Consider the following 53620-nt stretch of genomic DNA (forward strand, 5'->3'; position numbering starts at 1 on the left):
CTACGGCGCCCACCGTGACGACACCGTCGTAGACGGTTAGTCGACGGTGCGGTCCCGCCGCTCACCGATCTCGGCTTCGAGACGGTCGATGCGGGCCTGCTTTTCGTGAAACTCGATTTCGGCCTCGAGGTCGGCGAGTTCCTGCTCGGTCGTTCTGAACTCGCGCTCGGTGGGCTTCGGTTCGTGCCGGCGGGGATCGCCGAAACTGACGTACTCGCGCTGCGGCGTGTAGTCGTGGCCGGCGACGAACCAGACGATGCTGCCGATCAGAGGCAGGAAGACGACCAGGAGGATCCAGACCATCTTGGGCAGATGTTTCACCTCGCCCTCTGGTCGGGTGATGATGTCGACGAGCGCGCCGACGACCAGCGCGAGGACCAGAAGAGGAAGTACCAAGGACATGAGGCATAGTCTAATCAGCGGGTGACCGCCGAGCATAGATAACATTGCACGGTGAGCGGCGAAGACATCCTCGGCCTGGTTCTGGAGACCCTGATCCTGCTCGGCTTGGTGTCCGCCGCCGTGTGTCTCGTGATCTGGCTGTTGATGCGTGCCGCCAGCAGTGCGATGCTCGAAACCACCGCGATCATCCTCCCGGCCGACGAACTGGCCAGCGCGCGCTGGATGGCCGACGACGGACGCCTCTACTCGCGCGAACTCGCCCACCACGAGCACGACGAGGTGGGCACGCTCGAGAGCGTGACGGTCTACTACAGCCGACGCTCGCCCGAGACGATCAGGTTTGCCCGGCACAGCGAAGCGGAACGGGCGGTTTTCGTGCTGTTCGCCATCACCGCCGGCATCGGCATAGCGAGCTTCGTGGCATCCATGATCCTGCTGGTCGTCGAGGGCTGATCCGCTCGTCTCAGCTCTCGACAGTGACGAGCAGTACGGGCGCGGAATGCTCGCCCCACGTCCCGGTGAGCACCGCGCCGTCGCCCACGGCACCCGGTTCGGGATAGCGGATCACGGTCACGCTCTCGCGGCCTCCAGCACCGGTGCCACTGCCCTGCACGCGCGCCGTCGGTTCGCGGGTGACCATCTCGCCGTCGATCTCGACCTTCAGCTCGGCCTCGTGGCCGCCGGTGCGGACCGCGTGCGTCACCGCCGCGAGGTAGACCGGGTCGCCGAGACCGTCGTAGACCCAGCGCGACCCGAGCACCGAGTGCTGCATCGTCCCGATGAGCCACTGCTCCGCCCCTTCGAGTGGCGCGCCGCGATAGGTGACCGGCACCTGCATCACGGCGCCATCCGGACCGGCGGCCAGGATCGTCTCGATGCCCACCTCGCCGTCGGGGTCGTCGAACCGGTAGGCCGCGACAGGGGTCAACTCGGAGCCGGCGGCCCCGAGAAACCAGGGCTGGCCGGGCAGCCAGTCGCGTACCAGTTCCAGCTTGGACGGGGTGAGGGTCGCCTGATGAAGGAGTGCCATGCACTCACCATAGGCCGCGCGAAACGCCGTTCCCAGTCAGCCGACAGCGAAGAGGCCGTCGAGCTGGTGGTCGATCAGTGCGATGGCTGCCTCGGCTGTGATCTGCCCGAGCAACATCTGGCCCTGGAGCCCCTCGGCGGAGGCGACGAGCACGGCCGCATCGAGGTCGGGGCGCGGCAGGTCGGAGATCTCGCCGGCCGCATGGGCGCCGACCAGCAACTGTTCGACGAGGTCCTTCACGCCGTCTCCCCCGCCGGAAGCGAGCTCCCGCATCTCGGCATCGGTGAGGAACCGCACGAAGTAGACGGCGTACATCAGGTGGAGCGCACGCCGCTCGTCGTCGAGAGGCAGCAGCTCGAGTAAAACGGCCCGAACGGTCTCGCGCAGGGACAGGTCGGACCCGAGCGCCTCGACGCGTTCGCGCGCGCGGAGCTGTGCATCCTCGTTCAGCAGTTGCAGCGAGCCGAGGAGCAGCCCGTGCCGGGTACCGAAGTAGTGCTGCAGCAGGCGGGCCGAGACTCCCGCTTCTTGGGCGACCTGGCGGAGAGTCACGTCCTCGAGCCCGCCCCGTGCGGCCAGCCGCCAGACCGCCTCGGCAATCTGGCGCCGGCGCTGCCGGTGAGTCACCTCGCGCGGCAGCCGCGCCTCTTCGTTCGCCATTCTCAGCCCCGTGTTCCGGCTGTCAGCAGAGGCCGGATCGGAACGAGATCAACTTCTATCAACGATGCCTTTGGAATTGCGGGCGGCCAGAAGAACGCCCAGACAGACCAGAAGTATATAAGCGCCCAATTGCACGGCGAAGCCGCCGGGCACCCACGACAACAGCCCGGTATCGGCGTGGTCGGCGACCAGTCGGATGGCGCCCTGGGCCGAAACGACGAGTAGTGCGATCCCGAGGATCAAGAGAAAAACGCGCACCCTGTACTCCCTTCTCGATTGTGGTGCAATTGCACCACATTTGATGGTGCGACTGTACCATTAAGACTGCTATTCCAGAACGGTCAGCCCGCCGTCCGCGTCGAGCGCGAGCGTCGTCGTCACGTCGAGCCGTCCGAGGAAGGCATCGTCGTGGCTCACCACCAGAACGGCCCCGCGGTACACGCGCAGCGCGTCCACGAGCTGGTCGACGCTCTGCAGGTCGAGGTTGTTGGTCGGTTCGTCGAGCACGAGCAGTTGTGGCGGCGGGTCGGCGAGCAGCAGACGGGCGAGCGAGACGCGAAAACGTTCACCGCCCGAGAGCGTTCCGACGGCCCGTTCGACCGTCGCCCCGCGCAGCAGGAACCGGGCCAGCCGATTGCGCACCTCCGCGGGCGGTACCGACGGTGCCGCGGCGAGCACGGTACCGAGGATTGTCGCCCGGTCGTCGAGGCCGTCGAGGCGCTGCGGCAGGTAGCCGACCCGCCCGGTGTGCAGCGCTCCCCCAGCCCGTCCCGCCTGAGTGGCGCGACGGTAGACCAGCGTCTCTAGCAGCGTCGTCTTGCCCACCCCGTTCGGACCCACGAGGGCGATGCGTTCCGGACCCTGCACCACGAACGCCCCTCCCGTTCCGCGCAGTTCGGCGATGCGTCGCCCGTTCGGCACATCAGGGTCGGGCAGATCCACCCTGATGCGCGCGTCGTCGCGCACGCGCGCATCCGCGGCATCGAGCGCGGCTTGGGCCGATCGCACCCGGTCGTCGGCCTGGGTGCGCAGCTTTCCGGCCGAGACCTGGGCGTTCGACGCCTTCTGGTTCATCACGATTTTGGCGGCGGTGCGGTTCTCCCTCGCCGTCTGCGCGGTTCGTGCCCGGTGCGCGAGCTTCGTCTGAGCCTCGACGCGCTGACGCTTCTCGGTTTTCACCACCTGCTGCGCGGTGCGCGCGTGCTGGATGGCGGCGGCCTGCTGCACGTCGAGCCGTTCGCGCCACTCGCTGTACGCGCCGCCGAAGACGGTGAGCCGTCGCGAGTGCAGTTCGGCCGTGTCATCCATCAGATCGAGCAGGGCGGTGTCGTGACTGACGACCAGGAGGGTTCCCGGCCAGGAGCGCACGAGGTCGTACAGCTTCGCGCGGGCGTCGCGGTCGAGATTGTTGGTCGGTTCGTCGAGCAGCGCGATCGGTGCCCGCCGCAACCGCAGGCCGGCGATCGCCGCCAGAACGGCCTCGCCGCCGGAGATGTCGCCGACGGGCCGCGAGAGGTCGGCCGAACTCAGGCCGATGCCCCGCAGGGCCTCGTCGGCGCGGGTCTCGACGTCCCAGTCGTCACCGAGCGTGTCGAAGTGCGCGGTGGCGACGTCGCCGGCCTCGATCGCCCGCAAGGCGGCCACCTTCGGCGCGATTCCGAGCAGATCGGCGACGGTGGCACCGACGGCGAGGGTGAGCGTTTGCGGCAGGTAGTCGACGTCGCCGGTCACAACGACCTGGCCGGTCGTCGGCTGCATCACGCCGGCCACGAGCCGCAGCAGCGTGGACTTGCCCGAGCCGTTGGCGCCGACGAGTCCGGTGCGGCCTGCGCCGAGGCTGGCGTTGATTCCGCTCAGCGCGGTGGACCCGTCAGGCCAGTCGAGGCCGACGTCGGTCAGGGTGATAGAAGAGTTTCTTGGCGTAGACATGCGTCTCCGGAGTTGTCAGATGGAGCACTGACATCGGAGCCGCGATCGGCGATACGAGTCAGCGCGCGGACTGCGCGAAACCGTTGACGATCTTCACCGGAGAAACCTAACGCTGGACGACAAGAACCAACAGAGTCTCGCAGACGTTCGGCCTCTGGTCTAGTGGCCGGCTGGTTCAAGGGACTTGACGGCCGGAGCCGACGAAGCGTAAACCCGGAGCATGTCTCAGTCACCCACGCGCTCGCCGGCCTCGACCTACCCCTCGATCCCCGACGCGATCGCCGGAACCGTCGACGACGAGAGCGACTCCGCCGAACTGAGACGCATCCTCTTCTCGGGCACCGTGTGGTTCGCGGCCGCGGTCATCTCCGCCGGCATACCGCTCTCGGGGCTGCTCGCCGCCGGCTGGCGTCCCGCCGACCTTCCGCTTCCCGCCGACCTCGTCTGGTGGGGCGGCGCGGCGATCGCTCTCATCGGAGTCGCCGGTCTCGGGTGGGCGGGATGCCCCGTGCTCGCCTGGGACGCGGCGACCGCGCTCAAACAGAAGAGACTGTGCATCCGCGGCGGGATGGTCCTGTTCTTGCTCGGCACCGTGGCCGCCTCGGTGGCCGTGCTCGCGGTGCCCGCCTAGCGCCAGCTGGCGGCAGCATCCGGCCGGGTGGGTGATGATGGAAGCACCCATGAATATCGCACGCCCGTCAGATTCCCCCGAGGTGAGCGAGATCGCCGCCGTCGTCCTCGTCGCCATGCCCGACGAGGAGGCCCCGTTCCTCGATCGCGCCACGACCGTCGGCGACCCGGTCACCGTCGGCCTGGCGGTCCACCGCTACGTCGAGATCGCGGGACGCACCGTGCTGCTCGTGCGCACGGGCATCGGCCTCGTCAACGCGGCCGGCGGCGCCACCTCTGCCATCCTCGAGTCCGCGCCAGCTCACGGTGAGACCGGCGCGCTCGTGATCAGCGCCGGAACGGCCGGCGGTGTCGGCGAGTGGGTTCGAGTCGGCGACGTGGTGATCGGCACCGACTACATCAACATCGACGCGGACGCCCGGGCTTTCGGCTACGTCCTCGGCCAGGTACCGCGGATGCCCGCGTCGTACACCGCCAGCAGCGCCGCCATCGAGGCGTTTGCGCGAAGCGGCCACCTCGACGACCTCTCGCCATCCGGTGTGCACTTCGGACTCATCGCCTCGAGCTACTCGTTCGTCACGCCCGAGCGCGCTGTGTCGATCCGGGCCGCGCTGCCCGGAACGCTCGCCACCGACATGGAATCGGTCGCGATCGCCCAGACCTCGTACGTACACGGGCGCGAGTTCGTTTCGGTGCGCGCCGTGTCCGACCTGTGCGGACCGGTCGCGCACACCGACTTTCTCACCGATGTGGATGACGCGGCGGAACGCTCTGCGAACGCGGTCGTCGCCCTGCTGAGCCAACTGCCCCGCTGAACGAACTCTCAGGCTGAGCCCGAGAGCGCTGGCTAAAATTCGTTTCGCCACGATTCTTGGAGGATCCCATGAAGTGTCCGAACGATTCAGCCACGCTCGTCATGAGCGAACGCAGCGGCGTCGAAATCGACTACTGCCCCGAATGCCGGGGCGTGTGGCTCGACCGCGGTGAGCTCGACAAGATCATCGACCGCGCGGAGAGCGAGTTCACCAAGTCCGCCCCGGTCGCACCGACCGTGGCCCCGCGCGCGCCGCAGTACGGCGACCGCGACCGCGATCGCTACAACGACCGCGAGCGCGGCTACGACAACGGCTACCGTCCGAAGAAGAAAGAGAACTGGCTTGGCGAGCTCTTCGGCTAGGCAGCGCTAGTCGCCACCCACTCCTCGTACGTGGTCTGGAAGACCGTCGCGTCGGCGCCGGGCACGAGCGTTCGCTCGTCGAGCACGGCGCCGAAGTAGGGCGCGCCGGGGTCGACGACGACCTCGCGGGTGTCCCCGCGAAGAGCGAGACCCGTGCGGACCAGTTCGTCGAGGCCGAACTGCGTCGGTCCGGCGATCTCGAGCGTGCCGTTCAGCGGTGCGCCGACGGCGGTGCGGGCGACCGCGGTCGCCACGTCGTCCGCGGCGATCGGCTGGATGCGGGCGTGCGAGAGACGAACGATGTCGCCGTCGGTCGCTTCCTCGGCGATACTCATCACGAACTCGAAGAACTGGGTGGCGTGAACGATCGAGTACGGCAGGCCGGACTGCTTGATCAGGTTCTCCTGCGCGACCTTGGCGCGGAAGTAGGCGCTCTCGGGCAGCCGGTCGGTGCCGACGACCGACAGCGCGACGTGGTGAGTCACGCCGGCGGCCTTCTCGGCGGCGAGCAGATTGGTCGTCGAGGTGGTGAAGAAGTCCATAACTGCCCGCTCCTCGAACGACGGCGAGTTGGAGACGTCGATGACGACCTGGGCACCGGTGAGCACGTCGGCGAGACCCTCGCCGGTGAGGGTGTTCACGCCGGAGTTCGGCGAAGCCGAAACCGCTGCGTGGCCGTGCTCCGTGAGCTTGGCGATGGTTTTCGAACCGACAAGTCCTGTGCCGCCGATAACTACGATCTTCATGATTGGCCTTCCGCTGATGTACCGAGCGGGGCCGCCCGGGTTCACCAGCTAAGACAGGGCGCAGGCGCCATCTGTGACGCTTCGCCGCCGATCAGTCGGGCTGGTCGTTCCAGTGCCGCAGCTTGTCGCGGCCCAGGACTACCCAGATGGTGGTAACAAGGTCGCGGTCGACTCGCAGGCTGACGACGCCGGCGACCTCGCCTCCGCGGCGCAGCACGAGCGCCGACCGCCCGTTCACCTCGCGCTCGGTGGTCTCGGCCGCGTCCGGGTCGAGCAGGTGGCAGAGCGCGCGGGCGACGTCGGCCGCTCCACGCACTGTGCGGGGTTCGGATGTCGCGGCGCCCCCTCCGTCGTCGGTGAGCATCGCGACATCCGCATGGAGCAGGTGTGCGACCAACGCCGGCTCCCCCGTCTCGACGGCCAACCGCAACTCGCGCACCGTCATGTCGTGCCGGTCTCCCGACCCACCCGTCACGAAGCCGCCTCGGCCATCGGCCGCAGCTTGGCGGGGTTCATCAGCCAGAGCAACTGCTCGATCCCCGATTCGGAGGTCGTCGCGGCGACGATGGTGAACGGCACACCGTCGCGCGAGAGCTCTACCGAAGGCCGGCCGTTGGCCTCGACCCAGCGCAGGTCGACGCCCGTCCAGAAGTGCGACGAGAACGCGGCCACGAACCTGGCGACGCGCTCGCGGCCGATGACCGGGATGCGCGCGGCGAGCTTTACCCCGCCGCCGTCGGAATAGCTGACCACGTCGGCCGCGAACAGCCTCTCGAGCACTGCCACGTCGCCGGACTGCGCCGCGGTGAGGAACGCGCTGAGCAGCCGCCGGTGTTCGGGTCTCGGAGCCGGCCGGCGTCGCTCGGCCGCGAGATGCTGGCGCGCGCGGCTCACCAGTTTGCGGGCGCCCGGCACGGTGGATTGCACGATGTCGGCGATGAGCTCGTACGGGTAGTCGAACGCCTCGCGCAGAACGTACGACGCGCGCTCCGCCGGAGTCAGCTTCTCGAGCAGGAGGAGCACGGCATACTCGAGGGCCTCCCCGCGTTCGGCTCCGAGCTCGGGATCGGCGGTCGTGTCGATCGGGTCGGGCAGCCACGGGCCGATATACGTCTCGTGACGGGAACGGGCGGACTGGGCGAGGTTCATCGCGAGCCGCGTGGTGATCGTTGCGAGGAATGCCGGAGGATTCTCGACGACGGTTCTGTCGGTGGACTGCCAACGCAGCCAGGTGTCCTGCACGATATCCTCGGCCTCCGAGACGCTGCCGAGCATGCGGTAGGCGATGCCGAAGAGGCGCGGACGAACCGTCGTGAAGGTCGACATCGCCAGCTCGAGGCCACCGCCCGCGTCGGTATCGTGCACGCGCTCATCCCTCCGTCGTGATCAGATGCTGCCGCATCGCGGGGCCCTTCAACCAGTCTTCGAACCGGGTGGGCGTGATGACGACACCGGCACCCGGAAGCAGTTCGTCTTCGCCGAGGTTATTGCCGAAGTACCGCGCGAGCGGGTCGGCGACGACACTTCGGCTATCGCGCTGCGCCTCGAGTCTGCGCGCCACGAGGTCGTCGAGGGTGAACACGTCAGGACCGGCGAACTCGACGATGCCGTTCTCGGGAGCCCCGATCGCCACGTTCGCGACGGCCGAGGCCACGTCGTCGGCCGCCATCGGCTGCACCATCGCCCTCGACAGGCGCACATGCGCGCCGTGGGTGGCTTCGTCGGCGATGCTGCCCAGGAACTCGAAGAACTGGGTGGCGTGCACGATCGTGAACGGGGTGTTCGCCGCCTTGATCAACTGCTCCTGTTCGAACTTTGCGCGGAAGTATCCGCGTTCCGATGCCGCGAGCCTGTCGGTGCCCACGACGGACAGCGCGACGTGGTGGCCGACACCGGCGGCCGCGCCGTACGTGAGCAGGTTCAGCGTCGAGGTTTCGAAGAACTCACGTGCGCCCTCCTCGTCGGTGTACGACGAGTTCGACACGTCGACGACGACGTTCGCGCCGGACAGCGCGTCTTCGAGCCCCTCACCGGTGAACGAGTTGACTCCCGTGGCGCGAGCGGCCGCGACGACCGGGTGGCCGTGCCCCGCGATTATCCGGACGACCCGGGCTCCGATGAGTCCGGTGCCCCCGACAACGACGACCTTCATGGTGAACCCCTCCCTGCACGCCGTCGGCCGGCATGCCAGCGGTCACCAGCTATGACCGAGCAGGCGGGAGAAGTGTGACGGGCAATTACCGGGAGGGCGGAGGCGTGGCATCCCCGGCGCGCGGCTCGCGTCCGCCGAGCAGCTTCCAGACGGCGACGCCGGCTCCGAGCAGCACGGCGAAGTCGTCGGTGAGTCCCAGCGGGCCGGTCAGCAGCTCGGGGATGACGTCGATCGGGGACATGCCGTAGACGAGTGCGGCGGCGGCGACCAGTACGGCGGAGATTACCTTGCGATTGCGTCCCATGCGAACAGAGTACGCACGGGGTCGCTGTGAAAGAACCCCCTCGGTCACCCGAGCGGCCGCGGCCCGAAGCGCTGATACGAGGCGCTCTGCTGGGCGAGGCGTCGAAGCGCGAGCAGCAGCGGCTCGACGAGAACGGTGCCGAGCACGACGTAGCGCACGGCCGACTCGGCGGAGTCCGTCGGCACGCCCGCGATCTCGGCGTCGGCCACCTCGTGCATGGCGGCCGCGTACGTCTCCAGCACCCCCTCGGGCAGGTCGAAACCCGCGGACCGCACCCCCTCGAGTGCTTCCGCCACCGCCGCCTTGCCGACGTCGTCGCATCCGTCTGTTCCCCATCCCCACCGCTCGAGCATCGCGTCTACCGCGCTCGTGTCCGTGGCCTGCGCGACAGGTTTCGCCAAGGCGTGGTGTGCGACGCCGAGCAGATCGTGGCCGGACTCGGGCGGCGAATCGACCCCGTCGAGCAGCTCGCGCACGGCGGAGATGCTCAGACCCGCGCCGCCGACGAGGGCGCGGATGAGGCGCAGCCGGCGGACGTGCGTCTCGTCATAGCGGGCCTGGGTGGGCGAGGTGAGCCGGCCGTCGTGCAGCAGACCCTCGCGCAGGTAGTACTTGATCGTGGCGACGGGCACCTCGGTCGCGGCCGCGAGTTGGGATATTCGCACTAGATACTCCTTGACATAGATAGCGCCACTCTCCATTATTAGCGTGTACGGCTATCCAATCGGAGGTTCCACCATGTCACAGGTTCAGACCGGGCGCATGACGCACCGCTACGACGGCGAGCTGGTGGTCTTCCTCATCGGGATGCGATTCAACCGGCCCTGGCGGGTCAACAAGTGGCTGCCCGCCTTCCTCGCGATGCCGCGCATGCTGGCCGAGCTATCGAAAGACCCGGACTCGGGTCTTATGGGCTTCCGCCTCAGCTTCAGTGGCGACGGGCCCCTCATCGTGCAGTACTGGAACTCGCGCGAGAAGCTCTACGACTACGCGAGCGCGCCCTCCGCCGAGCACCGCCCGGCCTGGACGGCCTTCAACCAGCGCGCCCGCAAGGCGGCGGGCGCGGTCGGCATCTGGCACGAGACCTACCAGGTCGACCGCGCCGAAACGATGTACGTCGGCATGCCCGCGATCGGCTTGGCCCGCGCGACGCAGGCCGTGCCGGTGGGCAAGCGGGCGGACCGGGCCGCACAGCGGATGGCCGAGGGGCGCACGCGGCAGAGCGACGGATAGGACGACCGTCACCCCGGGTATGCCGCCCCCAAGAACCACCGGGGGTCGCCGAGGTAGTCGACCCGTTTGTAGCCGGACCGGTTGAGCGCGAGCTGGCCGGTGCCGGTCGCGAGTGGCGCGGTCAGGGCCGCGGTGAGTGGTGACTCGAGGTCGGCGGTGCGGATGACGGCGTAGACGTCGCGCGTGAAGACGCCGCGCTGCGTGCCGGGCGGATACGCCCCTCGCCCGAACAGCGGTCCCGGCATGAGGGGAGGCTGATCGGGGTTGTAGCGGTCGTCGATGGGGCGTTCGCCGTTGATCTTCAACAGCGTGTGCACGTCGACGGTCATCGTGCGGTTCACCATGTTGTTCTTCTGCGCGATCCACTGCGACGCGAGGAACGGGATGATCTGCCCCTGCACGCTCAGCACCCTCGCGTCGTTCTGGGGCGTTGTCGAGCTCCCGCGGACGCACGCGCCGGGTTCCGTCACACCGATGGCGCGGAGGAAGAAGGCGCGCACGTCCGTCCCCGGCGCGGGCAGTTGCGGGCGCAGCTGCTGGAGGATGTAGGCCCCGTCGTCGTAGACCACCACGGCGTTCGTGCCGAAGACCGACGTGCGGACATTGCCCGCCGACGTGCAGGTGTAGATCGCGGTGAGCTCCTCCCGCGTGAGGTTGTCGAGCCCGGGCACCAATCGGAAGCCGGCGACACTTACGGCATCGCGCCCGATCGGCAGGTAGGTTACGACGTCGTCGGCGACGCCCGCGATGTTCACCGGACGGTTCGCGGAACGCACGAAGTCGACCTGTTCCGGGTAGTCACGGAGCGCCGCGAATCCCGCCGCCTCGCTGGTCGGGCGCGGGATCGGCGTCGCGCCCGGATTTGTGACGATCGTGGGGCTGCCGGTGGGGTCGAAGGATGCGACATCCGGAGCCTGGGGCGCACCGGCGGCGATGTTCGCGCGGCCGTTGGACAGCACGTCCCAGAGGACGGATGTGGATGCGGCGCCCACCCCCGCGTATTGGCGTGCGCCCGGCTCCCACGGGTCGGCGCTCGCGGGCGGTGGGACCGCGAGCGCGAGGGCCGCTGCCGCCACCGAGGCGAGGAGCACTCTGGCGAGGCGGGAACGTCTGCTTCGGCCTGTGTTGTTCACTGATTGGCGGCTGGACATTGGGCACCCCCGATTTGCGGACGCCGGCCGTCGGGGTGCCGCCGGGCGTCTCCACGGCGGGCCTGACATGCCGCCGACTGCTCTGAGCTTCGCGCATCAGGGCAACGTTGTCGAGGAGGACAAACGGTGGAGGACACCCCCTGTACCCCTCCCCCAAGCTCGCACGTTTCTCTCCCAGCATGCCCCCGCAGAGATCCGATGCCCGCAAGACGACCGTCTTACGGGCGCCTCGTTTTCGGCCTGCCTAGACTCGATGAAATGGCCATCGAAGCAAGTCGCGCCGCATACTCTCGCAGGGCGACGGAGTACATAGAAATTTTGGGTTCGATGGATTCGGTTCATCCGTCCGATCTGCAGATCGTATCCACATGGGCTAACACCGTCGAAGGAGACCTCATCGATGCGGGGTGCGGTCCGGGACATTGGACGAACTTCCTGGCCACGCAGGGCTTGACCGCTCGGGGCATCGATCAGGTACCCGAGTTCATCGCTCACGCCAGGCGCACCTTTCCCACAGCCGAGTTCGCCTCCGGAAGTCTCGATTCCCTCGAAGCGGATTCCGGTTCGGTCGGCGGGATTCTTGCGTGGTACTCGTTGATCCATTACGAGCCGAGCGCGATCCAGACTCCCTTGCGAGAGTTCAACCGCGTGCTCAAGCCAGCGGGCACGCTGCTCATCGGTTTCTTCGCGGGCTCGGTGGTCGATGAATTCGCTCACGCTGTGACGCCGGCATACCGGTGGACCGTCGACGCAATCAGCTCCGAACTGGAACACGCTGGCTTCGACGTTCTCGAGTCGCACGTGCGAAGAACCGCCAACCAGCGCCCCCAAGCGACGCTCATAGCCCGGCGCGCGCGGCAGAGCGACGGATGACACTGCTGCCGCAGCTCTTGACATGCAAGCGACTACTTGCCTATTGTTCCTGGTGTGACGGACGTCTACAGGGCACTTGCCGACGAGACGCGACGCGCGCTGCTCGACGAACTCGTTCAGCGCGACGAGCAGACGCTGTTCGAGCTGTGCTCCAAGTTGGCGATGAACCACAACCTGACGCCGTCGCGCCAGGCGGTGTCGCAGCACCTCGACGTTCTCGAGACCGCCGGGCTGGTTCGCACCGAACGGCGCGGCCGCTACAAGTTCCACACCATCGACACCGCCCCGCTCGCGGAGATCGCCGAGCGGTGGCCCCGAGGAAAGGCGCAATCGTGAAACTCCACACCGTCAGCATCTTCGTCGACGACCAGCAGCGTGCCGTCGAGTTCTACACCGGTCGACTCGGTTTCGCCGTCTCCGCCGACATCCCGATGGGCGAACACCGTTGGCTCACGATCGTCGACCCCGAACGGCCAGACGGAACCCAGCTCTCGCTCGAACCGAAGGACCACCCCGCCGTCGGCCCTTTCACCGAGGCCCTCGCCACCGACGGCATTCCGTTCTGCGTGCTCGGCGTCGATGATGTGCAGGCCGAGTACGACCGGCTGACCGCGCTCGGCGAGACCTTCACTCAGCCGCCGACGGCGATGGGCCCGGTGATCATCGCGACCCTCGACGACACCTGCGGCAATCTGCTGCAGCTCGCGCAGTTCACCGGCTGATAGCCGGAACCCAGCACCGCACAGTGTCGCGGTAGCGGCGGAAGTCGTCGCCGAACCGCTTCTCGAGGTCGGCCTCCTCGTGCGGGCGGATGGCGTGATTCCAGAGCACGGCCCCGAGCACACCGTAGGCGACGACCAGCCACGACGAGAGAAGGAGTCCGACGGCCGCGCCCTGCAGGAAGCCGGCGACCGCCATGGGATTGCGGATGAACCGGTAGGGACCGGCTATCACGAGCCGGTTCGCCATCGCCGCGGGTAACGGCGTTCCGTTGCCGACGACCGACATCGTGACGCCCGACCAGAGGCCCAGCCCGCTCGCGAGCACGAGCACGACCGCGCCGACGACGGGCACGAAGGACGGAAATGGCAGTGTCACCGACCAGCGGTTCTCGAGAGACGTGATCACGAGCGGCACGACCACGAGGAAGAACCCCCAGAACACCACTATCTGAGCGCCGGTCGAAACCAGGTGCGCGGCGGCGATCCTGCGCGGCAGCGCGGGCCGAAACGAGAACGGTCCGGCGATGAGCCACGCGGTGGGCACCCGCCCGGTGAGCACGAGACACAGCGCGAGCACGGAGGCGACGGCGGCCGTCGCCATCACGAGCGCGCCCCATCCCGCCTCGGTCGTGACCGTGGCGTAGACGGCGAGCGCGATCGCGACCACGAGCGTCCACCCCGTCGCGACCCAGACGGCCGGCCGTACGCCCGATGCCGCGAGCGCCGAACCGACGACGAACAGCGGGATATCGGCCGCCGCGACCGCGACCGGGTCTAGGCCGCCGAGGGTCACCTCCCGAACGAACGGCGAGACCGCCACCGCGATCCACCACGCGGCGCCGGCGGCGGCCTGCACCCCGAAGTAGATGCGGCCCCAGAGCATGCCCGAAGACTAGCAGCGGCAAGTCAACCGCCTTGAGCCGAATCCCTCGATCCCTAGGGTGGCGGTATGGAGTGCCGCATCGGCGACGTGGTCGTGAATTACGCGGAACACGGCGAAGGGATGCCCCTCGTCGCGTTGCACGGTGCCGGAGTCGACCACCGCGAGATCGAAGCCGCCGTCGAGGCCGTGCTGCCACGAGTCGGGCTCCGCCGCATCTACCCGGACCTGCCGGGCATGGGCGGCACCACGGCCGACGGCATCGACAGCAACGACGACGTGGTCGCGCTGCTCGCCGGGTTCGTAGACCGCATCGCGGGCGAGCCCGCCCTGCTGCTCGGGCACTCGTACGGGGCTTATGTTGCCCGCGGCGTGGCCGCACAGCACCCCGAAGCGGTGACGGGCCTCGCCCTGCTCTGCCCCATCGCCGACGGGGCAGAGCAGGTTCCCGTCCACCGAGTGGTCCGCGAGGAGCCCGGTACTTACGACGAACTCGACGCCGGACAGCGGGCGGACTTCGACGAGTACTTCGTGGCACGAACCCCGGCGGGCGCCCGCCGCTACCGCGACAGCGTCGCGCCAGGGGTCGCCGCCGTCGACGAAGCCGCCCTCGGGCGCATTTTTGCGGGCTGGGCCGTCAACGTCGACGGCCCCGTGTTCGACCGCCCCACCCTGATCGTGGCGGGACGCAGCGACTCGACGGCCGGTCACGTCCACGCGACCGGCCTCCTCGAGAGCTACCCGCGGGCGACATTGGCGGTCGTCGCCGATGCCGGACACGCCCTCATGCACGAACGACCCGACCTGCTGGCGGCCCTGCTTTCGGACTGGTGCGACGCGGTCGCCCGCGAGCACAATCGTTAGCGATACCGAATACGGAGACACGAGATGAAGCCCACATTCCTGTACGTCCCGACCGACGACCTCGAGGCCACCGCGCGGTTCTACCGCGACGAGCTGAAGCTGGAAGAGGCCTGGCGGGAGGGCGACGACACGATCGCGTTCGCCCTGCCGGGCGGCGAACTGCAACTCATGGTCTCCAGCGCACCGGGCGGATACGGGCCCATGTACCTCGTTCCCTCGGCTGACGAGTGGGTGCGCGAGCACGCCGACCTCGAGGTGGCGCAGCCGCTGCAGCAGATTCCGGGCGGGGCCACGGTCGGGTTCACGGATCCGGCCGGAAACGCCTTCTACGTATTCGACCAGGAGGAGTAACGCGCGGCGGGCGTCATCCGAAAATCGCGCGTCGTCCGATTTTCGAACCGGCCCTCGACATGTTCACGCTGTATACATATCATGGATGCCACGGTCTAACCTTCGTTGCCAGAGCTGTCGATCGCCGCGACTCCCGTTCGACCTCAGTGTGACGACGTGAGCGCGCCGATCGGAGAGGATCGCATGACCGACACAGACAGAACGCCGCCGCAAGCCAGGCCCACGTGCCACCGCCCGGCGGCGGGCGCACGTTCGCGCAGGTGCTCGTGAACACGGCGGTCGCCAACGTGACCACGAGCTTTCTCTGGTTCGCGCTGACCTTCTGGGTCTACCTCGAGACGCGGTCCGTGCTCGCCACCGGCATCATCGGCGGGGCGTACATGCTTCTCGTCGCCGTCTTCTCGATGGCCTTCGGCACGATCGTCGACCGGCACCGCAAGCACCTCGTTATGGTCTTCGCGGGAGCGGTCACCCTGGTCGCCTTCAGCATCAGCCTCGGGTTCTATGTGCTGTTCCCCGAGTCGACGCTGCTCGACCTCGGCGGGCCGATGTTCTGGCTGTTCAGCGGCATCATCCTCTTCGGCGCGGTCATCGAGAACATGCGCAACATCGCGCTGTCGACCACCGTCACGCTGCTCATTCCGACCGAGAGGCACGCGAACGCGAACGGCCTGGTCGGCACCGTGCAGGGCCTCGCGTTTATGGTGACGAGCGTGTTCAGCGGCCTGGCGATCGGGCTGCTCGGCATGGGCTGGACGCTGGTGATCGCGATCTCCCTCTCGGCGCTGGCGCTCGTGCACCTGCTGTTCCTGCGCATCCCCGAAGAGATGCCTCAGCGCGACGGCGAAAAACGCCCGCTCATCGACCTGCGCGGCAGCATCACGGCGGTGCGCGCGGCAACCGGGCTGTTCGCTCTCATCATCTTCTCGACCTTCAACAACCTGATCGGCGGCGCCTACATGGCGCTCATGGACCCGTACGGACTGGAGCTGTTCCCGGTCGAATGGTGGGGCATCGTGCTCGGCGTCACATCGACCGGCTTCATCATCGGCGGCCTGCTCATCGCGAAGTTCGGGCTCGGACGCAACCCGATCCGCACCATGCTGATGCTCGTCATCGTCATGGGCGTGCTCGGGATGCTGTTCACGATCCGCGACTGGTGGTGGCTGTACGCCGGGGGCATCTGGCTGTACATGACGCTGATCCCGGCCGTCGAGGCGTCCGAGCAGACGGTGATCCAGAAGGTCGTGCCGTTCCGCACGCAGGGGCGGGTGTTCGGGTTCGCCGCGGCGTTCGAGTCTGCCGCTGCGCCGGTCACCGCATTTCTCATCGCGCCGATCGCGGAGTTCCTGATCATCCCGTACATGGAATCCGACGCCGGACGCGCCGACTTCGGCTGGCTGCTCGGCGACGGTGAGGCCCGCGGTATCGCCCTCGTGTTCTTCGTGGCGGGCATCGTCATGGTGCTCGCGGCCGTCGCCGCGTTCTTCACGAAGTCGTACCGTCGCATTTCGGCGCAGTACCTGGGGGCGGAGCCGGCGGAGGTCGAAGACCCGGATGCGCCAGGCGACACCGAAGCGGGGCCAACTGCGCTCGATGCGACGTCGCAGCGAAAGTGAATCTCTCTCTGCACACCTCGATCCGGTTTGCAATGGTCACGCGAAACGTCGTGATTCGAGGTGGCGCTCATACAGTGGCTGTGTAGCCCCGGAGCCCGGCTGCTCTTACACAGTTCGCTACCTTCTGGGGGTCGGGATGGACACCGCGCATTGCGTGAACTCGACCGACGACGAGCTGCTCGTCGCGGTCGCGAAGGGCGACCAGAATGCGTTCGCCGAACTGTACGACCGATTCGCTCCCCTCGTGTTCGCGCGCGCCAGGAGCCAGATCAGCGACGGCAGGCTTGCCGAAGAAATGGTTGTCGACGTGTTTCTAGAGTTCTGGCGGCAGGCACCGCGACTCGATCGCACCGTCGGCAGAGTGGCGTCTTGGCTGTTCACCACGCCGCTCGTCAGTTATGCGCGCACCGGCACCACCGCAACCTGATCCGAGCTACTGCCGGCCGTCGTGCGCTTCGCGGTTGGCGAGCACCTCGTCCATGTGGGTCTCGGCCCATGACTTGAGGCCGCGGATCAACTGATGCAGCGAGCGGCCCAGGTCGGTCAGTTCGTAGGTGACCGTGACCGGAACCGTCGGCGTTGCAACACGGATGAGGAGCCCGTCGCGCTCTAGAGACCGCAGGGTCTGCGTGAGCATCTTCGGGCTGACGCCGGCCAAGGTCCGGGCAAGTTCCGAGTAACGCATCACACCGGGCTGACCGACACGGTCGTGGCCGCTTCCTAGCGCGGTCAAAATCAAAGTCACCCACTTGTCGGAGATGCGGTCGAGCAGTTTCTGACTGGGACACACCGCCAAGAAGGCGTTGTAGTTCGCCTTCGTCTCGGCCCTTTTCTGGGCCGCCGTCGTGGTTGCCATCGATCGCTCCTCTCACCCGCGGGTGACTAACGCACCTGAAAGTGCCTACTTCCCGTCGGGAAGTTACTTCCTCATACTCGTGCATGGGGCATCCAGAAACCACCCCCCGAAAGGCACATCATGAACACTCCCACTCCACTCCCCGGCGGCACCTGGACTCTCGGCGACCTGACCGTTTCCCGTTTTGGCTACGGCGCGATGCAGCTCGCCGGCCCGTGGGTCATGGGCCCTCCCGCCGACCACCAGGGGGCGATCGCCGTGCTTCGCGAGGCCGTCGAACTCGGCATAACGCACATCGACACGAGCGATGCCTACGGGCCGCGCATCACCAACGAGTTGATCCGCGAAGCGCTTCATCCCTATCCCGAATCGCTGCACGTCGTCACCAAGGCCGGCGCGAACCGTGACGCCTCGGGAGGGTGGCCCACGGCTCGCCGACCCGAGGACCTGCGGCGTCAGGTGCTCGACAATCTCGAAGCACTCGGCCTCGAGACCCTCGACCTCGTCAACCTGAGGCTCGGCAACGGCGAGGGCCCGGTGCCCGAACCGGTCGCCGAGTCGTTGGGGGCGCTCGTCGAAATGCAGGACGAGGGCCTGATCAGGCACCTCGGCGTGAGCAACGCGACGGCCGATCAGGTCGGCGAGGCCATATCGATCGCGACGATCGTCTGCGTGCAGAACATGTACAACCTCGCCCACCGCGACGACGATGACCTGATCGACATGCTCGCCGCACAGGGCATCGCCTACGTTCCGTTCTTCCCGCTCGGCGGCTTCACCCCGTTGCAGTCCGGAGCCCTTTCGGCGGTGGCGGCACGGCTGGACACGACGCCGATGGCGGTTGCCCTGGCCTGGCTGCTCCAGCGTTCGCCCAACATCCTGCTGATCCCCGGCACGTCGTCGGTCGCGCACCTGCGGGAGAACATCGCGGGCGCGGCGCTCGTGCTCTCGACAGACGACCTCGCCCAGCTAGACGAAATAGGTCGCCAGACGCTCAGTCGAGGATGACGCTGATCCCCAGCGCTAGCGCCGAAGCGCTCGTCGCGCGGCTGCGTCTGCTCCCGTAAACCACGAAGGCCCCGCACGACCGTGCGGGGCTTTCACTGGTGCGCCCGGAGGGATTTGAACCCCCGGCCTATTGATCCGTAGTCAATTGCTCTATCCGCTGAGCTACGGGCGCATGTTCTGCATTTGCGCACTGGGCGCAAATGCCAACTGGAAAACTATACCAGCCGTTCGGGCCGGTTCCGTCCACTCGCCGAGATTAGCGCCGCGCGCTCCGCAGCAGGAAGCGCAGTCCGTCTTCGATCGAATCGAAGACTCCGAGGGCACGGTCGCGCAGGTCGCGCAGCTCGAAACCCGATTGCGTGCGCAGGACACTGCCGGCGACCGTTGCGCTGCCCCGGTTCTGAACCGTCCAGCGCCCCTGGCCGGCTTGCACGAGTTCGAAGGCTTCCGCATAGGTCATGCTCCGACGATAGGAGGGGCGGATGAACCGGAGCCGACGTCAGAGTGTCTGTGGCGTTACGCCGCCGAAGCGGGCCACGAGACGGTCGATCGTCATCCCCCAACCGGCGCGCATCCCCGTCGCGAGCTGCTCGCGGACCCGTTCGTCGGAGAGGTGCTCGGGAAATGTCTGGGTCAGCGTCATCTCCGTGCCGGCCTCGGTCGGGGCGAAGGTGAGCGTCACGACGGGGCCGTCGTCGTTCGGCTCCGGCCAGCCGCCCTCGGCACCCCAGGTAAAGGCGAGCCTCTCGCCCGGCACGATCTCGCGGTAGACACCGCCGGTCACGTACTGCTCGTCCTCGTCGATGACCATGAGTTGCCGCCACGCCCCGCCGACACGCAGGTCGACTTCGGGTGTGCCGGGCGATCCCTCGCCGCTGAAGAACCAGTCGAGCTGTTCGGGATCGGTCCATGCCGCGAAGACCTCGGCCGGGGTTGCCGAGATAGTGCGGCGAAGGGTGAAATCGCGGTCGTGTGTCATACGACCGATAGTGGCCCACCACCCGACTTCGGAACAGTACTTGACCTGTAGCGCGCTACAGGTTGCAGGATGAAGCCATGAGCGAGTTACTACTGCCCGGGATCCCCGTCGACGTGCCGCCGAGCGGGCTGTCGATCGGCGAGGCGTCCGCCGCCACCGGCGTGAGCGTCGAGACGCTGCGCTACTACGAGCGAGCCGGGCTGCTGCTCGAGAAGGCCCCACGCGACACCGGCGGACGGCGGCGATACCGCATGAACGACCTCGCCTGGATCGCCGGGCTCGTCGTGCTGCGCGAGACGGGCATGTCGATCGCCGACATGACGGTCATCGCCGACCTCAGCCGACGCGAAGGCACCGAGGCCGAGCGCCTCGCGTTCTTCGAAAACCACAGGACGCACGTGGTCGACGAGATGGAGCGCACGAAGCGCCACCTCGCCGCCATCGACAAGAAGATCGCCGCGTACCGCGAGGTAGCGGCCAAGAACGGAGAACAGGAATGAAGAACACCACCCTGGAGGACGGCCTCACCGTCTCCGCCATCGGCCTCGGCGCGATGGGCATGAGCGCGTTCTACGGCTCGAGCGACGAGGGCGAATCCATCGCGACCCTGCGCCACGCGATCGACACCGGTGTGACGTTCGTCGATACGGCGGAGGCGTACGGCCCGTTCGAGAACGAGAAGCTGATCGCCCGGGCGTTGGGCGATCGGCGCGACGAGGTGGTGCTCGCCACCAAGGCGTCATCCGAAACCGACGACGACGGCACCGTGCACGGCCGCAACGGCACCCCCGAGTACATCCGCAGGGCGGCCGACCGGTCGCTGCGGCACCTCGGCACCGACGTGATCGACCTCTACTACCTGCACCGCGTCGACCCGAACGTGCCGATCGAGGAGAGCGTCGGGGCCATGGCCGAGCTGGTCGCGGCCGGCAAGGTGCGGCACATCGGTCTGTCCGAGGCGTCGGAGGCGACCATCCGGCGTGCCCACGCCGTGCACCCGCTCGCCGCGGTGCAGAGCGAGTTCTCGCTGTTCTCGCGCGACGTGTTGCACAACGGAGAGTTCGCGGCGATGCGCGAGCTGGGCATCGGCCTCGTGGCGTTCTCACCGCTCGGACGCGGCGTGCTGACGAGCGGGGTGCGCAGCCTCGACGACCTCGCGCCCGACGACGCGCGGCGGGGTCTCCCCCGTTTCCAGCCGGACGCCTTCGCCGCCAACCGGGCGCTCGTCGCGCGGTTGGAGGCGATAGCGCGGGACAAGGGGGCCACGGTCGCGCAGATCGCCCTCGCCTGGCTCGTGGCGCAGGGCGTCGTACCGATTCCCGGAACCCGCCGACGCTCGCGGTTGGACGAGAACGCGGCCGCCGTCGACGTCGCGCTGGATGCGGGCGAGTTGGACGCGCTGGCCGCCGCGCTGCCGACCGACGAGATCGCGGGTGGCCGAGACTACGCGCAGCTCGTCACGGGAGTCGACCGGTAGCGGGGCGACTGTCGGCGCGAGTACATTCGCGGGCATGACGACGATCGAGGTACCCGACGGCCAGCTGCACTACGAGGTGCGGGGTTCCGGGCCGCACCTGCTGATCACCGGTTCGCCGATGAAGGCGGCCGAGTTCGCGGCGCTTGCCGACGCGCTGGCCGACGACCACACGGTGGTGACCCACGACCCTCGCGGAATCGGCGGCAGCTCGCTCGACGACCCGGACGCCCCGTCGCAGCCGGAGCTACGGGCGCGCGACCTCGTCACCCTGCTCGACCACCTGAAGGCGGACACCGTGGACGTGTTCGGGTCGAGCGGCGGCGCGGTGACGGGCCTGGCCCTCGTCGCCGACTACCCGGGCCGGGTTCGCACCTTGATCGCGCACGAGCCCCCGTTGCTCGAGCTTCTCCCCGACGCAGGGCGCTGGCGCGGCGAGATAGAGCAGATCGTCACGATCTTCCACGAACAGGGCGCCGGCGCCGCGTGGGGAGCGTTTATGAAGAGCGCGGGCTTCGTGCAGGAGGGCGACACTCCGCCCCCGCCGCCCGAGCCGCGCCCCGAACCCACCGAGCAGGAACTAGCCGACACCGCCCGCTTCTTCGACCACGACCTACGCGCGACGACGCGCTACCTGCCCGACATCCCCGCGCTGGTCACGGGGAACACCCGCGTCGTCGTGGGCATCGGGGTCGACTCGGGACACCTGAACACCTATCAGACGTCGATGGCGCTCGCGACGTTGCTGGCCGAGCCGCCCGTGACCTTTCCCGGCGATCATGCCGGCTTTCTGGGCGACCCGGCCGGCTTCGCCGGCGTCATCCGCGAGGTCCTCGAGAACGACCCCGCCGTCAACTGAACGTGACGACCACCTTGTCGGCCGCGCCGGGTGTGCCCGCGAGGGCGAGCGCCTGCTGCACGTCGGCGAAATCGAACTCGTCGCTCACGATGAGGGCGAACTTCTCCCACTCGGCGACGATGTCCTTGGTCACCTCGAAGATCTCGGTCGGATAGCCCATCGACAGCACGATATTCACCTCCGAACCTAGGACGGCGCCGAAGTCGACCGGCACCGGCTTCTTGTGCACCGCCACGATGCCGAGGGTGGCCCGGTGCTTCGCGGCCGCGAGGGCGGTGTCGATCACGACGCCGACGCCCGCCGCGTCGAGGTAGATGTCGGTGTCGGGGCGCGGGTGACCCATGGCGGTGGCGCCCGCGCCGTGCAGCTCGGTGAGGCGTTCGACGACGTTCTCCTCGGCGGAGTTGATCACCGCGTCGGCGCCGATGGCGAGCGCCTTCTCGAGCCGTGACGGGATCACGTCGACCACGACGACGTGCCCGACGCCGCTGCGCTTGTAGCTGATGGCCGCGCCGAGACCGATCGGGCCGGCACCGAAGATCACGACCTTGTCGCCCGGCTTCGGCTGGGTGCGGTTGACGGCGTGACGCGCGACGGCCATCGGCTCGTTGAGCGCGGCCACGGCGAACGGGATGTGGTCGGGGATCACGGCCAGGCTGGTGCCGAGAACCGCGTCGGGGATGAGTAGGAACTCCGAGAGGGCGCCGCCGGGGCCGCCGCTGCCGATCATTCCCTTGCGTGAGGCGATCGGGTTGATGACGACGTGGTCGCCGACACTGATGCCCGTGACATCCGCCCCCACCTGCGCCACCTCGCCGGCCGGTTCGTGTCCCAGGGGCGTCTCACCCTGCCGCGGCGGAATGCCGCCGATAGAGATGTAGAACGTGTCGGACCCGCAGATGCCGCACGCGCGCATCCTGACGAGAACGTCGGTCGGGCCGACCTCGGGCGTGGGGACATCGACGACCGCGGTCGTTCCGACGCCGGTTACCTGTACTGATTTCACTGGGGGACCTCCTGTAGGTAGCGACCGGACATCGTTGTCCGGTTCTAATATAGCTGGATGACTATTTCTCCGCGCGCCAACCGCGGGCCGAGCGCGGCACCCGAGAACCGGGCGGCGCTCATCGGGGCGGCGCGGATGATCTTCGCGACTCGGGGGCTCGACGCCCCGCTGAGCGCGGTCGCGAAAGAGGCCGGGGTCGGGCAGGGCAGCCTGTACCGGCACTTCCCCACCCGCTACAGCCTCGCGCTCGCGGTGTTCGAAGAGAACGCCGACGAGCTCGAAAGCATCGCCGCGCAGGAGGGCTCGACGCTGAGCGACGTGCTGCGGGCCATCACCGCGCAGGCGATCGTGTCGACCGCCTTCTTCGAGATGATCGAGATCGAGAAGACGGATGACGCGGGGCGGCACCTCATCGACCGGATCAGTTCCGTGGTCGAGTCGAAGCTGCCGGCGGCCCGCGCGGCCGGCCGGGTCGCCGACTGCATCACGACCGAGGACGTGCTGCTCGGCATCGCCATGCTCGCCGGCGCCCTCGCGAAGACGGTGCACGACGAGCGGCCGGCCGTGGCGACGCGCGTCTGGGTGCTGCTGCCGTTCGGGCCCGACTAGCGCCGGGTGCGCGCGGCTTGATGCGTGCGTGAGCCGGTTTCGGCGCGATGACGCGACCGCGGCGGGCTCATTTCGCCGGAAGCGGCTCGCGCCGACTGCCGGAGGGCGGCCCCGCCGCTCAGCGCCGTGACCTCCACAGCAGCCAGACGAAGTAGGGCGCGCCGACGACGGCGGTGAGCAGCCCGGCCGGCAGTTGTGCGGGGGCGATCGCGGTGCGTCCGAGGGTGTCGGCGACGCAGACCAGGATCGCCCCGAGAAGCGCCGACAGCGGCAGCACGGCCGAATGGCGCGCGCCGACGAGCGCCCGCGCGGCGTGCGGCGCGACCAGTCCGACGAAGCCGATCGATCCGACCGCCGCGACCGCCGCCGCGGTGAGCACGACGCTCACCGCGAGCAGCCCGAGCCGGGCGGGGGCGATGCGGATGCCGAGCACCCGCGGGGTGTCGTCGTCGAACGCGAGCAGGTCGAGCTCGCGGCGGGCGGATAGGAGCACCGGCAGGGCGAACACGAGCGCGATCGCGAGCGGCACGAGTTGCGGCAGGGTGCGTCCGTAGGTCGAGCCGGAGAGCCAGGTGAGCGCCTTCGCGCCGTTGTACGGGTCGGTCGCGATGATGAGCATGCTCACGCCCGCCGCGGCGGCCGCCGACACCCCGAGGCCGATGAGGATCAGCCGGTTGTTCGCGAACCCTCCGCGCGCGGCGAGTCCGAAGACGATGACCGCCGCGCCGACCGCGCCGATCAGGCCACCCCCGGTCACGGCGACGAAGCTCGCGACGGGCCAGAGGGTGATGACGAACACGGCACCGAGGCCGGCCCCGCCGGTGACCCCGAGGATCGCGGGTTCCGCCAGCGGGTTGCGCGACACCGCCTGCACGACCGCGCCGGCGAGGGCGAAGGCGGCACCGGCGAGGGCCGCGGCGAACACCCGCGGGGCGCGCGTACCGAGCACGAAGTCGACGATGGGTCCCGACTGACCGGTGACCCAGTTGACGAGGTCGCCGCCGAGCAGCTTGGTGTCGCCGAGCAACAGCGACGCGACGACGACCACCACGAGCAGGACGGCGGCTATGCCCGAGAGCGTGATCCGGCGGCGGGTGGAGACGGTGCGCGAGCTCACGAGACCGCGACCCGCGGCTTCGGATGACGCGCGCATCCGTAGCGCCAAGGCGACGAGGAAGACCGCGCCGAAGATGGTGGTCACGACGCCGGTGGGCACCTCGACCCCGGCCGCTCCGCCGAACACGAGGCGCAGCAGAACGTCGGCACCGAGCACCACGATCACACCGAGGATCGCGGCTGCGGGGATGAGCAGGATGTGCCGTTGCATCCCTGGCACCTTGGCGGCAATGAGCCGCGCGATGGCAGGGGCGGCGAGACCCACGAAGCCGATCGGCCCGGCCACGTTGACGGCCGCGGCCGAAAGCACGATCGCCACGAGCACGCCGATGAGCTGGGCGCGGCGCACGTTCACGCCGAGCACGCTCGCGGTGTCGTCGCCGAGGGCGAGCAGGTCGAACCGGCGAGCGAATAGCAACGCCAGCACGGCGCCGACCACGATCACGGGCCCGAAGGTCGAGACGACCGTCGATCCGTTCTGGCCGATGGTGCCCTGCCCCCAGGCATAGAGGCCGATCGTGCGCTCCGGGAACAACAGCAGCAGCACGGTCGTCGCCGAGCCGAGCGCGAGCGCGATGGCCGAACCGGCGAGAATGAGCCGGACCGTGCCGGTTTCGCGACCGGCGGACAGCGCCAGCACGAGGGCGGCCGCCGCGAGGCCGCCGACGAAGGCGACCGCACCACTGGCCAGCAGCGGCAGGCTGAGCCCGAACACGGAGAAGGCGACGACCGCGAAATAGGCGCCCGCGTTGACCGCCAGGGTGTCGGGCGAGGCCAGGATGTTGCGCGCCACCGTCTGCAACAGCACACCCGCGACACCGAGCGCGACGCCGACGATGACGCCGGCCATCAGGCGCGGAAGGCGCGAGGCGACCAGAATCGCGGTCGCCTGATCGTTGCCCGCTCCGGTGAGGGAGGCGAATAGATCGAGCGGCGAGACGTCGGCCGATCCTTGGGTGATGTGCACGGCGCCGAGAACGACGGCGAGCACAACTCCTAGAGCGAGAAGGGCGACGGCGCCGAAGCGGATCGGGGGAACCCGGTCCGCCAGGGCGCCGTCAGCGTTCTCAGGAGGTGAGAGAGTCGACGACCGAGTCAACGAAGAGGTCAATCGAGGCGGGTCCGCCGAACGGCCAGATGCCGTCCGTCAGCGTGTACACGTCGCCGCTCTGCACGAACGGCAGCGAGGTCCAGATCGGGTTGGCGGCCAGCTCGTTGCTGTACACGGTGCCCTCCTGCGACCCGAGCACGAGGTACTTCACGTCGGCGGGCAGGGCGGTGAGTCCCTCGACGTCGGTCTCGCCGAGGCCGTAGTTCTCGTCGCCCTCGCCCTCCCAGGCGCTGACGAGGCCGAGCTGCTCGGCCACGTCGGTGAGCAGCGCGCCCTGGTAGAACGGTCGGATGGTGATGGCGCCGTTGTAGGCGTACGCGTCGTTGAGCGCGATCGCGGTGCCGTCGAGTCCGGCCTCCTCGATCGCGGCCTTGCCCTCGGCGATCTTCGCGTCGAGGTCGGCGAGAAGCGTCTCCGCCTCGTCTTCGGTGCCGGTGAGTGTGGCGATGTCGCCCAGGTTCTTCTCCATCTGGCCGATCGCATCGCTGGCGTCGGCGCCGCGCAGAACGAGAACCGGGGCGATCTCCTCGATCTGCGTGATGGCCGTCTCGGCCAGGTCGTTGGTGACGACGACGAGGTCGGGGGCGAGGCCGGCGATAGCGTCGACGCTCGGCTCGCCACGCATGCCCACGTCGGTGACCGTGTCATCCACGGGCGCAGCCTGCACGTAGTCGGTGTAGCCGGCGATGTCCGAGATGCCGGTGGGCATCACACCGAGCGACACGAGGCTCTCGGCCGCGTTCCACTCGAGGGCGACGACCTTGGTCGCCGGGCCGTCGAGCTCGATCGTCTCTCCGCGGTCGTCGACGACGCTGACGGTGGCGGCGCCCGAGTCGGTCTCGGTCGTGTCTTCGGTGGTTCCGCAGCCGGTGAGCACGAGCGCTGATGCCGCGACGAGCGACAGGACGGCGAGGGGCGATGTCTTCATGGTTTCCTTTTGGTGAATGGGCGATGCTAAGAAGTTCGGATGACACGGGCGGCACTGTTGTGCCGTCCCCTGGCGCGCGCCGTCACGTGACCCGTGGCGTCGTCGGTCTCGACGTCGACGCGGATGCCGTACACGGCGCTGAGCGTGTCGGAGACCAATACCTGCTGCGGGGTGCCGCTCGCGAGCACCCGCCCGCCGTCGAGCAGCACGACCACGTCGGCGAGCGCCGCGGCCTGGTCGAGGTCGTGCAGCACGACGCCCACGGTCACGCCGTGCTCGTCGGCGAGGTCGCGGATGAGGTCGAGCAGCTCGACCTGGTAGCGCAGGTCGAGGTAGGTCGTCGGCTCGTCGAGCAGCAGCACGTCGGTGTCCTGGGCGAGGCAGCACGCCAGCCAGACCCGCTGCAGTTGTCCGCCCGAGAGCTGGTCGACCTGCTTGTCGGCGAGGTCGGCGACCCCGGTCATCTCCATGGCGCGCGCCACGGAAGCCGCGCCGTTCTCGTCGCCGCGGACCCACCGGCCGCGGTGCGGGTGGCGTCCGAACTCCACGAGTTCGCGAACGCAGAGGCCGCTCGGTGTCGGTCGGCTCTGGGCGAGCAGCGTGACCCTGCGTGCGAAGTCGCGGTGGCTGAGCGCGAAGGCGTCCACCGTGTCATCCGTCGACCCTGCCGTCGGAGTCAGCACGACGCTTCCGGAGTCGGGCTTGTGCAGCCGGGCGAGCGCGCGAAGCAGCGTGGACTTGCCGCTGCCGTTCGGTCCGACCAGTGCGGTGACCTGTCCCGGCGCGAGGCTGATGCTCGCCGCGTGCACGACGGGAGTGCCGTGGTACGAGAGGGTGAGATCGGAACCACGCATCAGGCCACTATAGGTGAGGCTTACCTTACATGCCACTTTCCTGAGAAGACTGCTCGGCGAACGCCCTTCATCATCTTGCGACCGGAGTCAATGCCACCAGCCCAAATGGTGTCGGGCGCGCTCAGCGCTCATCATTGTTCACTCGGGTGCTAGCCGCCGTCGAACCCCGGCGTCGATTGCCCCGGCGAATCGAAAGCGAGACAGCCGAATGTTCCGACTTCTCAAGTACGCCCCCATCATCATCCCCATGGTCTCCAAGGCCGTGAAGAGCCCGCAGGGCCAGCGCGCGCTGGCGAAGGTCAAGGCGAGCATTCAGGCCAAGCGCAACGGCTCCGCGGGCGGACGCCGCTAACCGTGTTCCTCCTCTTCGGATCCCGCGTATCGCAGCAGATCGTCAACGTGGTCGCGTTCGTGTGCGGTTATTGCAACGTCGACGCTCCGCAGCACGTGATCAAGTCGTCGAACAAGTTCACGCTGTTCTTCGTGCCGCTGTTCACCTTCTCGACCAAGTACCACAACGAGTGCACGAACTGCGGCGGGCGCACGGCGCTGACGCCCGAGCAGGTGCAGCACTCACTGCGGCTCGCCCGCAACTAGCCCGCTACAGCGTCGCGGCCGCTGGGTCCCACGATTCCGGCAGCGGCGCGGGCCGTTCGACCGCAGAGGTCAGCGCCACGGTGGACTGCGTCTCGGCCGCTCGCTCTACCGCGAGCAGCACGTCGAGAACGTGCAGCGCCAGGGCGCCGCTGGCCCGCTCGGGCTCGCCGCCGCGGATGGCACGGGCGAGGTCGAGCACACCGGAACCCCGGCCGTGGACGGATCCCGTCGCAGTGAGCACGGTCGGTTCGTCCGAGCCGAACCGCCAGAGCCGGGAGTCTCCCTCGAACTTGTTCGGGTCGGGCAGCACGATGGTGCCGTTGGTGCCGCTGATCTCGACGAAGCCCACGCGCCGCTGGGCGTCCTGGAAGCTGAAGGTCGACGACGCCGACTGCCCGCCCGCGAAGCCGATCAGCGCCGCATAGTGGGTGGGTACCTCCACCGCGAAGGTCGCGCCGGCTCGCGGCCCCGTGGCGATCGTGCGTTCGGAGTGTGAAGTCGACGAGACGGCGCTCACCCGGGCAGCAGCGCCGAACACGTGCACCAGGGTCGTCACGTAGTACGGTCCCATGTCGAAGAGTGGGCCGGCTCCCTTCGCGAACAGGAACTCGGGGTCGGGATGCCACGCGTTCGGTCCGCCCACCTGGAACAGCGTGGTCGCGGTGAGCGGCTCGCCGATGTCGCCGCGGGCGATCGCGCGGAGGGCCGACTGGATGCCCGCGCCGAGCACGGTATCCGGCGCACACGCGACCCGCAGCCCGGCCGCTCGGGCCGCCGCGAGAAGTTCGGCCCCCGACTCATGGTCGAGCGCGAGCGGCTTCTCGCTCCACACGTGTTTGCCCGCCGCGACGATCCGCCTGCCCACCTCCGCGTGGGCGGCAGGGATGGTGAGGTTGACGACGACCTCCACCTCGTCGTGGGCGAGCAGCTGGTCGACGCTGCCGTGGCCGGGCACCCCGAACGCCTCGGCCTGCGCCCGCGCGCGGTCGAGGTCGAGGTCGGCGACGAACAGCACGCGCAGGTCGGGGAAGGCCGAAAGAGTCGCGAGGTAGTGGCCGCTGATGTAGCCGGCGCCGATCACCCCGACGCCGACGGGACCGCCGGTCACGAGTCGTTCTCCTTCAGCCACGCGAACGACTGGGCGATGCCCTCGAACACGTCGCCGGCATAGGCGTCGAACTCGATGACCCGCGTGGCCTGCGGCGCGGCGGCGAGCGCCCCTGCGACGTCGACCGCGCCTCCGCCCGCGGGCCGTTGCAACGACGTGTCGTCGCTCAGTGCACCGTCCTTCACGTGGATGAACCTCACCCGGTCGCCGAGAGTGCGCAGCAGTGCGGGGGTGTCAGCCCCGCCCACCGACGCCCAGAAGGTGTCGATCTCGAGCACGACGGAATCGTCGAGGCGGTCGACGAAGCCGAGCAACGCGTGGCGTCCGTCGATCTGGTTCGCGAGCTCCCATTGGTGGTTGTGGTACCCGAACGCGAGGCCGAAGCCGGCGGCCCTGGCGGTCAGCTCGTTGACGCGGTCGGCGGTCTTCGCTACGTCGTCGGCCGATCGCCAGCGCTCGGTCGGCACCAGGGGGTCGATGACCGTGCCGATGCCGAGACGCACCGCCGCCTCGAAGTAGCGGTCCGGTTCATCCGAATCGATGACGGCCGCATGGCCGGACGGCGCCGAGATTCCGGAGGCGGAGAACGCCCGCTCGTAGTCGTCGACGCGCTCGGCGAAGCCGTACGGTTCGACGTTACGCAGTCCGATCTCGGCGAGTCTCGCGACGGCGCCCTGCAGGTCGGCGGCGATCGCGTCGCGCACGCTGTAGAGCTGGACAGATACGGTCGGGGTCATTCGATGCTCCCTCGTTCGATGGTCTGCCCAACACGATAGCGACGAGGCCGGGGCTCGGCCCGGCTAGTTTGCGGGGAGCAGTTCGGCCAGCAGTTTCTCGATGCGCGCCTTGATGTCGTCGCGGATCGGACGCACCTCCTCGATGGACTTGCCCTTGGGGTCGACGAGCTCCCAGTCTTCGTAGCGCTTGCCGGGGAAGATCGGGCAGACGTCGCCGCAGCCCATCGTGATGACGACGTCGGAGTCGCGCACCTGCTCGGTCGTCATCAGCTGCGGGAGCCCAACGCTGATGTCGATGCCCTCCTCGGCCATCGCCGCGATGGCCATCGGGTTGATCTGGTCTCCGGGCTCGGAACCACCGGAGCGCACCTCGACGGCGCCCCCGGAAAGGGCGCGCATGTAGCCGGCGGCCATCTGCGAACGTCCCGCGTTGTGGATGCAGACGAAGAGAACGGTGGGCTTGTCGGTCATGGGGGGCTTCCTCGCTATCGGTTACCAGAAGCATAGACGACGATCTATGGGTTGACTAGCGCGAGTCTGCGGGATTCAGATCGAGCGAGTGGAGAAGGTCGCGTACCCGGGCTTCGATGTCGTCTCGGATGTCACGGACCCGGGTCAGCGGAAGGCCCACCGGGTCTTCGAGGTCCCAGTCGAGGTAGCGACGGCCCGGGTAGACCGGGCAGGCATCGCCGCAGCCCATCGTGACCACGACGTCGGCTGCGCGCACGACGTCGTCGGTGAGCGGTTTCGGGTACTCGCCTCCGATCGGCACCCCGATCTCGTCGAGAGCGGAGATGATGACGGACCGCACGGCGCTCGCCGGCGCGGAACCGGCGGTGCGCACGCTGACCCTGTCTCCGGCGAGATGGCGGAGGATGCCGGCGGCCATCTGCGAGCGGCCCGCGTTCTGCACACAGACGAACAGCACCTCGGGCACGCCCTCCCCGTCGGGCAGGGCGGACGCGGCGAGCGCCGAGAGCCTGTCCGCCGCGAACCTCGACGTTAGCGACGGGAGATTGCGGGTGATGTGCGACTGATCCGCCAGCAGCCCGTGGCTCTCTCGAACGTAGCGCTCGACGGTTTCGGGCGCGAAGGTGCCGGCAAAGCGACCGGCGAGGTCGGCGGAGATCCGCTCGAGCACGTCGGGGGCGATCGCGGGCGGGAGCTCTGACCGCAGCACGTCCGTCACCCGGTCGATCTGCTCGGGGCTGACCGAGTACCAGACATTTCGACCCTCGGGCTCGCGTTCGAGCAATCCCTCGTCGAAGAGCGCCTTGACGTGGTGGCTCACTGTGGGTTGCCGCAACCCGAGTTCGACGGCCAGGTGACCGACGAGCGCACGCCCCTCCGCGCCCTCCAGAATGAGCGACATGATGCGCGCCCGCGTCGGATCCGCGAGCAATCGCAGCTCGGCGGTGGATCCTCCGGTAACCATAGATAGAAGTCTATGCGTGCGCGTTGTCGCGGCGCGAGTAGTGTCGTGCCTCGTGACCACACCTTCCGACGCGATCCCCGAGGTCGTCTCGCTGCGACAGACGAAGCGGGATACCGAGCCGAGTCCACTGGGTAAGTGGCTGCTGGCCAACAAGGTGGCGCCGGCCGGACCGGAGGCGGGCGAGAAGAACCAGACGCACTCGTGGTGGAAGGTGATGACGCTCACCGGCGTGGACTACTTCTCGACGCTGTCGTACCTGCCGGCGATCGCCGTACTCGCGGCAGGCGCGCTCTCCCCCGTCGCGACTCTGCTCATCGTGGTGCTCACGCTGTTCGGCATGCTCCCCATGTACCGCCGCGTCGCGAAGCAGAGCCCGCACGGCCAGGGCTCGGTGGCAATGCTCGAGAAGCTGCTTCCGTTCTGGCGGGGGAAGATCTTCGTCCTCGTGCTGCTCGGCTTCGTCGCGACATCCTGGATCATCACCATCACGCTGTCCAGTGCCGACGCGACCGTGCACCTGCTCGAGAACCCGTTCGTGCCCGAGGCGCTGCGCGGCGCGAACGTGATCGTCACCGTGATTCTGCTGCTCGTTCTCGGCGGCGTCTTCCTGCTCGGCTTCAACGAGGCCGTCAACGTCGCCATTCCGCTCGTCGCGGTCTTCCTTCTACTGAACGCCATCGTGATCGGCGTCTCGATCGCGGCCATCGTCGCCGAACCGGGCAGTCTGCAGAACTGGCTCGAGCGGCTGACCGCCAGCAGCGGTAACTTCGGCGACGTCGCGAGAACCGCGGTCTTCGCGTTTCCCCTGCTCGTGCTGGGGCTCTCCGGTTTTGAGACCGGCGTGAGCATGATGCCGCTCGTCAAGTCCGACGGCTTCACCGAGTTCCAGGTGCTCGCGTCGCGCGTGCGCAACACCCGCAAACTGCTCACCACGGCGGCGGTCATCATGAGCGCCTACTTGCTCGCCACCAGCGTCGTCACCACGGTGCTCATCCCCGCGGAGGAGTTCGAGGAGGGCGGGGAGGCCAACGGCCGCGCCCTCGCCTACCTTGCGCACCTCTATCTCGGGGAAGGCTTCGGCACCGTCTACGACATCAGCAGCGTGCTCATCCTCTGGTTCGCCGGGGCCTCGGCGATGGCGGGACTGATCAACATCGTCCCCCGGTACCTGCCGTCGTACGGCATGGCGCCGGAGTGGAGCAAGGCCATCCGGCCGGTCGTGCTCGTCTACACCGGCATCAGCATCATCATCACGATCGCCTTCAACGCCGACGTCAACGCGCAGGCCGGAGCGTATGCGACCGGCATCCTCGCCATGATGGTGTCCGGGGCGGTCGCGGTCACCATCGCGGCGGTGCGCAAGCGCGAACGCCGCGCCACTTTCGGCTTCTCGGTGCTCACCGCGGTGCTGATCTACGCGCTGCTCGCGAACGTGATCGAGAAGCCCGACGGTATCGCCATCTCGAGCCTGTTCATCGCCGGCATCATCACGGTCTCGATCATCTCGCGCGCGTATCGCGCCACCGAGCTGCGCGTCGAGCGGGTGGAGTTCAACGCGACTGCACGGCGGCTTATCGCCGAGGCCCTCTCCGTCGACGGTCAGCTGAACCTCATCGCCAACCGCCGCCAGACCGGGCACGCCGACGAATACGCCGAGAAGGAGGCCTCGCAGCGGGGCATGAACCCCGTGCCGTCCACCTCGAAGGTGCTCTTCCTCGAGGTGGACGTGGTCGACCCGTCGACGTTCCGCCAGACGCTCAACGTGCGCGGTGTCGAAGTGGGCGAGTTCCTGATCCTCCGCATCGACAGCGCGGTGGTGCCCAACACCATCGCCGCCACCCTGCTCGCGCTGCAGGAGGCGACGGGAGTGCGGCCCCAGTGCCATTTCGAGTGGGCTGAGGGCAATCCGATCGCGTACCTGTTCAAGTACCTACTGCTGGGCCGGGGCGACACCGCGCCGCTCGTGCGCGAGATTCTGCGCGAGGCGGAGAAGGACCCGAAGCAGCGCCCCGGAATCCACGTCGGCGGCTGATCGCTCAGACCTTGATGTCGTGCGGCAGGGTGACCCGAGGCACGGGATGACCTCGAGATCGCCCTCGACGAGCCAGCGCCTACCAGGCGACGGGGCCGTCGTCGTCGGTGAAGGTGCCGGTGGGTCCGTCGGCGTCGATCGTCGCCATGCGCACCGCGGACGCAGCTCCTTCGGCGGGAGTGCGAACGCCCCTGTGGTTGTTCAGGTCGGTCGCGACGAAGCCGGGGCAGACGGCGTTCACCAGGATGCGTTCCCCGATCAGGTCGCGGGCGTACATCATGGTGACGGCCGTGAGCGCGGTCTTGGAAGGAACGTATCCGAGCGCGATCGGGTCGGTGTTCGCGAAGTCGGAGATGGCGGTCAAGGAGCCAGCGCTGCTGGAGACGTTCACGATGCGCGGAACGGTCGACCGACGTAGTAACGGCAGGAAGGCGCTGGTGACCGTGATGACCCCGAACACGTTCGTCTCGAAAACGAAGCGCACGTGCTCGACGTCGGCGGACCGAGGCGACTGGCCGGCGAAGTCCGCTCCAGGCCGGTGGCTGATGCCGGCGTTGTTGATCAGGGCGTCGAGGCGACCGAACCGGCGGCGGATCGTGTCGGCGGCGGCGTGAACGGAAGCGGTGTCGGTGACGTCGAGGGCGACAGCGGTGACGTCGCCGCCGGCCGCGCGCAGCTCCGCGGCCGCGACCTCGCCTCGCTCGAGGCTCCGCGCGCCGATGACGACGGTGTGACCGAGGTCTGCGAGCTGGGCGGCGATTTCGCGCCCGATTCCTTTGTTGCCCCCGGTGACGAGGGCGATCATGGGGTCGTTCATGTTGTGGGGTAATCCTTCGATGTACGCGTTGGTGGGCGCCTTTTGGCGCTCGTCCCAGCCTGCCCCTCGAAAACCAGATTATGAATAATCAGACATCCGTTTTTTATGCTCTATAGTCCAGTTATGCCCGCCGATCGCCTCTCCCAGATCCTCGACCTCATCGAGGTCAAAAGCGTCGTCTCCGGCGGATCCGCGGTGCGCGGGCGTTGGCGTACTGACAGCCGCATCGCCGACGACCTCAAGTTCATCGCGGTCGTACGGGGTAGCGCGCGACTGGACACCGACGGTCTGGCCGAGCCGATCGAGTTGCGGCAGGGAGACGTCGCGGTCTTGAACGGCCGCTCGCGGCTGACCCTCGAGGGTGGCATCGGTGACGAGACGCCGACGCTGGTGGAGCCGCCCGCGTCGGGATCGGCGATCGACGACCGCGAAGCGAACGCGGACGATGCCGACGTGCTCATCGGCGGCCGCGTGGAACTGAACGCGACGGGTCGGCACCTGCTGCTTCGGGCGCTGCCCCCGGTACTGCACGTCGGACAGGCGAGCTCGGTCGGACCCCAACTGCGGGGTCACGTGCAACGGTTGTTCGAAGAGATCCTGTCGAACCGCGTCGGTTCCGACTTCGCGATCCGACAGTACGGTCAGCTTCTGGTGCTCGACGTCGTGCGCGGGTTCATGCACGACGGGGACATGCCCGCCGGCTGGCTGAAGCTTCTCGCCGACGAACGCCTCCGCCCCGCGCTCGCACTGATCCACGAGCAACCCGGCAAAGCGTGGAGCCTGGAGGACCTCGCGAGCGCGTCGTCCATGTCCCGCTCCACGTTCGCCCTCAGGTTCCGCCAGACCGCCGGCACTCCCCCGCTGTCGTACCTCATCGATTGGCGCATGCTGATCGCCCAGAAGGCGCTCCGCGCGGCGGACACCCGCATCCGCCCGCTCGCGCTCGAACTCGGCTATTCCTCTGAGAGCGCGTTCAGTACGGCGTTCAAGCGGCACGTCGGGGAGTCCCCGCTCAGTTTTCGAGCGGGCGCGGCCAGGCGAAAACCCTCACCGCCCGAGGCCTGACGGCGTGCGGGTGAGGTCGCGAAGTCGGAAACGCAAAAACCCGCTAGATCTAGGCGATCTAGCGGGTTTGAAGTGCGGAGACGGAGGGATTTGAACCCTCGGTACCCGTTAGGGTACTCCACCTTAGCAGGGTGGTGCACTAGGCCGAACTATGCGACGTCTCCCTAGTTGTTCGTCAGCAATCATAGCCAATTGCGGCGACCGGTTTGTACGCGGCCCCACAATGGCCCACGCGCGTGGCCCGATTACTTACCCGAGAACGACTTCGAGCAGGTGTAGTCGGCAGCCGTCTGCCCCGTGATGTCGAGGGTCTCCACGGGAGCGGCCGTCGCTGTGGCGGCAGCCGACGGGTCGGCGGTCGCGGCCGGGTCCGGCGTAGCCGGATCGGCCACGGGCGCGTTGGGGTCGATGGTCGACCCCTTGTCGTCGCCGACCGCGGCGAGGGCGAACGGCGTATCCGACTTGATCAGGTCGAACAGCTCCTGAGCCTTCGCCTTCACCGGCGCGACCTTGCCCGAGTAGACGCCGTCGGCTCCGGTGGTGCCCGGGTACTGCACGAACGTCACCGACTCCAGCGGGATGTCTTTGAGGGCGAGCGCGATCGACGCGAGAGTGTCGAGGTTCGAGAAGCCCTGCGACAGCGTCATGTTCGCCGTCGCGGCCTTGGCCAGGTTGTAGATCTTCAGCGGGTCGCCGAGCGTCTCGCTGCTCTTGAGCGTGCGCACCAGCGACGACAGGTAGACCTGCTGCGAAGAAATGCGGGTGAGGTCGCTGCCGTCGCCCACGCCGTGGCGGGTGCGCAGGAAGGCGAGCGCGTCGGCGCCGCTCAGCGTGTAGGTGCCGGCGGCGGGAAGGTTGAGTCCGGTGTAGCGGTCCTTGATCGGCGCGTCCACGCAGACGTCGACTCCACCGACGGCGTCGGACATCTGGATGACACCGTTGAAGGTGATGAGGCCCGCGAACTGGATGTCGAGCCCGGTGAGCGCCTGGACGGTCAGCACGGTGCAGGGAAGTCCGCCGTAGTAGAGCGTCTCGTTGATGGGGCGCGCCGACATCGCCGAGTTCGTTCCGGTGCCGTCGGCCTGCGGGCATGACGGGATCGGCACGACGAGGTCGCGGGGGAAGCTCACGGCGACCGCGTTGGTCTGGTCTTCGGAGACGTGCAGCAGCATGGTGACGTCGTTGAGGTTTGCGTCGCCTCGTCCGTCGCATCCGGAATCGTCTTCGCACTTGTCGCTACCGACGATGAGAATGTTGAATCCGCCATCGAACGCACCGATGCTCGGCGGCGGACCCTCGGTCTCGCCGACGAGGGAGACGGTGGTGATGGAGTCTTTGATCTGGGAGAAGACCAGTGCGCCGACGGATGCTCCGCTGACGAGAACCACGACGAGGGCGGCGCCCACGAACTTGAGTATGGTCGGCCACGGGCTCGACTTTTTGAGGCGGCCGTGACGGGCGATCCCGGCCGCGGTAGCCGACCTGTTTGATCGAGGACGAAGGTCACTCATCTCAGATCCCTTCGGTAATAGAACGGGGTGAAGACATAGACGCGGAGGGCGTGGGATTCGAACCCACGAATGCTTTCACATCACCAGTTTTCAAGACTGGCTCCATCGGCCGCTCGGACAGCCCTCCAGGAGAAACCAAGTCCCGAGTGTAACCGACCGGCAACCTTCAACCCTGAATATAAGCCTGCGGCGCGGTAAACCCGGTCACAACGTCTCGAGAACCCGGGCGACGCCCGCGTTCAGATCGGTCTCGGTGGTTTCGTTCGCCGCGGCGACGACCTCGGCCGGCGCCTGTCCCATCGCGACACCACGGCCCTCGGCGGACGCCCATTCGAGCATCTCGATATCGTTGCGTCCGTCGCCGACCGCCATCACGCGCGAGCGAGGGATGTCGAGCAACGCGCGCACCCGCTCGAGCGCGGTCGACTTGTTGACGCCGTCGGGCGCGATGTCGAGCCAGGCGGTCCAGCCGACGTTGTAGCTCACCTTGTGCAGGCCCATGCGCTCGACGACGGAGAGGAAGTCTTCGATGTCGTGTTCGGGCGAGATCACCACGACGCGGGTCGCCTCGTGGGTGAGCAGCTCCTCGAACTCGACCTTCACGCTCGAGGCGCCGAGCGTGCCGTCGGGGAAGAAGCCGGTGAAGCGGTACAGCCCGGTCTCGTCTTCCACGGCGTAGTGCGCGGCGGAGAGGTTCGACTTGATGGTCGACAGCACCTCCCCCGGGTTGAAGGTCTCGACGAAGTGGCGGGAGTAGCCGGCGGGTGCGTCGGCGTCGCGCTTCAGGGTGATCGCGCCGTTGGAGCAGACCAGGTAGTCGGGCGTGATGCCGAGCCGGTCGAGCACGGGCAGGGTCATCGCGACCGAACGCCCCGTCGCGAGCATCACCTCGTGGCCGATCGCGCTAGTGCGCGTGACCTGTTCGAGCACGTCGTCGCCGAGCGTTCCGTCCTCGTGCAGAACGGTGCCGTCGATGTCGAGCGCGACCAGCCAGCGGTCGGACGTCATCGCCTGGTCGGGCGTCATCGGTCGACCGGCTCGAAGATCTCGAGTCCGCCGAGGTAGGGGCGCAGCGCCTCGGGCACCACGACCGAGCCGTCGGCCTTCTGGTGCGTCTCGAGGATCGCCACCAGCCAACGGGTGGTGGCGAGCGTGCCGTTGAGGGTCGAGACCGGCGTGGTCTTGCCGTTCTCGCCCCGGAACCGGATGTCGAGGCGGCGCGCCTGGTACGTGGTGCAGTTGCTCGTCGAGGTGAGCTCGCGGTACGTGCCCTGGGTGGGAACCCAGGCCTCGATGTCGAACTTGCGGGCGGCGCTCGAGCCGAGGTCGCCGGCTGCCACGTCGATCACGCGGTAGCTGAGCCCGCAGGCCTGCAGCATCGACTCCTGGAATCCGACGAGCTTGTCGTGCTCGGCCTCGGCGAGGTCGGGGTGCACGTAGCTGAACATCTCCAGCTTGTTGAACTGGTGCACGCGGAGGATGCCGCGGTTGTCCTTGCCCGCGGAACCGGCCTCGCGGCGGTAGCAGGTGCTCCAGCCTGCGTAGCGCAGCGGCCCGTCGCTCAGGTCGAGGATCTCGTCGGAGTGGTATCCGGCGAGCGCCACCTCGCTCGTGCCGGTGAGGTAGAGGTCGTCGGCCGGCAGGTAGTAGATCTCGTCGGCGTGCTCGCCGAGGAAGCCGGTGCCCGCCATGATCTCGGGCCGCACGAGCGTGGGCGTGATCAGCGGCACGAAGTCTTCGGCGAGCGCCTTGTCGAGCGCCATGTTCATCAGCGCCAGCTCGAGGCGGGCGCCGACGCCGCGCAGGAAGTAGAAGCGGCTGCCGCTCACCTTGGTGCCGCGGGTGATATCGATCGCCTTGAGCATCTCGCCGAGTTCGGCGTGGTCGCGCGGCTCGAAGTCGAAGCTCGCCTTCTCGCCCACCTCGCGGAGGGTGGTGAAGTTCTCTTCGCCGCCGGCGGGCACGCCGTCGATGATGGGGTTGGCGATCGCGCCGACGGTGCGCGTGAACTGCGCCTCGGCCTCGACCGTCGCCTGCTGGGCCACCTTGACTCGCGCCGCCAGTTCCTGAGCCTGGGCGACCAGCGCACGCTTCTCGTCTTTCGGGGCCGCGGCGACCGTCTTTCCGAACACGTTCTGCTCGGCGCGGAGGTTCTCGAACTCGCCGATCGACTCGCGGCGGCGGGAATCGGCGGCGACCGCGTCATCCACCAGAGAGACAGACGCACCGCGCGCCTCCTGCGAACGACGGAGGATTTCGGGGTTTTCGCGCAGAATCTGTGGATCAATCACCCGGCCAGTCTAGTTTGCGCGCGATTCCAAACGGCATCGGCAGCGTTGCCGTACGGTGAGAGCCGTGCCCACCCCGAAGCGATCGCCGAACCGACGCGCGGCGGTCATCTACAACCCGCTCAAGGTAGACATCCTTGCCCTCGAAACGGTGGTGGCCTCGGCCGCCAAGGAGGCCGGCTGGCGCCGCACCCTGTGGTTCGCGACGACCGTGGAGGACGCCGGCCAGCTTCTCGTCGCCGAGGCGATCAGGCGCGGCGCGACCATGGTGATGGCCGCGGGCGGCGACGGCACGGTGCGCGCCGTGGCCGAGGGGCTACGCGACACCGGCGTCGCGATGGCGCTGCTTCCCTCCGGCACGGGCAACCTGCTGGCCCGCAACCTCGACATCCCGTTCGGCAACCTCGCCGAGACCGTCGCCACGGCCTTCACCGGCGTCGACCGCACAATCGACCTCGGGCTCGCGTCGATCGTGCGCGACAACGGCGACGTCGAAGAGCACGTGTTCCTCGTGATGGCCGGCCTCGGGCTCGACGCGAAGATGATCGCGAAGACCAGCCCGAAGCTCAAGAAGGCGGTCGGTTGGCTCGCCTACGTCGACGCCATCGGCCGGTCGCTCCCCGAAATCAAGCCGGTGAAGCTGCGTGTGAGCATCGACGGCGAGACGGAGCGCAGCGTCAACGTGCACACCATCATCATCGGCAACTGCGGCAAGCTTCCCGGCGGCATCCTGCTCATCCCCGACGCCCGGCCCGACGACGGCATTCTCGACTTCGTGGCGCTGCGTCCGCGCGGGCCGTTCGGCTGGCTCAATGTGTGGAACAAGTTGGCGTGGGAGAACGGTGTGCTGCGCAAGAGCGCGCTCGGCCGCCGCATCATCGACCTGTCACGCGACGTGAAGGACGTCGTGTACCTCAGGGGCAAAGACCTGCGGATGACCGTGGAGACACCGCAGCAGTTCCAGCTCGACGGCGACGAGTTCGGCGAGGCGAAGTCGGTGCACTCCTGGGTCGACCCCGGCGCGCTGACCGTGCGGGTGCCCGCCGGTTCGTTCTAGTTCATCAACCCGTTCAGCCACTCCCGCGCCTCGAGGAAGCTGTCGTCTCCGTAGCGCGTCGACACCTCGATCGCCAGTTTGTCGGCGCGCGGGTAGCTGCCGAGGAAGATCACATTGGGGCTGAATCGCTTGAGCCCGAGCAGCGCGTCGGCCACGCGTTCGTCGTGGATGTGGCCGTCGAGGTCGATGATGAACCGGTAGCGTCCGAGGGCGTCGCCGATCGGACGCGACTCGATCAGGCTCATGTTGACCCCGCGGGTGGCGAACTGCTCGAGCATCTCGAGCAGGCGTCCGGCCTTGTCGTCGGGAAGCTCGGCGATGATGCTGGTCTTGTCGGAGCCGGTGCGGTCGGGCACAGCGACCGTGCGGCTCACCAGCACGAACCGGGTGACGGCGTTCGGGTTGTCTCCGATCTCGGTCGCGAGCACGTCGAGGTCGTAGTGCTTGGTGATGCCGGGGGGCGCGACCGCCGCGTTGGCGTGGTCGTGCAGCAGCAGGTTCGCGGCCGCCGCCACGTTCGAGCTCGCCGGGATGTGGCCGTGGCCGGGCAGGTTCTTGTCGAGCCAGAGGTGCGTCTGGCCGTAGGCGACAGGATGCGCGTTGACGATGGATACGTCGGCGAGCGTCGTTCCCGGGCGGGCCACCAGAACGAAGTTGACGGGAACCAGGTACTCGCCCACGATGCGCAGGTCGGGGATGGTGGCCAGCGCGTCCTGCGTCGCGCTCACGCCGCCCTCGATCGAGTTCTCGATGGCGATCATGGCGGCGATGCTGCGCCCGGCGACCACGTCGTTCAGAGCCTCACCCACGTTGTTCACCGGGCGCCAGTTCTTGCCCTGCGCCGCGGTGACCTGCGCGAGCGCCGCCTCGGTAAACGTGCCGGCCGGGCCGAGATAGCTGTAGGTCTCGTCGGGGGCGTGGGCGTCAGCGGGCATGCTGACGAGTTTAGGGTGCCGCGCCCGCGACCCGCCTCAGTAGTCCTGTCCGGCGACGCACACGCTCTGCACGGTGAACTTCACGGTGCCCTCCTTGTTCTCGAGGGTCATCCGTCGTATCGGGGAGTCCGGGGTGCCGACCACCTCGACGTCGCCGGCTTCGGTGGTTGCCTGGTCGGAGACGAAGCCCTGAGCGAGCCAGGCGTCGCGCGCCCGAGCGAATCCGCCCCGCAGGTCGTCGACGAGAAACCACACTTCGAACATCACGGCCCCGCCCGCGAGATTGCCGCAGCCCCCGATCGACACCGGGAAGCTCGTCGTGCCCGCGGGGATCACGGGATCGTCGATAGGCCCGACCGCGGCGATGGTGCCGTCGACCTGCGCTTGGCTCGCCGCTGTGATGTCGGCGGCGGTGAAAAGGGTCGATGCCTCTTCGGGCGGCGGCGGCTCGACGAGCGCTGGCAAGGGTGTCTCCGACGGGATCGGGTCTGCGGGTGAGGCCGGATAGTGCGACGGAGTCGGCGGACTATCCGCCCTATCCCGGGTCGGCGAGAGGCCCGAAGCGCCGAACACGGTCAGGATGAACAGCACAGCGACCAACACCAGTGCCGCCTCGACCGGGGGTTCGGCGTTCTTACGCGCTCCGAGCCAGGCCCCGACGGAGAGCAACACAGCGGCGGTCGGGGCGACCACAACGAGGGCGACAAGGGCGGCCGTCAGCTCGGGACCGCGCGGTGGGCCGTCCCAGCTCCACCAGAACGGGTCGGCCAGCAGCACGATCGACAGGATGAGGGCGGCGATTCCGACCACGAAACCGAGCAGCAGCACGCGCCATGCCCAGCGCTCGCGCACCGGAACGGCCGGGTCCCGCACGAGCGCGTCGATATTGCGCCATGCGATGCGGGCCGCCACTCCGCCAGCGATCGGTGTCACGATCCACAGCAGCACAAGTTCTAGACCGGGAACGGGCGCGTACAGGACCGCCGCAGTCGCGATCGCTCCCGCGGAACCGAGCGCGGCGCCGCAGGATGCCGCGGTCTTGCGCCCTCGCGCTGTCAGCCGGGGCAGGCGCGTGGCGGCCATCAGCACCACGACGGCAACGGCGGCACCCGCCAGACCCGCGCCCGCTCCGACGACGGCGCCGACGAACGCCGCCGGAATTGTTAGAAGCGCGGCGAAGAACACAACGTAGAGTCCGCTGGAGAACGCCGACATCACGCCGCCGACGACCACCGCCAGTGAGCCGCCCGCGAGTCCGCAGACAGAGCCGAGAAGAATGCCGCGCACCAGGGTCCGTGACGGGGCGACCCGCGTCGGGCCGCTCGTGATCGTCATCTCCCTACGGTATCTGCGGGGTGGACACCGGGCATCCATCGCGATGATGACCCGCGCACCCTGTCGGACGACATGCGCGCCGGATCTCCTTGAAGCCCGATCACTCTCAGCAGTACCCTGACCTCAGTGAACCTTTCTTTCTCTCTGTGACCCAGAGGCCCTTCAGCGACACCAGTTCGCTCCTCCGTCGAGGGGTGGTGATTTCGTGCGCCGGAAAAGGAGCTCCCAGCGGAGCTCCCCGCACCCCGGCCCCCGTCGAAACCACACGAGAAAGACCTTCCCACAATGACGTCCATCGACCCTTCCGACGCGACCGCTGACGACCGCTCAACTCTTCGCGCGAAGTGCGCCGACTGCTTCGCACTCTGCTGCACCGCCTTCGGGTTCCAGAGATCCGCCGATTTCCCGATCGACAAGCCGGCGGGCACCCCTTGCCTGAATCTGGCAGACGATTTCTCCTGCTCCATCCACGAGTCCCTGCGGACGCGAGGCTTTCGCGGATGCACCGTCTTCGATTGCTTCGGTGCGGGCCAATATGTGTCGCAGGACATCTTCGGTGGAACGAGCTGGAGAGAGCGTCCCGACAGCAGCGCCGAGATGTTCACAACCTTCGCCGTCGTGCGGCAGCTGCACGAGATGCTCTGGTACCTCGTCGAGGCCGCCGAGCGCGCGACGACCACCGAAGCCTCGGAGTCGGCGGCCCAGCTCAGAAGCGAGATCCTGCGGATCCTCCACGGTGACGTATCGGAAGTCCTCGCGTCCGACGTCGAGAGCATCCGCACGAACGTGCGGCGAGCATTGATCGAAGTAAGCGAGGAGGCACGCGGCGGCTATGACACCGCTGCCCACGCCGACCTGCGCCCCTCAGCAGACCTGGTCGGCCGCGACCTGCGCTCGATTCGTCTCTGCGGAGCCGATCTCCGGGGCGCGTACCTCATCGCCGCTGACCTGCGGCACGCCGACCTCGCGGGCGTCGACTTGCTGGGTGCGGACCTACGCGACGCGCGGCTCGGAGGCGCCGACCTATCGAAAGCGCTTTTCCTCACGCAAGCGCAGATCGCGGCGGCCCGGGGCGACTACACCACCGTCCTTCCTGCCGCTCTCGAACGCCCGCCACACTGGCAGAAGAGCTAGCCGATCCGTCGAACGGTGGTTCAGTTCGTGCTGAATACCAACGCGAACTGAAGCACCGTTTTCTTCCGATCCAGGGTTCTCGAGCCGTGACTCCCCACCACGTTCCGCACCTGTTAACCTGCCCACCTGGCGACTCGACGGTTGGGGGGCACACAGGCATGTGCAGTCGTAATCTGGTCTTATGCCCGTCGTTCACGATCTCCTCTCCATCGGAGAGGTCAGTGCGCGCACTGGCCTCAGCGTCGATACGCTCCGCTTCTACGAGCGTCAGGGCCTCTTTCCGCCTCCCCAGCGCAGTGCGGGGGGTCGCCGCGGTTTCTCGTCTGACGACCTCGCCTGGATCGGCATCTGTCAACGCTTGCGCGCTTCAGGGATGCCCTTGCCCGAGATCGCCCGCTATGCCGAGATGGTGAGGGCTGGCGCCGGCAACGAGGGCGAGCGCTTGAAGTTGCTGCAGCATCACGAAGAAGAGGTGAGGGCCAAAATGGCTGCTCTGAATGACGCTCTCGAGCTGATTTCCGCGAAGGTAGCCGCCTATACCGAGGCAGTTTCGATCGGAACCGCGAGTGAGATCTTCGTCCGTGCCGACGAAGACGACGCCTACTTCGCGGCCAGAGGCCTAAGCGTAAAACACCGGACTGACTTGAGTTCCTAGATATCTCCATCGCCGAGCTTGACCTGAAGTCGACTTCAGGTTTTACGGTTGCAGAAGTGGCCCTCGTACGCCCGCATTGAGCGTCGAGAAGAGCGCCATCATCAACAACCGTAAGGAAAACCATGTCTAATTTCATCGAGCCCGATGACACCCGCTACGAGGAGCGCTCGCGTGCGCTCGTACAGATTGGCCGCGATGCCATCGCTCAGGAAAACCCCGCCGTCTTGCGGGAGTACTTCAGCGAAGATTTCACGTTCCACGGCCCCGGTGTCGAACTCGACTTCGCGGGCCTCGAAGTGTTCTTCTCGCAGATGCGGGCGGCGTTCAGCGGCTTCTACTGCGAACGTTACGAGATCGTCTCATCCGGATCCCTCGTCGGATGCCGCACGGAGATGGGCGGCACCTTCGACGGGCCGTTCGAGCCGTCGCCGTACGGCACGATCCAGCCACACGGCGGAAAGTTCACGCTGGCGCTGATCAACATGTTCCGCTACGACGACGACGGCAAACTCGCCGAGGAGTGGGTGCAGTACGACAACCTCGAGACGATGCGCCAGCTCGGCGTCGAACTCGCACCCCGCTCGTGATGCCCGGCCTGACCATCGATCCAGAACTCTTCGCCTCGCTCGGTGCTTTTATGAGCGAGAACCCCGCAGAGGCGCGCGAACCCGGAGACTTGCTGGCGTTCCGCGCAGCGACCACGGAGATGTACGCGGCATTTACCGAGTCTCTTCCAATGCCTCCAGAAGTCGAACACCGCGTATTGACGACCGAGTCGGCTGATGAGGCCTCGGTGGATCTTCACTGGTTCTCGCCGTCCACCCCCGCGGCGGGGGCAACCGCCGCAGTCGTGCATGCGCACGGAGGCGGCCGGGTCGCCGGCGCCGTATCGATGTTCGCGCCGTTCATCGCGCAGTTCGTCGCCAGTTCGGGCGTGCCCTTCCTCTCCGTCGAGTACCGCCTCGCACCCGAGTTTCCCGGGTCGAAGGCTGGTGAAGACGTGTTCGCGGGCCTGATGTGGCTCGTCGGGCACGCGGAGACCCTCGGAGTCGATCCCGCCCGGATCGCGGTCATGGGCGAAAGCGCGGGCGGTGGCCTCGCCGCTTCGGCGGCGATCATGGCCCGGTCGGCGGGTGTGCGGTTGGCGCGACAGATCCTGATCTATCCCCAGCTGGACGACCGCACGGTAGATCCCGATCCCGCGCTCGCGCCGGTGGTTGGAAGCATGTACTCGGACAACCGGGCGCAATGGGATGGCGTGCTCGGCGATGCCCGCGGCTCTGCAGACGTGCCGGCGACTATTGCGGCGGCCCGATTGACCGATTTCGCCGCACTGGCGCCCGCTTATCTCGAGGTCGGATCCCTGGACATCTTCCGTGACGAAACAACCGCTTACGCGCAAAAACTGTGGAAAGCCGGGGTGGATGCGGAACTTCACGTTCTTCCCGGCCTGATACACGGCTGGGACCACCTTCCGCCATTTATCGGCATCCATGAAGGCGTATACGCCCGACGGGTAGCCGTCCTGCGGGCTCTATAGCGGTTCCCTCGGCAGCGCCGAGCGCAGGCGCGTCGCTCGTCCGGTCCTGAACTTTACGGAGCGGACGGGCGGACCCGCGACTATGTGCTGACCTTGGCCCGCGACATCCGAATCTTCGAGTGCAAGACTAAGCAGCATGACAACACGTGCCGGTCTGCCCGCCCAGGAATCCGATCTGATCAACGTCGAAGAACTCGTCGCTGCCTATTATTCGAAAGTTCCGGATGTCACGAACCCCGACCAGAAGGTCGTGTTCGGCACGAGTGGCCACCGGGGTTCCTCGCTCGATGCGGCGTTCAACGAAACCCACATCGAGGCCATCACGCAGGCGATCGTCGAGTACCGCGCCGGGCAGGGAATCACCGGCCCGCTCTTCATCGGCAGCGACACCCACGCTCTGAGCCGCCCGGCCCAGACCACCGCGCTCGAGGTTCTCGCCGCGAACGGCGTGCGCGCCCTCGTCGACGAGTTCGACGACTACGTGCCGACCCCCGCGCTCAGCCTCGCGATCATCGTCTACAACCGCGATCACGGCGACGACGACCTGGCCGACGGCATCGTCATCACCCCCAGCCACAACCCGCCCCGCGACGGCGGCTTCAAGTACAACCCCCCGCACGGCGGACCGGCCGACAGCGACGCCACCGGCTGGATCGCCAACCGCGCCAACGAGATCATCGCGAACGGCAGCGGCGACGTGAAGCGCGCGGAACCGAGCGCGGTGGAGACCTACGACTACCGCGGCGCCTACGTGGCCGACCTGGCCAACATCATCGACTTCGACGCGATCAAGGCGGCGAACCTGCACATCGGCGCCGACCCGCTGGGCGGCGCGAGCGTGAACTACTGGCAGCTCATCAAGGAGGTCTACGGCCTCGACCTCACCGTCGTGAACCCGCTCGTCGACCCGGCCTGGCCGTTTATGACGCTCGACTGGGACGAGAAGATCCGCATGGATCCGTCGAGCCCGTCGGTCATGGCGTCGGTCGTCGCGCACCAGAGCGAGTACGACATCGTCACCGGCAACGACGCGGACGCCGACCGCCACGGCATCGTCACCCCCGACGGCGGCCTGATGAACCCGAACCACTTCCTGGCAGTCGCCATCCAGTACCTCTACACGCACCGCCCCGAGTGGCGTTCGGATGCCGCGATCGGCAAGACGCTCGTCTCCAGTTCGATGATCGACCGGGTCGCGGAGTCGCTCGGCCGCACACTTTGGGAGGTGCCGGTCGGTTTCAAATGGTTCGTGCCCGGACTGATCGACGGCTCGGTGGCGTTCGGCGGCGAAGAGAGCGCTGGCGCGAGCTTCCTGCGCAAGGACGGCACCGTGTGGACCACCGACAAGGACGGTATCCTCCTGGCGCTGCTGGCGAGCGAGATCCGCGCGGTCACCGGCAAGAGCCCGTCGGAGCTGTACGCAGAACTGGTCGCCCAGTTCGGCGACCCGGTCTACCAGCGCGTCGACGCCGTCGCCACCAAGACGCAGAAGGCGGCGCTCGCCAAGCTGAACGGATCGGCAATCACCGCCGAGACCCTCGCCGGCGACCCGATCGTCGCGCGCCTCTCGGAGGCGCCCGGCAACGGCGCGGCCGTCGGCGGTGTGAAGGTCGTCACCGAGAAGGCCTGGTTCGCCGCCCGGCCGAGCGGCACCGAAGACGTCTACAAGATCTACGCGGAGTCGTTCGTCGGCCCCGAGCACCTCGCCAGGGTGCAGGCCGAGGCGAAGGAGATCGTCGACGCAGCCCTCGCCGGCTAGACGGCGTGCCGGTTGAGTAGGTCGCGCAGCGACCGTATCGAAACCCCGCCGAGCATTCGTGATTCAGGATGATTCGGCTCGAGCCCCGTGCGCGGCCGCGTGATTCCGCGGCCGTGCTGCGTGCGGCACACGATCCGTCCTGAATCATGAACGGCGGGCGGGGTTTCCATACGGTCGCTGAGCGACCTACTCGACGGGCGGCCGCGTCAGATCAGCTCGAGTCCGATCGCCACGGTGTCGCCGACGGTGACCCCCGCCTTGGCCCGCACGGCCTTCTTGATCGGCAGCACGTAGGCGTCGCCGGCGACCCCCGGGAAGATCGACGTCTCCCAGGTCGACCCGCCGAGCCGCACGCGCACCTTCACCGCGCCGAAGCCCGACGGCGGCCGCGGCTGGTCGGCGATCTCGTCGGACGCGTCGTCGGGCAGCGTCGCGAACACCCAGAGTTCTTTGCGCGCTTCCCACGCCCACAGCGACGACTCGAATTCGTAGGTTCCGCCGGTCATAGCTCCATTGTCGGGCCGGAGCAGAAGAATCGTGGTTGCCGCGGTGGGCGACCGGTGTCTACGGGGCGTAATCGGGGGCGGCGGGCAGCCCGAAATACTGCTCGAGGGTCGCCGCGCCCGACGCCACGTAGTCGGCGGCCGTGGCGATCCCGACATACCGGTAGTGCCACGGTTCGAACTCGTAGCCGGTGACGGGCGTGCCGCCGTCCGGGTAGCGCAGCACGAATCCGTACGTCGCGGCGTTCGCCGCCAGCCACTGGCCCTGGGGCGTGTCGGCGAAGCAGCCCTGCAATGTGCACTGCGCCGGCAGCGCACTGACGTCGATCGCGAGTCCGGTCTGGTGCTCGCTGTGGCCGGGACGCGCGCTGGTGAGATCGGCGCCCGCCTTTCCCTTCGAGGCGACCCAGCCCGCGTACACCGACACCTGCGAGTCGTAGGAGCGGTACGCGCTCTGCGCCTGCATGCTCAACCCGGTCTGCGCGGTGAACGCCTGGAACATCGCGACGACGGCGTTCGATGCCTCCTGCCGCAGGAACGGCTTGTTGGCGTACGGCACCGGTACCTCGACGAGGTCGGCCGGGGCGTAATTGCCCGGGTTCAGCGGACGCAGCTTGTTGACCACTACCGAGAGGCTGCTGGGGTCGTCGCTCGCCACGGGGGCGGGAGGGGTCTCCGGCGTGAGGCTCGGCTCGGGCGTCGGGGTTGTCGACGGGGTCGGGTGGGCCGTGCTGCTGGCCGTCGGCGCCACACCGCTTCCCTCAGCCGCGCAGCCCGCCACGCCGCATACGACGACGAGCGCGAGCGCTGCTACGACCGGAGTTCGAAATCTGACTGTGTGCCACACGTTCCGAGTGTACGAGCAGTACGGCAGGACTTCTCACGGTTACGAGCTTGCGCAGCCGTTGCCGTGGGTGTAACTTTGCACTCCACGCAAAATTCTCCCGACGAGAATCTGCCCGCCGCCGGACTGCGCTCCGCGGCGGCGTTTTCGTTAACACACTTCCATCACAGACTCAGAGGTTCCATGTCACGCGTCGACTCCAAGGGCAAGCAGCAGGCCCAAGCGATCAAGGACGCCGGCGGGGTAATGACCCACCGGCAGATCCTGTTCGTCATCTTCGGACTGATGGCGGGCATGTTCCTGTCGTCGCTCGACCAGACCATCGTGTCGACGTCGATGCGCACCATCGCCGACGACCTCGACGGGCTCAGCCAGCAGGTGTGGGTGACCACCGCCTACCTGATCCTCGCCACGATCTCGACTCCCATCTACGGCAAGCTCAGCGACATCTTCGGCCGGCGCCCGCTGTTCATCATCGCGATCAGCATCTTCCTCGTCGGCTCGATCGCCGCCGGATTCGCGAGCTCGATGTACGAACTCGCCGCCTTCCGTGCCATCCAGGGCCTCGGCGCCGGCGGACTCATGGCGCTCCCCCTCGCGATCATGGGCGACATCCTCGCGCCGCGCGAACGCGCCAAGTACCAGGGCTACTTCCTCGCCGTCTTCGGCGTCTCGAGCGTGGTGGGCCCGCTCATCGGCGGACTCTTCGCCGGCACCCCCGAGATCCTGTTCGTGACCGGCTGGCGCTGGGTGTTCCTGATCAACATCCCGATCGGCCTCGCCGCGCTCGCTATCGTGCTGCGCTTCCTGCACATCCCGCACGAGCGCCGCACCGTGCGCATCGACTGGTGGGGCGCCGCCACGATCATCATCGGCCTCGTGCCGCTGCTGCTCGTCGCCGAGCAGGGCCGCGAGTGGGGCTGGGGTTCGCTCGGCTCCATCGCCTGCTACGTGATCGGCGTGATCGGCCTGGCCGCGTTTGTCCTCAGCGAGAAGCTCATGGGCGACGACGCGCTCATCCCGCTCAAGCTGTTCAAGAGCTCGACCTTCTCGATGGCGACTGTCCTCGGCGTGCTCGTCGGCTTCGGCATGTTCGGCGCGATGATGACCCTTCCGCTCTACCTGCAGGTCGTCAACGGCGCGACGCCCACCGAGAGCGGCTTTCTCATGCTGCCGATGATCCTCGGCCTGATGATCTCGTCGATCGTGAGCGGCCAGCTGATCGCCCGCACCGGCAAGTACCAGATGTTCCCCACCATCGGCACGGCGTTCGTGGCGGTCGGCTTCTTCGTCTTCACCTTCGCGACCGCGGACAAGCCCGTCTGGTTCCTCATGATCGGCATGCTGTTCGTCGGCCTCGGGCTCGGCCAGCTGATGCAGACGCTCACGCTCGCCAGCCAGAACTCGGTCGGGCCGCGCGACATCGGTGTGGCGACGAGCGCGTCGACGTTCTTCCGCCAGATCGGCGGCACGGTGGGCACAGCGGTCATCTTCTCGGTGATCTTCACGCGCTGGCCGCTGAACATCGCGACGGCGTTCGACTCCACGAGAATTCAGGACGGTATAACCGCGGCACTCTCCGATCCGAAAGTCGCCGCCGACCCGGCGAACGCGCAGATCATCGAGATCCTGAAGAACCCGGGCGCCGCCGTCGGCTCCGTCTCGGGCGACACCTCGTTCCTCAACACCTCCGACCCGCGTCTGAGCGCCGCCTTCCTCGAGGGCTTCGCGAACTCGGCGATCACCGTGTTCTGGATCGCCCTCGCCGTGATCCTGGTCGCCTTCGTTCTCAGCTTCTTCCTGAAGGCGCCTCCGTTGCGAGCGAAGTCGGCGCTTCAGGAGAATGCGGATGACGCGGCCGCCGCGGTGGCGCTCGAAGCCGACAGGGCGGCCAGCCAGACGGCGCCGCTGGTCGAGCCGGGCGCGGCCGCCAGAGACGACAACCCGAAGAAGTAGCAGCGTCGGCCCGCCGCCCGGTGAAAAACGGGGGCGGCGGGCCTTCCGCGTACGTAGACTGAGAGCGCTCTCACCCAACCGATCACGAAGGAGTGACCGTGCCTCATCCCTTTCCCGCAGACTTCCTCTTCGGCGCGGCGACCGCCGCGTACCAGATAGAGGGTGCCGCCCACGAAGACGGACGCACCGACTCCATCTGGGACGCCTTCGCCCGGCTGCCCGGCGCCGTCGTCGACGGACACGACGGAGAGGTGGCCTGCGACCACTACCACCGCTACGAATCCGACGTGGCGATGATGGCCGACCTGGGTCTGCAGACGTACCGTTTCTCGACATCATGGTCGCGCATCCGGCCCGACGGCGGCCCCGTCAACCCGAAGGGCCTCGACTTCTATTCGCGCCTCGTCGACTCGCTGCTCGAGAAGAACATCAAGCCCTGGCTGACCCTCTACCACTGGGACCTCCCGCAGGCCCTCGAGGAGAAGGGCGGTTGGGCGAACCGCGACACCGCGCTGCGCTTCGCCGAGTACGCCGTCGACGTGCACGCCGCGCTCGGCGATCGGGTCGAGAACTTCACCACCCTCAACGAGCCGTGGTGCTCGTCGTTCCTCAGCTACATCGGCGGCGAGCACGCGCCGGGTCGCCAGGACACCGAGGCCGGCCTCGCCGCCGGTCACCACCTGCTGCTCGCGCACGGACTCGCGGTGCGCGAGTTGCGCGCGCTCGACCCGAACCTCGGTCTCGGCATCACCCTGAACCTGACCGTGGCCGACCCGGTGGACCCCGCCGACGAGGGCGACGTCGACGCCGCCCGCCGCATCGACGGCCAGTTCAACCGGTTCTTCCTCGACCCGATCTTCCGCGGCGAGTACCCCGCCGACGTGCTCGACGACCTCGCCGGGCTGGGACTCGAGAAGTACATCGAGCCGGGCGACCTCGACATCATCTCGACACCGATCGACGCGCTCGGCGTGAACTACTACCACGGCGAGGCGCTCACGGTTCATCCCGTCGAACAGGAGATGTCGACCGCCGCGCCGTCGGAGCGCCCGAAGCGGTCGCCGTTCCCCGCGCCCGAGGGCATCTACTGGAAGCTGCGCGACCTGCCGCTCACCGCGATGGGCTGGGAGGTGCAGCCCGAGGGGCTGACCCGCCTGCTGCACCGCATCAACGACGAATACACGGGCAGCACCGTCAAGCTCTACGTCACCGAGAACGGCGCGGCCTACGACGATGTGGTCGCACCGGACGGCGCCGTTCACGACGCGCAGCGGGCGGAGTTCTTGCGCCTCCACCTTGGTGCGATCCAGGACGCCATCGACGAGGGCGTCGACGTCTACGGCTACTTCTACTGGTCGCTCATGGACAACTACGAGTGGGCGTGGGGATACCACAAGCGGTTCGGCATCGTGCGGGTCGACTACGACACCCAGCAGCGCACGCTCAAGGACAGCGCCCTCGAGTACCAGCGCATCATCGCGAACCGCTCTTTGTAGAGTGAGGTCATGAGCACCTCCCAGTCGCGACGGCTCCCGCCGACGCTCGAAGAAGTCGCCGCGGCGGCGGGCGTCTCGCGGTCGACGGTGTCGCGCGTGGTCAACGGGTCGACCAGGGTGAGCCCCGAGGTGCTCGCGAACGTCACGCGCGCGATCGACGAGCTGCACTACGTGCCCAACCGGATGGCCCGATCGCTGGCCAACCGACAGACGATGGCGATCGCACTCGTCGTGCCCGAGGAGACCACGCGGTTCTTCGGCGACCCGTACTTCGCCTCGATCGTCGACGGCATCGCCCGCGCCCTGCGTCCCAGTGACTACGTGCTCAACCTGCAGTTCGCGAGCCCGGGCGCCCTGTCGGAGAAGACCGTGCGCTACCTGCTCGGCGGCAACGTCGACGGTGCGCTCGTGGTGTCGCACCACTCGGGCAACCACTTCCTCGCCAGCCTCGGCCACAGCCTGCCCGTCGTCTTCGGCGGCCGCCCGCTGCACCCCGACGAGCAGCCGAGCCACTACGTCGACGTCGACAACGTGGCCGCCGCCGACATGGGCACCCGCTACCTGATCGACCAGGGCCGCCAGCGCATCGCGACGATCACCGGTTCCGCCGACATGCCCGCCGGCATCGACCGCGAGGCCGGCTGGCAGCGCGCGATGGAACGAGCGGGGCTGCGCACCGACCTGGTCGCTCGCGGTGACTTCTCGATGGCCAGCGGGGCGCGCTGCATGCGCTCGCTGCTCGACCGGTCGCCGGGTCTCGACGCCGTGTTCGTCGCGAGCGACCTCATGGCCACCGGAGCCGTGTCGGTGCTGCGCGAACGCGGGCGGGCGATCCCGAGCGACGTCGCCGTCGTCGGCTTCGACGACAGCCCGGTCGCGATCGGCGGCGAGGTGGAGCTGACCACTGTCTTCCAGCCCTCGGTCGAGATGGGCGAGGCGATGGCGCACATGCTGCTGGCGATGCTGCGCGGCGAAGAGCCGGAGCCCGTGCAGATCATGCCGACCCGCATGGTGGTGCGGGAGAGCGCCTAAGCGGCGTCGTCGGGGGTGGCACGCTCGTCGGCTCGGGCGCCCCGCACCGTGAGCACGACCAGCATGACGGCGCCGGCGAAGATCGCTATGTCGGCGATGTTGCCGATGAAGAGGTTGCCGTACGCGATGAAGTCGACGACGTGTCCGCGCGCGAAGGCCGGATCGCGGAAGAGCCGGTCGCCGAGGTGCGTCGCCGCGCCGCCGAGCAGCAGGCCGAGGGTCAGAGTGAGGCCGATCGAACTGGCGCGGCGGGCGTACCAG

Annotated in this window: 64 protein-coding genes and 3 tRNA genes (2 of these 67 cut by a window edge); 31 read left to right on the forward strand and 36 right to left on the reverse strand. The window is 68.0% G+C overall.

The window, feature by feature from the left end; all coding sequences use genetic code 11:
• Window positions 1-40, forward strand: partial view of a gamma carbonic anhydrase family protein gene (locus IEV96_RS10885; RefSeq protein ID WP_188510618.1) — the 3' end only. The gene continues 557 nt to the left of window position 1, outside the view; 40 of the gene's 597 nt are visible here — the last part of the coding sequence; its start codon lies off the left edge, out of view; the stop codon is at window positions 38-40.
• Here IEV96_RS10885 and IEV96_RS10890 read toward each other — a convergent pair.
• Window positions 37-402 (reverse strand): PLD nuclease N-terminal domain-containing protein, encoded by a 366-nt coding sequence (locus tag IEV96_RS10890; protein WP_188510619.1) that lies wholly within the window; start codon window positions 400-402, stop codon window positions 37-39. The two genes, IEV96_RS10885 and IEV96_RS10890, sit on opposite strands and share 4 nt — an antisense overlap.
• A gap of 51 nt (window positions 403-453) precedes the next feature.
• Between IEV96_RS10890 and IEV96_RS10895 the strand changes: the two genes are divergently transcribed.
• Window positions 454-855 carry a hypothetical protein gene (locus tag IEV96_RS10895; RefSeq protein ID WP_188510620.1) on the forward strand — a complete coding sequence of 134 codons (402 nt, stop codon included), beginning with the start codon at window positions 454-456 and terminating at the stop codon, window positions 853-855.
• A gap of 10 nt (window positions 856-865) precedes the next feature.
• On the opposite strand, the gene IEV96_RS10900 is transcribed toward IEV96_RS10895, so the two are convergent.
• From IEV96_RS10900 to IEV96_RS10915, 4 genes are all read right to left on the reverse strand, one after another.
• Complete coding sequence (locus IEV96_RS10900) at window positions 866-1432, reverse strand: CG0192-related protein (protein WP_188510621.1); 567 nt, start codon at window positions 1430-1432, stop codon at window positions 866-868.
• A gap of 36 nt (window positions 1433-1468) precedes the next feature.
• Window positions 1469-2092 (reverse strand): TetR/AcrR family transcriptional regulator, encoded by a 624-nt coding sequence (locus IEV96_RS10905; protein WP_229733250.1) that lies wholly within the window; start codon window positions 2090-2092, stop codon window positions 1469-1471.
• A gap of 48 nt (window positions 2093-2140) precedes the next feature.
• Window positions 2141-2350, reverse strand: a complete 210-nt coding sequence (locus IEV96_RS10910; RefSeq protein ID WP_188510622.1) for a hypothetical protein — start codon at window positions 2348-2350, stop codon at window positions 2141-2143.
• Window positions 2351-2419: 69 nt separating this feature from the next.
• Entirely contained in the window at window positions 2420-4021 is a 1602-nt protein-coding gene (locus IEV96_RS10915) for an ABC-F family ATP-binding cassette domain-containing protein (RefSeq protein ID WP_188510623.1), read from the reverse strand.
• A 220-nt stretch (window positions 4022-4241) separates the two neighbouring features.
• Here IEV96_RS10915 and IEV96_RS10920 point away from each other — a divergent pair, with 220 nt between their 5' ends.
• The 3 genes from IEV96_RS10920 to IEV96_RS10930 all read left to right on the forward strand — a co-directional run bounded on the left by IEV96_RS10920 (window position 4242) and on the right by IEV96_RS10930 (window position 5828).
• Window positions 4242-4652: a hypothetical protein gene (locus tag IEV96_RS10920; protein WP_188510624.1), complete on the forward strand. Its 411-nt coding sequence runs from the start codon at window positions 4242-4244 to the stop codon at window positions 4650-4652.
• A 49-nt stretch (window positions 4653-4701) separates the two neighbouring features.
• On the forward strand, window positions 4702-5466 hold the full coding sequence (gene mtnN / locus IEV96_RS10925; protein ID WP_229733252.1) for a 5'-methylthioadenosine/S-adenosylhomocysteine nucleosidase: 765 nt from the start codon (window positions 4702-4704) through the stop codon (window positions 5464-5466).
• A 68-nt stretch (window positions 5467-5534) separates the two neighbouring features.
• Window positions 5535-5828, forward strand: coding sequence for a TFIIB-type zinc ribbon-containing protein (locus tag IEV96_RS10930; RefSeq protein ID WP_188510625.1), 294 nt, complete (start codon window positions 5535-5537; stop codon window positions 5826-5828).
• On the opposite strand, the gene IEV96_RS10935 is transcribed toward IEV96_RS10930, so the two are convergent.
• The 6 genes from IEV96_RS10935 to IEV96_RS10960 all read right to left on the reverse strand — a co-directional run bounded on the left by IEV96_RS10935 (window position 5825) and on the right by IEV96_RS10960 (window position 9695).
• On the reverse strand, window positions 5825-6574 hold the full coding sequence (locus tag IEV96_RS10935; protein WP_188510626.1) for an SDR family oxidoreductase: 750 nt from the start codon (window positions 6572-6574) through the stop codon (window positions 5825-5827). The genes IEV96_RS10930 and IEV96_RS10935 overlap by 4 nt on opposite strands.
• 91 nt (window positions 6575-6665) lie before the next feature.
• Window positions 6666-7049: a sigma-70 family RNA polymerase sigma factor family protein gene (locus tag IEV96_RS10940; RefSeq protein ID WP_188510627.1), complete on the reverse strand. Its 384-nt coding sequence runs from the start codon at window positions 7047-7049 to the stop codon at window positions 6666-6668.
• Window positions 7046-7939: a sigma factor gene (locus IEV96_RS10945; RefSeq protein ID WP_229733254.1), complete on the reverse strand. Its 894-nt coding sequence runs from the start codon at window positions 7937-7939 to the stop codon at window positions 7046-7048. Before IEV96_RS10945 ends, IEV96_RS10940 begins: the two co-directional genes overlap by 4 nt.
• 4 nt (window positions 7940-7943) lie before the next feature.
• The gene (locus IEV96_RS10950) at window positions 7944-8726 is read right to left on the reverse strand and encodes an SDR family oxidoreductase (protein WP_188510628.1); all 783 of its coding nucleotides are present in this window, start codon (window positions 8724-8726) and stop codon (window positions 7944-7946) included.
• Window positions 8727-8811: 85 nt separating this feature from the next.
• Entirely contained in the window at window positions 8812-9030 is a 219-nt protein-coding gene (locus IEV96_RS10955) for a DUF1232 domain-containing protein (RefSeq protein WP_188510629.1), read from the reverse strand.
• A gap of 44 nt (window positions 9031-9074) precedes the next feature.
• Entirely contained in the window at window positions 9075-9695 is a 621-nt protein-coding gene (locus tag IEV96_RS10960; protein WP_188510630.1) for a MerR family transcriptional regulator, read from the reverse strand.
• Between the two features lie 73 nt (window positions 9696-9768).
• Between IEV96_RS10960 and IEV96_RS10965 the strand changes: the two genes are divergently transcribed.
• Window positions 9769-10263: a DUF4188 domain-containing protein gene (locus IEV96_RS10965; protein WP_188510631.1), complete on the forward strand. Its 495-nt coding sequence runs from the start codon at window positions 9769-9771 to the stop codon at window positions 10261-10263.
• 8 nt (window positions 10264-10271) lie between these two features.
• Here the strand turns inward: IEV96_RS10965 and IEV96_RS10970 are convergent, their stop codons facing one another.
• Window positions 10272-11396, reverse strand: a complete 1125-nt coding sequence (locus IEV96_RS10970; RefSeq protein WP_188510632.1) for a hypothetical protein — start codon at window positions 11394-11396, stop codon at window positions 10272-10274.
• A 276-nt stretch (window positions 11397-11672) separates the two neighbouring features.
• On the opposite strand from IEV96_RS10970, the gene IEV96_RS10975 reads away from it, so the two are divergent.
• From IEV96_RS10975 to IEV96_RS10985, 3 genes are read left to right on the forward strand one after another with little or no spacing between them, the layout of a single operon-like run.
• Window positions 11673-12287, forward strand: a complete 615-nt coding sequence (locus IEV96_RS10975) for a class I SAM-dependent methyltransferase (RefSeq protein WP_188510633.1) — start codon at window positions 11673-11675, stop codon at window positions 12285-12287.
• A gap of 54 nt (window positions 12288-12341) precedes the next feature.
• Window positions 12342-12623 (forward strand): ArsR/SmtB family transcription factor, encoded by a 282-nt coding sequence (locus IEV96_RS10980; RefSeq protein ID WP_188510634.1) that lies wholly within the window; start codon window positions 12342-12344, stop codon window positions 12621-12623.
• Window positions 12620-13009, forward strand: a complete 390-nt coding sequence (locus tag IEV96_RS10985) for a VOC family protein (RefSeq protein ID WP_188510635.1) — start codon at window positions 12620-12622, stop codon at window positions 13007-13009. Before IEV96_RS10980 ends, IEV96_RS10985 begins: the two co-directional genes overlap by 4 nt.
• On the opposite strand, the gene IEV96_RS10990 is transcribed toward IEV96_RS10985, so the two are convergent.
• On the reverse strand, window positions 12999-13892 hold the full coding sequence (locus IEV96_RS10990) for a methyltransferase family protein (RefSeq protein WP_188510636.1): 894 nt from the start codon (window positions 13890-13892) through the stop codon (window positions 12999-13001). The genes IEV96_RS10985 and IEV96_RS10990 overlap by 11 nt on opposite strands.
• Window positions 13893-13958: 66 nt before the next feature.
• On the opposite strand from IEV96_RS10990, the gene IEV96_RS10995 reads away from it, so the two are divergent.
• The 4 genes from IEV96_RS10995 to IEV96_RS11010 all read left to right on the forward strand — a co-directional run bounded on the left by IEV96_RS10995 (window position 13959) and on the right by IEV96_RS11010 (window position 17150).
• Window positions 13959-14753, forward strand: a complete 795-nt coding sequence (locus IEV96_RS10995) for an alpha/beta fold hydrolase (RefSeq protein ID WP_188510637.1) — start codon at window positions 13959-13961, stop codon at window positions 14751-14753.
• A gap of 24 nt (window positions 14754-14777) precedes the next feature.
• Window positions 14778-15104, forward strand: a complete 327-nt coding sequence (locus tag IEV96_RS11000) for a VOC family protein (protein ID WP_188510638.1) — start codon at window positions 14778-14780, stop codon at window positions 15102-15104.
• A gap of 224 nt (window positions 15105-15328) precedes the next feature.
• Window positions 15329-16723 carry an MFS transporter gene (locus tag IEV96_RS11005; RefSeq protein ID WP_188510639.1) on the forward strand — a complete coding sequence of 465 codons (1395 nt, stop codon included), beginning with the start codon at window positions 15329-15331 and terminating at the stop codon, window positions 16721-16723.
• A gap of 136 nt (window positions 16724-16859) precedes the next feature.
• Window positions 16860-17150: a sigma factor gene (locus tag IEV96_RS11010; RefSeq protein WP_188510640.1), complete on the forward strand. Its 291-nt coding sequence runs from the start codon at window positions 16860-16862 to the stop codon at window positions 17148-17150.
• Window positions 17151-17156: 6 nt separating this feature from the next.
• Here the strand turns inward: IEV96_RS11010 and IEV96_RS11015 are convergent, their stop codons facing one another.
• Complete coding sequence (locus IEV96_RS11015; protein WP_188510641.1) at window positions 17157-17579, reverse strand: winged helix-turn-helix transcriptional regulator; 423 nt, start codon at window positions 17577-17579, stop codon at window positions 17157-17159.
• A 120-nt stretch (window positions 17580-17699) separates the two neighbouring features.
• Between IEV96_RS11015 and IEV96_RS11020 the strand changes: the two genes are divergently transcribed.
• Entirely contained in the window at window positions 17700-18587 is an 888-nt protein-coding gene (locus tag IEV96_RS11020) for an aldo/keto reductase family oxidoreductase (RefSeq protein ID WP_188510642.1), read from the forward strand.
• Between the two features lie 96 nt (window positions 18588-18683).
• On the opposite strand, the gene IEV96_RS11025 is transcribed toward IEV96_RS11020, so the two are convergent.
• From IEV96_RS11025 to IEV96_RS11035, 3 genes are all read right to left on the reverse strand, one after another.
• Window positions 18684-18759: transfer RNA gene (locus IEV96_RS11025), tRNA-Arg, on the reverse strand.
• A gap of 84 nt (window positions 18760-18843) precedes the next feature.
• A complete protein-coding gene (locus IEV96_RS11030; protein ID WP_188510643.1) occupies window positions 18844-19047 on the reverse strand; it encodes a hypothetical protein in 204 nt (67 codons plus the stop codon).
• 39 nt (window positions 19048-19086) lie between these two features.
• On the reverse strand, window positions 19087-19566 hold the full coding sequence (locus IEV96_RS11035; RefSeq protein WP_188510644.1) for an SRPBCC family protein: 480 nt from the start codon (window positions 19564-19566) through the stop codon (window positions 19087-19089).
• A gap of 77 nt (window positions 19567-19643) precedes the next feature.
• Here IEV96_RS11035 and IEV96_RS11040 point away from each other — a divergent pair, with 77 nt between their 5' ends.
• From IEV96_RS11040 to IEV96_RS11050, 3 genes are read left to right on the forward strand one after another with little or no spacing between them, the layout of a single operon-like run.
• The gene (locus IEV96_RS11040) at window positions 19644-20066 is read left to right on the forward strand and encodes a MerR family transcriptional regulator (protein ID WP_188510645.1); all 423 of its coding nucleotides are present in this window, start codon (window positions 19644-19646) and stop codon (window positions 20064-20066) included.
• A complete protein-coding gene (locus IEV96_RS11045) occupies window positions 20063-21043 on the forward strand; it encodes an aldo/keto reductase (RefSeq protein ID WP_188510646.1) in 981 nt (326 codons plus the stop codon). Before IEV96_RS11040 ends, IEV96_RS11045 begins: the two co-directional genes overlap by 4 nt.
• 34 nt (window positions 21044-21077) lie before the next feature.
• Window positions 21078-21899: an alpha/beta fold hydrolase gene (locus tag IEV96_RS11050; protein ID WP_188510647.1), complete on the forward strand. Its 822-nt coding sequence runs from the start codon at window positions 21078-21080 to the stop codon at window positions 21897-21899.
• Here the strand turns inward: IEV96_RS11050 and IEV96_RS11055 are convergent.
• Window positions 21892-22905, reverse strand: a complete 1014-nt coding sequence (locus IEV96_RS11055) for a zinc-dependent alcohol dehydrogenase (RefSeq protein ID WP_188510648.1) — start codon at window positions 22903-22905, stop codon at window positions 21892-21894. The two genes, IEV96_RS11050 and IEV96_RS11055, sit on opposite strands and share 8 nt — an antisense overlap.
• 57 nt (window positions 22906-22962) lie before the next feature.
• Here IEV96_RS11055 and IEV96_RS16760 point away from each other — a divergent pair, with 57 nt between their 5' ends.
• Window positions 22963-23514 carry a helix-turn-helix domain-containing protein gene (locus IEV96_RS16760; RefSeq protein ID WP_188510649.1) on the forward strand — a complete coding sequence of 184 codons (552 nt, stop codon included), beginning with the start codon at window positions 22963-22965 and terminating at the stop codon, window positions 23512-23514.
• Between the two features lie 118 nt (window positions 23515-23632).
• Here IEV96_RS16760 and IEV96_RS11065 read toward each other — a convergent pair whose 3' ends face one another.
• Genes IEV96_RS11065 through IEV96_RS11075 form a run of 3 tightly spaced genes read right to left on the reverse strand, consistent with a single transcriptional unit; the run spans window position 23633 to window position 27523 of the window.
• Window positions 23633-25729 carry an iron ABC transporter permease gene (locus IEV96_RS11065; protein ID WP_373282441.1) on the reverse strand — a complete coding sequence of 699 codons (2097 nt, stop codon included), beginning with the start codon at window positions 25727-25729 and terminating at the stop codon, window positions 23633-23635.
• On the reverse strand, window positions 25698-26669 hold the full coding sequence (locus IEV96_RS11070; RefSeq protein ID WP_188510650.1) for an ABC transporter substrate-binding protein: 972 nt from the start codon (window positions 26667-26669) through the stop codon (window positions 25698-25700). The genes IEV96_RS11065 and IEV96_RS11070 overlap by 32 nt, the downstream gene beginning before the upstream one ends.
• 26 nt (window positions 26670-26695) lie before the next feature.
• Window positions 26696-27523 carry an ABC transporter ATP-binding protein gene (locus IEV96_RS11075; protein ID WP_188510651.1) on the reverse strand — a complete coding sequence of 276 codons (828 nt, stop codon included), beginning with the start codon at window positions 27521-27523 and terminating at the stop codon, window positions 26696-26698.
• Between the two features lie 208 nt (window positions 27524-27731).
• On the opposite strand from IEV96_RS11075, the gene IEV96_RS11080 reads away from it, so the two are divergent.
• Together IEV96_RS11080 and IEV96_RS11085 are read left to right on the forward strand one after the other, a co-directional pair.
• Window positions 27732-27875: a hypothetical protein gene (locus tag IEV96_RS11080; protein ID WP_188510652.1), complete on the forward strand. Its 144-nt coding sequence runs from the start codon at window positions 27732-27734 to the stop codon at window positions 27873-27875.
• A gap of 2 nt (window positions 27876-27877) precedes the next feature.
• Window positions 27878-28120 carry a zinc-ribbon domain-containing protein gene (locus IEV96_RS11085; RefSeq protein WP_229733256.1) on the forward strand — a complete coding sequence of 81 codons (243 nt, stop codon included), beginning with the start codon at window positions 27878-27880 and terminating at the stop codon, window positions 28118-28120.
• A 4-nt stretch (window positions 28121-28124) separates the two neighbouring features.
• Here IEV96_RS11085 and IEV96_RS11090 read toward each other — a convergent pair whose 3' ends face one another.
• The 4 genes from IEV96_RS11090 to IEV96_RS11105 form a co-directional block, all read right to left on the reverse strand.
• Window positions 28125-29228 (reverse strand): Gfo/Idh/MocA family protein, encoded by a 1104-nt coding sequence (locus IEV96_RS11090; RefSeq protein WP_188510653.1) that lies wholly within the window; start codon window positions 29226-29228, stop codon window positions 28125-28127.
• Window positions 29225-29965 (reverse strand): sugar phosphate isomerase/epimerase family protein, encoded by a 741-nt coding sequence (locus tag IEV96_RS11095; protein ID WP_188510654.1) that lies wholly within the window; start codon window positions 29963-29965, stop codon window positions 29225-29227. Before IEV96_RS11095 ends, IEV96_RS11090 begins: the two co-directional genes overlap by 4 nt.
• A 63-nt stretch (window positions 29966-30028) precedes the next feature.
• Complete coding sequence (locus IEV96_RS11100; protein WP_188510655.1) at window positions 30029-30436, reverse strand: arsenate reductase ArsC; 408 nt, start codon at window positions 30434-30436, stop codon at window positions 30029-30031.
• A gap of 55 nt (window positions 30437-30491) precedes the next feature.
• Window positions 30492-31400, reverse strand: a complete 909-nt coding sequence (locus IEV96_RS11105) for a metalloregulator ArsR/SmtB family transcription factor (RefSeq protein WP_188510656.1) — start codon at window positions 31398-31400, stop codon at window positions 30492-30494.
• 52 nt (window positions 31401-31452) lie between these two features.
• Here IEV96_RS11105 and IEV96_RS11110 point away from each other — a divergent pair, with 52 nt between their 5' ends.
• Window positions 31453-33432 (forward strand): APC family permease, encoded by a 1980-nt coding sequence (locus IEV96_RS11110; protein WP_188510657.1) that lies wholly within the window; start codon window positions 31453-31455, stop codon window positions 33430-33432.
• A gap of 79 nt (window positions 33433-33511) precedes the next feature.
• On the opposite strand, the gene IEV96_RS11115 is transcribed toward IEV96_RS11110, so the two are convergent.
• Window positions 33512-34249, reverse strand: coding sequence for an SDR family oxidoreductase (locus IEV96_RS11115; RefSeq protein ID WP_188510658.1), 738 nt, complete (start codon window positions 34247-34249; stop codon window positions 33512-33514).
• A 123-nt stretch (window positions 34250-34372) separates the two neighbouring features.
• On the opposite strand from IEV96_RS11115, the gene IEV96_RS11120 reads away from it, so the two are divergent.
• A complete protein-coding gene (locus tag IEV96_RS11120) occupies window positions 34373-35314 on the forward strand; it encodes an AraC family transcriptional regulator (RefSeq protein ID WP_188510659.1) in 942 nt (313 codons plus the stop codon).
• 75 nt (window positions 35315-35389) lie between these two features.
• Here the strand turns inward: IEV96_RS11120 and IEV96_RS11125 are convergent.
• The 5 genes from IEV96_RS11125 to serS all read right to left on the reverse strand — a co-directional run bounded on the left by IEV96_RS11125 (window position 35390) and on the right by serS (window position 39116).
• Window positions 35390-35478: transfer RNA gene (locus IEV96_RS11125), tRNA-Ser, on the reverse strand.
• Between the two features lie 81 nt (window positions 35479-35559).
• A complete protein-coding gene (locus IEV96_RS11130; protein WP_188510660.1) occupies window positions 35560-36825 on the reverse strand; it encodes an LCP family protein in 1266 nt (421 codons plus the stop codon).
• A gap of 42 nt (window positions 36826-36867) precedes the next feature.
• A tRNA-Ser gene (locus IEV96_RS11135) sits at window positions 36868-36952 on the reverse strand.
• Between the two features lie 77 nt (window positions 36953-37029).
• A complete protein-coding gene (locus tag IEV96_RS11140; protein WP_188510661.1) occupies window positions 37030-37851 on the reverse strand; it encodes an HAD family hydrolase in 822 nt (273 codons plus the stop codon).
• A complete protein-coding gene (serS, locus tag IEV96_RS11145) occupies window positions 37848-39116 on the reverse strand; it encodes a serine--tRNA ligase (RefSeq protein WP_188510662.1) in 1269 nt (422 codons plus the stop codon). The genes IEV96_RS11140 and serS overlap by 4 nt, the downstream gene beginning before the upstream one ends.
• A gap of 64 nt (window positions 39117-39180) precedes the next feature.
• On the opposite strand from serS, the gene IEV96_RS11150 reads away from it, so the two are divergent.
• Window positions 39181-40170 (forward strand): diacylglycerol/lipid kinase family protein, encoded by a 990-nt coding sequence (locus tag IEV96_RS11150; protein ID WP_188510663.1) that lies wholly within the window; start codon window positions 39181-39183, stop codon window positions 40168-40170.
• Here IEV96_RS11150 and pheA read toward each other — a convergent pair.
• Both pheA and IEV96_RS11160 read right to left on the reverse strand, forming a co-directional pair.
• Window positions 40167-41105, reverse strand: coding sequence for a prephenate dehydratase (gene pheA / locus IEV96_RS11155; RefSeq protein ID WP_188510664.1), 939 nt, complete (start codon window positions 41103-41105; stop codon window positions 40167-40169). The genes IEV96_RS11150 and pheA overlap by 4 nt on opposite strands.
• Window positions 41106-41141: 36 nt before the next feature.
• Complete coding sequence (locus IEV96_RS11160) at window positions 41142-42440, reverse strand: hypothetical protein (protein ID WP_188510665.1); 1299 nt, start codon at window positions 42438-42440, stop codon at window positions 41142-41144.
• A 285-nt stretch (window positions 42441-42725) separates the two neighbouring features.
• On the opposite strand from IEV96_RS11160, the gene IEV96_RS11165 reads away from it, so the two are divergent.
• The 5 genes from IEV96_RS11165 (at window position 42726) to pgm (ending at window position 47528) form a co-directional block, all read left to right on the forward strand.
• Window positions 42726-43574, forward strand: a complete 849-nt coding sequence (locus IEV96_RS11165) for a pentapeptide repeat-containing protein (RefSeq protein ID WP_188510666.1) — start codon at window positions 42726-42728, stop codon at window positions 43572-43574.
• A gap of 181 nt (window positions 43575-43755) precedes the next feature.
• Window positions 43756-44229, forward strand: a complete 474-nt coding sequence (locus IEV96_RS11170) for a MerR family transcriptional regulator (RefSeq protein ID WP_188510667.1) — start codon at window positions 43756-43758, stop codon at window positions 44227-44229.
• A gap of 122 nt (window positions 44230-44351) precedes the next feature.
• Window positions 44352-44816, forward strand: coding sequence for an ester cyclase (locus IEV96_RS11175; RefSeq protein WP_188510668.1), 465 nt, complete (start codon window positions 44352-44354; stop codon window positions 44814-44816).
• Window positions 44816-45769: an alpha/beta hydrolase fold domain-containing protein gene (locus tag IEV96_RS11180; RefSeq protein WP_188510669.1), complete on the forward strand. Its 954-nt coding sequence runs from the start codon at window positions 44816-44818 to the stop codon at window positions 45767-45769. The genes IEV96_RS11175 and IEV96_RS11180 overlap by 1 nt, the downstream gene beginning before the upstream one ends.
• Before the next feature lie 136 nt (window positions 45770-45905).
• A complete protein-coding gene (gene pgm, locus IEV96_RS11185) occupies window positions 45906-47528 on the forward strand; it encodes a phosphoglucomutase (alpha-D-glucose-1,6-bisphosphate-dependent) (protein WP_188510670.1) in 1623 nt (540 codons plus the stop codon).
• 206 nt (window positions 47529-47734) lie between these two features.
• Here pgm and IEV96_RS11190 read toward each other — a convergent pair whose 3' ends face one another.
• Together IEV96_RS11190 and IEV96_RS11195 are read right to left on the reverse strand one after the other, a co-directional pair.
• Window positions 47735-48034 carry a DUF1905 domain-containing protein gene (locus IEV96_RS11190; protein ID WP_188510671.1) on the reverse strand — a complete coding sequence of 100 codons (300 nt, stop codon included), beginning with the start codon at window positions 48032-48034 and terminating at the stop codon, window positions 47735-47737.
• 58 nt (window positions 48035-48092) lie between these two features.
• Window positions 48093-48878 carry a M15 family metallopeptidase gene (locus IEV96_RS11195; protein WP_188510672.1) on the reverse strand — a complete coding sequence of 262 codons (786 nt, stop codon included), beginning with the start codon at window positions 48876-48878 and terminating at the stop codon, window positions 48093-48095.
• A gap of 63 nt (window positions 48879-48941) precedes the next feature.
• On the opposite strand from IEV96_RS11195, the gene IEV96_RS11200 reads away from it, so the two are divergent.
• The 3 genes from IEV96_RS11200 (at window position 48942) to IEV96_RS11210 (ending at window position 53359) form a co-directional block, all read left to right on the forward strand.
• Window positions 48942-50831, forward strand: coding sequence for an MDR family MFS transporter (locus IEV96_RS11200; protein WP_373282429.1), 1890 nt, complete (start codon window positions 48942-48944; stop codon window positions 50829-50831).
• Between the two features lie 92 nt (window positions 50832-50923).
• Window positions 50924-52327, forward strand: coding sequence for a GH1 family beta-glucosidase (locus tag IEV96_RS11205; protein ID WP_373282430.1), 1404 nt, complete (start codon window positions 50924-50926; stop codon window positions 52325-52327).
• Between the two features lie 9 nt (window positions 52328-52336).
• Window positions 52337-53359 carry a LacI family DNA-binding transcriptional regulator gene (locus IEV96_RS11210; protein WP_188510674.1) on the forward strand — a complete coding sequence of 341 codons (1023 nt, stop codon included), beginning with the start codon at window positions 52337-52339 and terminating at the stop codon, window positions 53357-53359.
• On the opposite strand, the gene lspA is transcribed toward IEV96_RS11210, so the two are convergent.
• Window positions 53356-53620 carry the 3' portion of a signal peptidase II gene (gene lspA, locus IEV96_RS11215; RefSeq protein WP_188510675.1) on the reverse strand. 260 nt of this gene lie beyond the right edge of the window, so the window shows 265 of its 525 coding nt (coding positions 261-525); its start codon lies beyond the right edge, outside the window; its stop codon occupies window positions 53356-53358. The two genes, IEV96_RS11210 and lspA, sit on opposite strands and share 4 nt — an antisense overlap.

The sequence above is a fragment of the Conyzicola nivalis genome, assembly GCF_014639655.1.
Lineage (GTDB): Bacteria > Actinomycetota > Actinomycetes > Actinomycetales > Microbacteriaceae > Conyzicola > Conyzicola nivalis.

Excerpts from the sequence above, each read along its gene's own strand:
- IEV96_RS10890 (WP_188510619.1), bottom strand. The coding sequence starts at position 402 with ATGTCCTTGGTACTTCCTCTTCTGGTCCTCGCGCTGGTCGTCGGCGCG.
- IEV96_RS10900 (WP_188510621.1), bottom strand. The coding sequence starts at position 1,432 with ATGGCACTCCTTCATCAGGCGACCCTCACCCCGTCCAAGCTGGAACTG.
- IEV96_RS10905 (WP_229733250.1), bottom strand. The coding sequence starts at position 2,092 with ATGGCGAACGAAGAGGCGCGGCTGCCGCGCGAGGTGACTCACCGGCAG.
- IEV96_RS10915 (WP_188510623.1), bottom strand. The coding sequence starts at position 4,021 with ATGTCTACGCCAAGAAACTCTTCTATCACCCTGACCGACGTCGGCCTC.
- IEV96_RS10920 (WP_188510624.1), top strand. The coding sequence starts at position 4,242 with ATGTCTCAGTCACCCACGCGCTCGCCGGCCTCGACCTACCCCTCGATC.
- mtnN (WP_229733252.1), top strand. The coding sequence starts at position 4,702 with ATGAATATCGCACGCCCGTCAGATTCCCCCGAGGTGAGCGAGATCGCC.
- IEV96_RS10930 (WP_188510625.1), top strand. The coding sequence starts at position 5,535 with ATGAAGTGTCCGAACGATTCAGCCACGCTCGTCATGAGCGAACGCAGC.
- IEV96_RS10935 (WP_188510626.1), bottom strand. The coding sequence starts at position 6,574 with ATGAAGATCGTAGTTATCGGCGGCACAGGACTTGTCGGTTCGAAAACC.
- IEV96_RS10950 (WP_188510628.1), bottom strand. The coding sequence starts at position 8,726 with ATGAAGGTCGTCGTTGTCGGGGGCACCGGACTCATCGGAGCCCGGGTC.
- IEV96_RS10955 (WP_188510629.1), bottom strand. The coding sequence starts at position 9,030 with ATGGGACGCAATCGCAAGGTAATCTCCGCCGTACTGGTCGCCGCCGCC.
- IEV96_RS10965 (WP_188510631.1), top strand. The coding sequence starts at position 9,769 with ATGTCACAGGTTCAGACCGGGCGCATGACGCACCGCTACGACGGCGAG.
- IEV96_RS10975 (WP_188510633.1), top strand. The coding sequence starts at position 11,673 with ATGGCCATCGAAGCAAGTCGCGCCGCATACTCTCGCAGGGCGACGGAG.
- IEV96_RS10990 (WP_188510636.1), bottom strand. The coding sequence starts at position 13,892 with ATGCTCTGGGGCCGCATCTACTTCGGGGTGCAGGCCGCCGCCGGCGCC.
- IEV96_RS10995 (WP_188510637.1), top strand. The coding sequence starts at position 13,959 with ATGGAGTGCCGCATCGGCGACGTGGTCGTGAATTACGCGGAACACGGC.
- IEV96_RS11000 (WP_188510638.1), top strand. The coding sequence starts at position 14,778 with ATGAAGCCCACATTCCTGTACGTCCCGACCGACGACCTCGAGGCCACC.
- IEV96_RS11010 (WP_188510640.1), top strand. The coding sequence starts at position 16,860 with ATGGACACCGCGCATTGCGTGAACTCGACCGACGACGAGCTGCTCGTC.
- IEV96_RS11015 (WP_188510641.1), bottom strand. The coding sequence starts at position 17,579 with ATGGCAACCACGACGGCGGCCCAGAAAAGGGCCGAGACGAAGGCGAAC.
- IEV96_RS11020 (WP_188510642.1), top strand. The coding sequence starts at position 17,700 with ATGAACACTCCCACTCCACTCCCCGGCGGCACCTGGACTCTCGGCGAC.
- IEV96_RS11030 (WP_188510643.1), bottom strand. The coding sequence starts at position 19,047 with ATGACCTATGCGGAAGCCTTCGAACTCGTGCAAGCCGGCCAGGGGCGC.
- IEV96_RS11035 (WP_188510644.1), bottom strand. The coding sequence starts at position 19,566 with ATGACACACGACCGCGATTTCACCCTTCGCCGCACTATCTCGGCAACC.
- IEV96_RS11040 (WP_188510645.1), top strand. The coding sequence starts at position 19,644 with ATGAGCGAGTTACTACTGCCCGGGATCCCCGTCGACGTGCCGCCGAGC.
- IEV96_RS11045 (WP_188510646.1), top strand. The coding sequence starts at position 20,063 with ATGAAGAACACCACCCTGGAGGACGGCCTCACCGTCTCCGCCATCGGC.
- IEV96_RS11050 (WP_188510647.1), top strand. The coding sequence starts at position 21,078 with ATGACGACGATCGAGGTACCCGACGGCCAGCTGCACTACGAGGTGCGG.
- IEV96_RS16760 (WP_188510649.1), top strand. The coding sequence starts at position 22,963 with ATGACTATTTCTCCGCGCGCCAACCGCGGGCCGAGCGCGGCACCCGAG.
- IEV96_RS11070 (WP_188510650.1), bottom strand. The coding sequence starts at position 26,669 with ATGAAGACATCGCCCCTCGCCGTCCTGTCGCTCGTCGCGGCATCAGCG.
- IEV96_RS11075 (WP_188510651.1), bottom strand. The coding sequence starts at position 27,523 with ATGCGTGGTTCCGATCTCACCCTCTCGTACCACGGCACTCCCGTCGTG.
- IEV96_RS11080 (WP_188510652.1), top strand. The coding sequence starts at position 27,732 with ATGTTCCGACTTCTCAAGTACGCCCCCATCATCATCCCCATGGTCTCC.
- IEV96_RS11095 (WP_188510654.1), bottom strand. The coding sequence starts at position 29,965 with ATGACCCCGACCGTATCTGTCCAGCTCTACAGCGTGCGCGACGCGATC.
- IEV96_RS11100 (WP_188510655.1), bottom strand. The coding sequence starts at position 30,436 with ATGACCGACAAGCCCACCGTTCTCTTCGTCTGCATCCACAACGCGGGA.
- IEV96_RS11105 (WP_188510656.1), bottom strand. The coding sequence starts at position 31,400 with ATGGTTACCGGAGGATCCACCGCCGAGCTGCGATTGCTCGCGGATCCG.
- IEV96_RS11115 (WP_188510658.1), bottom strand. The coding sequence starts at position 34,249 with ATGAACGACCCCATGATCGCCCTCGTCACCGGGGGCAACAAAGGAATC.
- IEV96_RS11120 (WP_188510659.1), top strand. The coding sequence starts at position 34,373 with ATGCCCGCCGATCGCCTCTCCCAGATCCTCGACCTCATCGAGGTCAAA.
- IEV96_RS11130 (WP_188510660.1), bottom strand. The coding sequence starts at position 36,825 with ATGAGTGACCTTCGTCCTCGATCAAACAGGTCGGCTACCGCGGCCGGG.
- IEV96_RS11140 (WP_188510661.1), bottom strand. The coding sequence starts at position 37,851 with ATGACGCCCGACCAGGCGATGACGTCCGACCGCTGGCTGGTCGCGCTC.
- pheA (WP_188510664.1), bottom strand. The coding sequence starts at position 41,105 with ATGCCCGCTGACGCCCACGCCCCCGACGAGACCTACAGCTATCTCGGC.
- IEV96_RS11160 (WP_188510665.1), bottom strand. The coding sequence starts at position 42,440 with ATGACGATCACGAGCGGCCCGACGCGGGTCGCCCCGTCACGGACCCTG.
- IEV96_RS11165 (WP_188510666.1), top strand. The coding sequence starts at position 42,726 with ATGACGTCCATCGACCCTTCCGACGCGACCGCTGACGACCGCTCAACT.
- IEV96_RS11170 (WP_188510667.1), top strand. The coding sequence starts at position 43,756 with ATGCCCGTCGTTCACGATCTCCTCTCCATCGGAGAGGTCAGTGCGCGC.
- IEV96_RS11175 (WP_188510668.1), top strand. The coding sequence starts at position 44,352 with ATGTCTAATTTCATCGAGCCCGATGACACCCGCTACGAGGAGCGCTCG.
- IEV96_RS11180 (WP_188510669.1), top strand. The coding sequence starts at position 44,816 with ATGCCCGGCCTGACCATCGATCCAGAACTCTTCGCCTCGCTCGGTGCT.
- pgm (WP_188510670.1), top strand. The coding sequence starts at position 45,906 with ATGACAACACGTGCCGGTCTGCCCGCCCAGGAATCCGATCTGATCAAC.
- IEV96_RS11190 (WP_188510671.1), bottom strand. The coding sequence starts at position 48,034 with ATGACCGGCGGAACCTACGAATTCGAGTCGTCGCTGTGGGCGTGGGAA.
- IEV96_RS11210 (WP_188510674.1), top strand. The coding sequence starts at position 52,337 with ATGAGCACCTCCCAGTCGCGACGGCTCCCGCCGACGCTCGAAGAAGTC.